This window comes from Nocardia uniformis NBRC 13702, from assembly GCF_001613345.1.
GTDB lineage: Bacteria > Actinomycetota > Actinomycetes > Mycobacteriales > Mycobacteriaceae > Nocardia > Nocardia uniformis.
This window is the reverse complement of the sequence record NZ_BDCE01000077.1, coordinates 57672-114633: the sequence shown is the minus strand read 5'-3', so window position 1 is coordinate 114633 and position 56962 is coordinate 57672. Positions and strand designations below refer to the sequence as shown.

Annotated in this window: 55 protein-coding genes, 1 tRNA gene and 1 pseudogene (2 of these 57 only partly in view); 33 read left to right on the top strand and 24 right to left on the bottom strand. The window is 65.6% G+C overall.

What is annotated here, in order from left to right:
- Positions 1–123, bottom strand: partial view of an alpha/beta hydrolase gene (locus tag NU1_RS29920; protein ID WP_067526782.1) — the 5' portion only. The gene continues 1422 nt to the left of window position 1, outside the view; only the first 123 of its 1545 coding nucleotides appear in the window; it begins with the start codon at positions 121–123; its stop codon lies beyond the left edge, outside the window.
- Positions 124–344: 221 nt separating this feature from the next.
- Here NU1_RS29920 and NU1_RS43870 point away from each other — a divergent pair, with 221 nt between their 5' ends.
- Positions 345–2822, top strand: coding sequence for a bifunctional serine/threonine-protein kinase/ABC transporter substrate-binding protein (locus NU1_RS43870; RefSeq protein WP_281221277.1), 2478 nt, complete (start codon positions 345–347; stop codon positions 2820–2822).
- A gap of 376 nt (positions 2823–3198) precedes the next feature.
- The gene (locus tag NU1_RS29905) at positions 3199–3414 is read left to right on the top strand and encodes a hypothetical protein (protein ID WP_067526780.1); all 216 of its coding nucleotides are present in this window, start codon (positions 3199–3201) and stop codon (positions 3412–3414) included.
- Positions 3415–3532: 118 nt separating this feature from the next.
- Here the strand turns inward: NU1_RS29905 and NU1_RS29900 are convergent, their stop codons facing one another.
- Positions 3533–5920 carry a beta-glucosidase gene (locus NU1_RS29900; protein WP_067526778.1) on the bottom strand — a complete coding sequence of 796 codons (2388 nt, stop codon included), beginning with the start codon at positions 5918–5920 and terminating at the stop codon, positions 3533–3535.
- A gap of 41 nt (positions 5921–5961) precedes the next feature.
- Positions 5962–6840 (bottom strand): alpha/beta fold hydrolase, encoded by an 879-nt coding sequence (locus NU1_RS29895; protein WP_169815169.1) that lies wholly within the window; start codon positions 6838–6840, stop codon positions 5962–5964.
- A gap of 152 nt (positions 6841–6992) precedes the next feature.
- On the opposite strand from NU1_RS29895, the gene NU1_RS29890 reads away from it, so the two are divergent.
- Positions 6993–7601: a TetR/AcrR family transcriptional regulator gene (locus NU1_RS29890; RefSeq protein WP_067526776.1), complete on the top strand. Its 609-nt coding sequence runs from the start codon at positions 6993–6995 to the stop codon at positions 7599–7601.
- A gap of 9 nt (positions 7602–7610) precedes the next feature.
- Positions 7611–8330 (top strand): phosphatase PAP2 family protein, encoded by a 720-nt coding sequence (locus NU1_RS29885; protein WP_371859855.1) that lies wholly within the window; start codon positions 7611–7613, stop codon positions 8328–8330.
- Here NU1_RS29885 and NU1_RS29880 read toward each other — a convergent pair.
- The 3 genes from NU1_RS29880 to NU1_RS29870 are packed head-to-tail and all read right to left on the bottom strand — an operon-like array spanning position 8272 to position 12382.
- On the bottom strand, positions 8272–10245 hold the full coding sequence (locus NU1_RS29880) for an acetoacetate--CoA ligase (RefSeq protein WP_067526839.1): 1974 nt from the start codon (positions 10243–10245) through the stop codon (positions 8272–8274). The genes NU1_RS29885 and NU1_RS29880 overlap by 59 nt on opposite strands.
- Positions 10242–11000 carry a 3-hydroxybutyrate dehydrogenase gene (locus tag NU1_RS29875; RefSeq protein ID WP_067526772.1) on the bottom strand — a complete coding sequence of 253 codons (759 nt, stop codon included), beginning with the start codon at positions 10998–11000 and terminating at the stop codon, positions 10242–10244. The genes NU1_RS29880 and NU1_RS29875 overlap by 4 nt, the downstream gene beginning before the upstream one ends.
- Positions 10997–12382, bottom strand: coding sequence for an MFS transporter (locus NU1_RS29870; RefSeq protein WP_067526770.1), 1386 nt, complete (start codon positions 12380–12382; stop codon positions 10997–10999). Before NU1_RS29870 ends, NU1_RS29875 begins: the two co-directional genes overlap by 4 nt.
- A 137-nt stretch (positions 12383–12519) precedes the next feature.
- Between NU1_RS29870 and NU1_RS29865 the strand changes: the two genes are divergently transcribed.
- The 4 genes from NU1_RS29865 (at position 12520) to NU1_RS40750 (ending at position 16021) form a co-directional block, all read left to right on the top strand.
- Positions 12520–13449 (top strand): LysR family transcriptional regulator, encoded by a 930-nt coding sequence (locus tag NU1_RS29865; RefSeq protein ID WP_157553224.1) that lies wholly within the window; start codon positions 12520–12522, stop codon positions 13447–13449.
- Positions 13446–14186 carry a helix-turn-helix transcriptional regulator gene (locus NU1_RS29860; RefSeq protein ID WP_067526766.1) on the top strand — a complete coding sequence of 247 codons (741 nt, stop codon included), beginning with the start codon at positions 13446–13448 and terminating at the stop codon, positions 14184–14186. Before NU1_RS29865 ends, NU1_RS29860 begins: the two co-directional genes overlap by 4 nt.
- Positions 14187–14885: 699 nt before the next feature.
- On the top strand, positions 14886–15818 hold the full coding sequence (locus NU1_RS29855; RefSeq protein ID WP_307645180.1) for a helix-turn-helix domain-containing protein: 933 nt from the start codon (positions 14886–14888) through the stop codon (positions 15816–15818).
- Positions 15791–16021 (top strand): DUF397 domain-containing protein, encoded by a 231-nt coding sequence (locus NU1_RS40750; protein WP_307645178.1) that lies wholly within the window; start codon positions 15791–15793, stop codon positions 16019–16021. Before NU1_RS29855 ends, NU1_RS40750 begins: the two co-directional genes overlap by 28 nt.
- Positions 16022–16029: 8 nt before the next feature.
- Here NU1_RS40750 and NU1_RS29850 read toward each other — a convergent pair whose 3' ends face one another.
- The gene (locus NU1_RS29850; protein ID WP_169815168.1) at positions 16030–16332 is read right to left on the bottom strand and encodes a hypothetical protein; all 303 of its coding nucleotides are present in this window, start codon (positions 16330–16332) and stop codon (positions 16030–16032) included.
- Between the two features lie 325 nt (positions 16333–16657).
- On the opposite strand from NU1_RS29850, the gene NU1_RS29845 reads away from it, so the two are divergent.
- The 3 genes from NU1_RS29845 (at position 16658) to NU1_RS29835 (ending at position 17900) form a co-directional block, all read left to right on the top strand.
- Positions 16658–16912: a ribbon-helix-helix protein, CopG family gene (locus NU1_RS29845; protein WP_067526761.1), complete on the top strand. Its 255-nt coding sequence runs from the start codon at positions 16658–16660 to the stop codon at positions 16910–16912.
- Between the two features lie 114 nt (positions 16913–17026).
- Positions 17027–17344: a PIN domain-containing protein gene (locus NU1_RS29840; RefSeq protein ID WP_245720375.1), complete on the top strand. Its 318-nt coding sequence runs from the start codon at positions 17027–17029 to the stop codon at positions 17342–17344.
- Positions 17345–17531: 187 nt separating this feature from the next.
- The gene (locus tag NU1_RS29835; RefSeq protein WP_371859854.1) at positions 17532–17900 is read left to right on the top strand and encodes a DUF3703 domain-containing protein; all 369 of its coding nucleotides are present in this window, start codon (positions 17532–17534) and stop codon (positions 17898–17900) included.
- A gap of 76 nt (positions 17901–17976) precedes the next feature.
- Here NU1_RS29835 and NU1_RS29830 read toward each other — a convergent pair whose 3' ends face one another.
- On the bottom strand, positions 17977–18723 hold the full coding sequence (locus NU1_RS29830) for an ATP-binding protein (RefSeq protein WP_503826554.1): 747 nt from the start codon (positions 18721–18723) through the stop codon (positions 17977–17979).
- Between the two features lie 171 nt (positions 18724–18894).
- Between NU1_RS29830 and NU1_RS29825 the strand changes: the two are divergent.
- A pseudogene (locus NU1_RS29825) lies at positions 18895–19203 on the top strand (DUF3703 domain-containing protein); the annotation flags it as partial.
- Here NU1_RS29825 and NU1_RS29820 read toward each other — a convergent pair.
- A complete protein-coding gene (locus NU1_RS29820) occupies positions 19187–20245 on the bottom strand; it encodes a zinc-dependent dehydrogenase (protein WP_067526749.1) in 1059 nt (352 codons plus the stop codon). The pseudogene NU1_RS29825 and the gene NU1_RS29820 overlap by 17 nt on opposite strands.
- A 202-nt stretch (positions 20246–20447) precedes the next feature.
- Here NU1_RS29820 and NU1_RS29815 point away from each other — a divergent pair, with 202 nt between their 5' ends.
- The 3 genes from NU1_RS29815 (at position 20448) to NU1_RS29805 (ending at position 23675) form a co-directional block, all read left to right on the top strand.
- Positions 20448–22436 (top strand): PTS mannitol transporter subunit IICBA, encoded by a 1989-nt coding sequence (locus tag NU1_RS29815; protein ID WP_067526746.1) that lies wholly within the window; start codon positions 20448–20450, stop codon positions 22434–22436.
- A 23-nt stretch (positions 22437–22459) separates the two neighbouring features.
- Positions 22460–23218, top strand: a complete 759-nt coding sequence (locus NU1_RS29810) for a DeoR/GlpR family DNA-binding transcription regulator (RefSeq protein ID WP_067526744.1) — start codon at positions 22460–22462, stop codon at positions 23216–23218.
- Positions 23219–23601: 383 nt separating this feature from the next.
- Positions 23602–23675: transfer RNA gene (locus NU1_RS29805), tRNA-Pro, on the top strand.
- A 655-nt stretch (positions 23676–24330) separates the two neighbouring features.
- Here NU1_RS29805 and NU1_RS29800 read toward each other — a convergent pair.
- The 5 genes from NU1_RS29800 to NU1_RS29780 all read right to left on the bottom strand — a co-directional run bounded on the left by NU1_RS29800 (position 24331) and on the right by NU1_RS29780 (position 27876).
- Positions 24331–24900 (bottom strand): IS3 family transposase, encoded by a 570-nt coding sequence (locus NU1_RS29800; RefSeq protein WP_084521923.1) that lies wholly within the window; start codon positions 24898–24900, stop codon positions 24331–24333.
- Positions 24901–25015: 115 nt separating this feature from the next.
- Entirely contained in the window at positions 25016–25270 is a 255-nt protein-coding gene (locus NU1_RS29795) for a YciI family protein (RefSeq protein WP_067526742.1), read from the bottom strand.
- A 15-nt stretch (positions 25271–25285) separates the two neighbouring features.
- Positions 25286–26239, bottom strand: coding sequence for an alpha/beta fold hydrolase (locus NU1_RS29790; RefSeq protein ID WP_212761460.1), 954 nt, complete (start codon positions 26237–26239; stop codon positions 25286–25288).
- Positions 26240–26309: 70 nt separating this feature from the next.
- A complete protein-coding gene (locus tag NU1_RS29785) occupies positions 26310–27119 on the bottom strand; it encodes an oxidoreductase (RefSeq protein ID WP_084521922.1) in 810 nt (269 codons plus the stop codon).
- Between the two features lie 46 nt (positions 27120–27165).
- The gene (locus NU1_RS29780) at positions 27166–27876 is read right to left on the bottom strand and encodes an SDR family oxidoreductase (protein WP_067526738.1); all 711 of its coding nucleotides are present in this window, start codon (positions 27874–27876) and stop codon (positions 27166–27168) included.
- An 89-nt stretch (positions 27877–27965) separates the two neighbouring features.
- On the opposite strand from NU1_RS29780, the gene NU1_RS29775 reads away from it, so the two are divergent.
- The gene (locus NU1_RS29775; protein ID WP_067526736.1) at positions 27966–28568 is read left to right on the top strand and encodes a TetR/AcrR family transcriptional regulator; all 603 of its coding nucleotides are present in this window, start codon (positions 27966–27968) and stop codon (positions 28566–28568) included.
- An 867-nt stretch (positions 28569–29435) separates the two neighbouring features.
- Here the strand turns inward: NU1_RS29775 and NU1_RS29770 are convergent.
- The 5 genes from NU1_RS29770 to NU1_RS29750 form a co-directional block, all read right to left on the bottom strand.
- On the bottom strand, positions 29436–29780 hold the full coding sequence (locus NU1_RS29770) for a hypothetical protein (protein WP_067526734.1): 345 nt from the start codon (positions 29778–29780) through the stop codon (positions 29436–29438).
- Positions 29781–29839: 59 nt separating this feature from the next.
- Positions 29840–32119: a hypothetical protein gene (locus tag NU1_RS29765; RefSeq protein ID WP_067526732.1), complete on the bottom strand. Its 2280-nt coding sequence runs from the start codon at positions 32117–32119 to the stop codon at positions 29840–29842.
- Between the two features lie 136 nt (positions 32120–32255).
- Positions 32256–32837, bottom strand: a complete 582-nt coding sequence (locus tag NU1_RS29760; RefSeq protein WP_067526730.1) for a 2OG-Fe(II) oxygenase family protein — start codon at positions 32835–32837, stop codon at positions 32256–32258.
- Between the two features lie 22 nt (positions 32838–32859).
- On the bottom strand, positions 32860–33750 hold the full coding sequence (locus tag NU1_RS29755) for a radical SAM protein (RefSeq protein ID WP_169815167.1): 891 nt from the start codon (positions 33748–33750) through the stop codon (positions 32860–32862).
- Positions 33751–34146: 396 nt separating this feature from the next.
- The gene (locus NU1_RS29750; RefSeq protein WP_067526728.1) at positions 34147–34560 is read right to left on the bottom strand and encodes an Rv0361 family membrane protein; all 414 of its coding nucleotides are present in this window, start codon (positions 34558–34560) and stop codon (positions 34147–34149) included.
- A gap of 273 nt (positions 34561–34833) precedes the next feature.
- Between NU1_RS29750 and NU1_RS29745 the strand changes: the two genes are divergently transcribed.
- The 4 genes from NU1_RS29745 to NU1_RS29730 all read left to right on the top strand — a co-directional run bounded on the left by NU1_RS29745 (position 34834) and on the right by NU1_RS29730 (position 40846).
- On the top strand, positions 34834–35493 hold the full coding sequence (locus NU1_RS29745; protein ID WP_067526726.1) for a sigma-70 family RNA polymerase sigma factor: 660 nt from the start codon (positions 34834–34836) through the stop codon (positions 35491–35493).
- Complete coding sequence (locus tag NU1_RS29740) at positions 35490–36176, top strand: hypothetical protein (RefSeq protein WP_067526724.1); 687 nt, start codon at positions 35490–35492, stop codon at positions 36174–36176. Before NU1_RS29745 ends, NU1_RS29740 begins: the two co-directional genes overlap by 4 nt.
- Positions 36177–36266: 90 nt before the next feature.
- Entirely contained in the window at positions 36267–39671 is a 3405-nt protein-coding gene (locus tag NU1_RS29735) for a WD40 repeat domain-containing protein (RefSeq protein WP_067526722.1), read from the top strand.
- A gap of 77 nt (positions 39672–39748) precedes the next feature.
- Positions 39749–40846, top strand: coding sequence for a Fic family protein (locus tag NU1_RS29730; protein ID WP_067526836.1), 1098 nt, complete (start codon positions 39749–39751; stop codon positions 40844–40846).
- A gap of 160 nt (positions 40847–41006) precedes the next feature.
- On the opposite strand, the gene NU1_RS29725 is transcribed toward NU1_RS29730, so the two are convergent.
- Genes NU1_RS29725 through NU1_RS29710 form a run of 4 tightly spaced genes read right to left on the bottom strand, consistent with a single transcriptional unit; the run spans position 41007 to position 44764 of the window.
- Complete coding sequence (locus NU1_RS29725; protein ID WP_067526720.1) at positions 41007–42155, bottom strand: acyl-CoA dehydrogenase family protein; 1149 nt, start codon at positions 42153–42155, stop codon at positions 41007–41009.
- A 4-nt stretch (positions 42156–42159) separates the two neighbouring features.
- Positions 42160–43311 (bottom strand): acetyl-CoA C-acetyltransferase, encoded by a 1152-nt coding sequence (locus NU1_RS29720; protein ID WP_067526718.1) that lies wholly within the window; start codon positions 43309–43311, stop codon positions 42160–42162.
- A gap of 48 nt (positions 43312–43359) precedes the next feature.
- On the bottom strand, positions 43360–43962 hold the full coding sequence (locus NU1_RS29715; protein WP_067526716.1) for a TetR/AcrR family transcriptional regulator: 603 nt from the start codon (positions 43960–43962) through the stop codon (positions 43360–43362).
- Positions 43963–43966: 4 nt separating this feature from the next.
- A complete protein-coding gene (locus tag NU1_RS29710) occupies positions 43967–44764 on the bottom strand; it encodes an SDR family NAD(P)-dependent oxidoreductase (RefSeq protein WP_067526714.1) in 798 nt (265 codons plus the stop codon).
- Between the two features lie 87 nt (positions 44765–44851).
- On the opposite strand from NU1_RS29710, the gene NU1_RS29705 reads away from it, so the two are divergent.
- Complete coding sequence (locus NU1_RS29705) at positions 44852–45703, top strand: PaaI family thioesterase (RefSeq protein WP_169815166.1); 852 nt, start codon at positions 44852–44854, stop codon at positions 45701–45703.
- A gap of 1 nt (position 45704) precedes the next feature.
- On the top strand, positions 45705–46886 hold the full coding sequence (locus tag NU1_RS29700) for an enoyl-CoA hydratase-related protein (protein WP_067526710.1): 1182 nt from the start codon (positions 45705–45707) through the stop codon (positions 46884–46886).
- 147 nt (positions 46887–47033) lie between these two features.
- Here the strand turns inward: NU1_RS29700 and NU1_RS29695 are convergent, their stop codons facing one another.
- A complete protein-coding gene (locus tag NU1_RS29695; RefSeq protein WP_067526708.1) occupies positions 47034–47678 on the bottom strand; it encodes a TetR-type transcription factor C-terminal domain-containing protein in 645 nt (214 codons plus the stop codon).
- A 126-nt stretch (positions 47679–47804) separates the two neighbouring features.
- Between NU1_RS29695 and NU1_RS29690 the strand changes: the two genes are divergently transcribed.
- The 11 genes in view from NU1_RS29690 to NU1_RS29640 are tightly spaced (at most 14 nt apart) and all read left to right on the top strand, a layout consistent with a single transcriptional unit that may run on beyond the window.
- Positions 47805–48257, top strand: a complete 453-nt coding sequence (locus NU1_RS29690; protein ID WP_067526706.1) for a MaoC family dehydratase — start codon at positions 47805–47807, stop codon at positions 48255–48257.
- Complete coding sequence (gene fabG / locus NU1_RS29685) at positions 48254–48994, top strand: 3-oxoacyl-ACP reductase FabG (protein WP_218027864.1); 741 nt, start codon at positions 48254–48256, stop codon at positions 48992–48994. The genes NU1_RS29690 and fabG overlap by 4 nt, the downstream gene beginning before the upstream one ends.
- Positions 48991–49758, top strand: a complete 768-nt coding sequence (locus NU1_RS29680) for an enoyl-CoA hydratase/isomerase family protein (protein WP_067526702.1) — start codon at positions 48991–48993, stop codon at positions 49756–49758. The genes fabG and NU1_RS29680 overlap by 4 nt, the downstream gene beginning before the upstream one ends.
- Positions 49758–50549, top strand: coding sequence for an enoyl-CoA hydratase/isomerase family protein (locus tag NU1_RS29675; protein ID WP_067526700.1), 792 nt, complete (start codon positions 49758–49760; stop codon positions 50547–50549). Before NU1_RS29680 ends, NU1_RS29675 begins: the two co-directional genes overlap by 1 nt.
- Before the next feature lie 2 nt (positions 50550–50551).
- Positions 50552–51334, top strand: coding sequence for an enoyl-CoA hydratase/isomerase family protein (locus NU1_RS29670; protein WP_067526698.1), 783 nt, complete (start codon positions 50552–50554; stop codon positions 51332–51334).
- A gap of 14 nt (positions 51335–51348) precedes the next feature.
- Positions 51349–52986, top strand: coding sequence for a class I adenylate-forming enzyme family protein (locus NU1_RS29665; protein ID WP_067526696.1), 1638 nt, complete (start codon positions 51349–51351; stop codon positions 52984–52986).
- Positions 52987–52992: 6 nt separating this feature from the next.
- A complete protein-coding gene (locus tag NU1_RS29660) occupies positions 52993–54693 on the top strand; it encodes a class I adenylate-forming enzyme family protein (RefSeq protein WP_307645156.1) in 1701 nt (566 codons plus the stop codon).
- On the top strand, positions 54690–55952 hold the full coding sequence (locus tag NU1_RS29655; RefSeq protein WP_067526693.1) for an aromatic ring-hydroxylating oxygenase subunit alpha: 1263 nt from the start codon (positions 54690–54692) through the stop codon (positions 55950–55952). The genes NU1_RS29660 and NU1_RS29655 overlap by 4 nt, the downstream gene beginning before the upstream one ends.
- The gene (locus tag NU1_RS29650) at positions 55952–56464 is read left to right on the top strand and encodes an aromatic-ring-hydroxylating dioxygenase subunit beta (protein WP_067526691.1); all 513 of its coding nucleotides are present in this window, start codon (positions 55952–55954) and stop codon (positions 56462–56464) included. Before NU1_RS29655 ends, NU1_RS29650 begins: the two co-directional genes overlap by 1 nt.
- A gap of 10 nt (positions 56465–56474) precedes the next feature.
- The gene (locus NU1_RS29645; protein ID WP_067526835.1) at positions 56475–56681 is read left to right on the top strand and encodes a hypothetical protein; all 207 of its coding nucleotides are present in this window, start codon (positions 56475–56477) and stop codon (positions 56679–56681) included.
- A 1-nt stretch (position 56682) separates the two neighbouring features.
- Positions 56683–56962: the 5' end (the start) of an acetyl-CoA hydrolase/transferase family protein gene (locus NU1_RS29640; protein WP_067526689.1), read on the top strand. Its footprint extends 944 nt past the window's final position; the window shows 280 of its 1224 coding nt (coding positions 1–280); its start codon is at positions 56683–56685; the stop codon falls past the right edge of the window.

Below are 56962 nucleotides of genomic sequence, written 5' to 3'. Positions count from 1 at the left end.
TGTCGGCACGGCATCGGCCTGGGTGACCAACTCGGCCGCCGTCGCTTCGGCGGAAGCCGGTGCGGCGGGTGCGAGTAGCAGTCCGGCCAGCAGTGTCGTCGCCAGGATCGCTCCTCCACGCATACTCTCCAGCGTGCCTACCGCGCGGCCTTTTGGCCATCGAACGCCTGACGGAAGGCGAACCGACTACGCGGCTGGACAGCAGTCCCGCTCGCCATCCGGGCCCGCTTCGTTCGTCATCCCGGCATGTTTCTGGTCGGGATCCACACCTGCCCGGTGGATGCGGACCCCATCGCGCCGGACCGGAGTACCCTTCTGGGGGTCCTGACGTGCGAGGGGGCGCAATGCTGCGTGATGGTGAGGTGTTCGCCGGATACGTCATCGAGCGGCACTTGGGCAGCGGCGGGATGGGGGAGCTGTACCTCGCCCGGCATCCACGCCTGCCCCGGCTGATCGCCGTCAAGCTGCTGCGGCGCGAATTCACCACAGATACCGAGATCCGTGCCCGCTTCGAACGGGAAGCCGATCTGATCGCCCGGCTGGACCATCCGAATATCGTGTCGGTGTACGACCGCGGCATCGACGATGGTCGGCTGTGGATCGCCATGCAATTCGTCGACGGTGCGGACGTGTCGACGCTCGACCCAGCCGGACTGCCGCCGGGCCGCGCGGTACATATCGTCGCCGAAACCGCGAAGGCCCTCGACTACGCCCACGCGGTCGGCGTCATACACCGCGATGTGAAACCGGCCAACATCATGTTGGCGCGCCCCAGCCCCGGCCACGGTGAGCGCATTCTGCTGACGGACTTCGGAATCGGGCGGCTGCGCGACGATACGAAGCATCTGACGCGCACTGGAAGCCTCACCGCGACCCTCGCTTACGCCTCACCGGAACAGCTCTCCGGTGCGGGCATGGACCATCGCTCCGACCAGTACTCGCTGGCGTGCACGCTGTTCTGGTTGCTGTGCGGCTCCACTCCTTTCGCATCGGACAATGTCGCCGCCGTGGTCGCCGGTCACCTGCACTACCCGCCCCCGCCGGTGAGTTCCCGCCGCCCGGGACTACCGCCCGCCCTGGATTCGGTGCTGGCGCACGCCCTCGCGAAGCGGCCCGAGGAACGCTTCGATTCGTGCACCGACTTCGCCACCGCGGCAATGCGAGCCCTCACCTCGAACGATTCGACGGTGATCGCACCGCGCGGGTACGACCCGTCCGCGCCGAGTGCGCGGGACGCGGCTCCGGCGACCGTTATCGGCCCGTCACAAGGCGATACGACATTTCGTGCCGAGCCACCGGAGGCTGACACCGCGCCGCCGCGCGCCGTCGACACCCCGCCCGACGCCTCCTCAGCCGGTCCTCCCCAGCCCAGCGTTCCACCGCCAACTTCGCAACCCAGTGCGTCACCGGTGGCGTGGTCACCTAGCGAGTCACCGCCAGCTTCGTCACCCAACGTCTCGCCACCGGCATCGCCACCCAGCACTTCATCACCGGCCACACGACGGCCCGATGATCAACCATCCCGGTCGAGCGAGCACGGAGATTCGCTCCCACCCGCTCGGCGTCACATCGGCCGGTGGGCGACGGCCGGGGCGCTCGGACTGGTCGCCGTACTCGCCGTCGTCGCCGGAATCCTTTGGGCGAACAGGGATTCCACCGCTGGCTCTGGTGGGCAGGACGCCGGGGGCGACCGCGGTGGCGGGGATATGGCCGCCCCCGACTCCATGACGGCATTCGTTCCAGGCGTCCAGCCTCTCGGTCAGATCGATGAGCAGGGAAATCAGGTCGACCGAGCGACACCCGCCGCCGAACCGGCGGGAGCGGGCAACGCCACCTGCGCACCGTCGACCATTGCCATGGCCGGACCGCTCACCGGAACCACCGCGGTATTCGGTAGCAATGTCCTCGGCGGTGTACGCCTGGCCGTGGACCAGTTCACCCGGAAGAATCCCGGATGTCCGGTCACTGTCCATGAATTCGACACCACGGGGCAACCGCGGGACGCGACCCGAATCGCCCCGCAGATCGTGGGCGACTCCTCGATCGTGGCACTGATCGGCCCGGTGCTCTCCGGCGAGACCAAATCCACGGGCCAGACCTACAGCGACGCCGGACTACCCTTCCTCACCCCTTCGGCCACCGATCCCACCCTGTCCGCCTCTGGGTGGCGCACGTTCTTCCGCGGGATACCGCCCGACAATCTCCAGGGTCCGGCGGTCGGCCGCCACCTCGCCGCCGGATACGGCCGGGTCTGCATTGTCGCGGACAACAGTGACTACGGCACCGAACTGGCCCGCGGCGTCACCTCCGGACTCGGCGGCGCGGCGCTCGCGGACTGTGCCGCCACCGTCAAACCCGGCGACGACATTACCGCCACCGTCGATCGCATCGCGTCCATCGCCCCCGAAGTGGTCTACTACGCCGGTTACTACAGCGAATCCATCCCTTTGCTGCAACGCCTGCGACAAGCCGGGGTCACCGCCGCATTCATCTCCGGTGACGGCAGCTTCGACCCGCAGTTCGTCGACCGAGCGGGCACCGATGCGACCGGAACCATCCTGTCCTGCCCCTGCTCCCCGGCGACCGGCCGGTTCCTCAGCGACTACGAAACCGCCAACGGGGGAGCGGCGGGCACCTACTCGGTGGAGGCATACGACCTCACCACCATCGTCTTGCACGGCATCGCGTCCGGACACGTCACTCGCGAGGACCTGCTGACCTACCTACGGCAATACGACGGAAACGGTGTGGCACAGGGCTATCGGTGGACGTCAGCGGGTGAGCTCGCCGAACCACGCATCTGGCTGTACCAGATCGAATGAGGCGACGGTCGCGCTCCGATGTGAAGCCCGTACCGTGTTGCTAGCATTCCATTACTCAGATATGCGCATCTAAACATGTCTCACCGGCCTGTCGGTAGTCGACAAACACAGATACCTCCAGCGCCAAAAACTAGCCTGGAAGCGAAGGGGCACTACAAACCGGGAAGTAGCTTCGCGCAGGACGATTCTTCTGACGCCGCTTCGAGGTGATACTGGGTTCGAGGTGGCAGCGGACGCCGGCTGCCCATGTTTTCCACCCTCGAATGTGGCCGCGCGGCGGCTCGGTGGGAGGGCCGCACCGGCAGCACTCCATCTGGAGTTGGGGGCATGACCGCAGCGAGGGGGTCTTGCTACCCTCGCGGCTCAACGCATCAACGTGGAGGAACTCTTGTACCGTCCCATGCTGAATGTCATTGCCGGCGGCGCGCTTGCTGTCGCGCTCGCCCTACAACCCGCGCTCGCAGCAGCCGCGCCGAACGAACTTCCGGTGCCACCGTCGACCACTACCTCGACTCAGATCACCGCGCCGTTCGATCCCATCTGTCCGCTCTGCTTCATCCGTGAATTCCTCGAAAGTGGTTCCGCGCGCTGATAGTCCGTCCGACAGGGCGAGTAGTTCCTGCTCGCCCCGATAAACCACTCTGCCCAGGGACCCAACTGGGCCGGGTGCGCGGAATCAGCGCACCCGGCCCAGTGGAATCGCTATGAACTCAGCTGATTTCGGCGGTGAGCGGCAAAGCGCTCACCGAGGTGCCGACATGCAGGGTGAAACTGCCGGGTTCGATGGCCCAGCCCGCATCGGTCCAGTGTTCGAACGCACGCTGCGGCAATTCGAGGGTGACGGTGCGGGATTCGCCGGGCTCGACGGTGACGGTCGCGAAGGCGGCGAGCCAGCGGACCGGGCGATCGATGGCGGAGTTCTCCCGCGAGAGGTACGCCTGCACCACCTGCTTGCCGGGGCGGTCGCCGGTATTGGTGACCGTCAGGGTAGCGGTGCGGCCGGATACGGACAGGTCCGTGAGCGACCAGGTTGTGTACCCGAGACCGTGGCCGAACGAATAGGCCGGGGTTACCTCGGCTTTGAGCCAGGCCCGGTAGCCGATGTGAATGCCTTCGTCGTAGGGGAGGGCATTGTCGGGTTCCGGCGCGGTGGCCAGGACGGGGACGTCCTCGATGCGCTTGGGCCAGGTGGTGGGGAGGCGGCCTCCCGGTTCAGCGGTGCCGGTGAGGACATCGGCGAGCGCCGCACCGAACTCCTGGCCGGGGAACCAGGACAGCAGGACGGCGGCGACGTCGTCGCGCCACGGCATTTCCACCGGCGCACCGGAATTGACCACCACGATGGTGCGCGGATTGGCGGCGGCCACGGCCGCGACCAGTTCGTCCTGACGGCCAGGGAGTCGCAGGTCGGCACGGTCGAAGCCCTCGGATTCGATCTGCTCTGTGGTGCCGACCACGACGACCGCCACGTCGGACGTGCGGGCCAATTCGATGGCGGCGGCGAACTCTTCGTCTTCGGGGCGCTGCGGGCGGGTGATTCCGAAGGTGAGGCCGAGGATGATGCCGAGCCCGGGAATGGCGGGCGGGGTGGTGACGGTAATGCGGACGTCGACCTCCTGGCCCTCGGTGAGGGTGCGGGTGACCGAGCGCTGTGGCGGGTAGAGGATCGCGCCGACGGGGTCGGTGCCCTCGAAGGTAATGGTCTCATCGAGAACGGTTTCGCCGTCGAGGTCCAGGCGGGCCTGGCCGAGGGTGCCGACGCCGAGCTGCCAGTCACCGGCGGTATCGGCGCGCAGCCGCGCCCGGATCTCGATGGCCGTCGACCCCGCGGCCTTCTGGTCGCCGAACAGCATGAGATTGCCCGCGGTGCGGTGCTGGGTATCGATGACGGTGTCGCCGTCGAGGAAGCGCAGGCTCAGTCCTGGGGTGCCGGTCTCGGGGTCGGTGACCAGGTCGAGGGGTACCGGGATGAGCTTCTCCACGAGCCGCACACCGGGTGTATGCCGTACGGACAGTACGGCGTCGAGGCCCTCGACCGGGGTGGTGGTGTGGGTGGGAATGACGGTGGCGCTACCGCCGCCCATGAAGCGCGGGAGTCCGGCATTGGGGCCGAGTAGTGCGACGGTGGTATCGGGCCGCAGCGGCAGTACGCCGTCATTGCTGACCAGGACCATGCCGTCGGCGGCGGCACGACGAACCACGTCCTGTGCCTGTGCTTCGCTGAATTCCGGTGTGGCGGCCGGGTTTCCGTTCAATGCGCCGACCCGTGCGGCGAAGCGCAGTATGCGCCGGACCTTGTCGTCGATGGCGGATTCGGGCACCTCACCCTGTTCGACGGCGTCTGCCAGGGGCGCGCCCCACAGCATGGGCGGTCCGGGCATGGCGATATCGGTGCCCTTGGCCGCGCCGGTGGTGGAGCGCACCGCGGTCCAGTCCGACACCACGACGCCGTCGAAACCCCAAGTGCCCTTCAGTGGTTCGTCCAGCAGCGCGTTCTCGGTCATGGTGACGCCGTTCACCGAGTTGTAGGCGTCCATGATCATCCAGGCCCCGGCCTCGACGCTGCGCTCGAACGGGTAGAGGTAGAGCTCACGCAGGGTGCGGTCGTCGGCGCGCACATCGACGGTGAAGCGGTCGGTCTCGGAGTCATTGGCCACGTAGTGCTTCGGGCACGCGCTCACCCCGTAGGCCTGGACGGCCGCCACATACGCGCCCGCCATTTCGGCGGTGAGGAGCGGATCTTCGGAGAAGCATTCGAAATGCCTGCCGCCGAGCGGGGATCGGTGCAGGTTGATGGTGGGTCCGAGGACGGCGTAGACGCCCTTGCGTCGTGCCTCGTGCGCGATGAGCGCACCGATCTCGGTGACCAGTGCCGGGTCCCAGGTGGCTGCCACCGCGGTTCCGGATGGCAGGCTGACCGAGGGGTCGCGTTCGTCCCAGTATTCGCCGCGTACCCCGGACGGTCCGTCCGAGACCGGCATTTCGTCCAGTCCGATGCTCGGGTCGCCCGCGAAGCGGAACATGGCCGCGCCGGAGATGAGGCGCAGCTTCCCGGGCAGATCGAGTTTCGCGAGCAATTCCTCGATGAGGTCGTCCATGCGTTGTCCCGTTCGTCTCTCGATTGTCGGCAAATTTCAGGCTACTGGCGCGGGTCGGGGTGGCCCCAGAAGTCGACGAGATCCGCGCACACCTGCTCGGGTCGGTCCTCATTGGGCAGATGGCCGACGCCCGGGTAGACGGCGCGCCGTGCGCCGAGCTGCTCGGCGAAGCGCTCGTGCACCTGCGGATCCCACAGGTCGCCGGTATCGCCGTAGGCGATGAGGATGGGCACTCCGGCATTGCGCAGGACGGTCGGGTCGGCGAGCGGCGGCACCTCCATGACGCGCAGGATGCCGAGAATATTGGCCTTCTTGGTGGCCAGAATCCGAGTGTGCAGGAATTCGAGTTTGGCCGGTTCCGGTCGCCCGGCGGCGTTCGGGTCGGTCAGACCCATGGCGGTGCTCATCTGCTGCCAGATGAATTCCTGACCGCCCTGCTCGACGGCCTGTGCCACCAGGTGTGGTGGCGGAAAGTTGATGTCCGCCACCGACGATGGGCCCGAGGCCAGCAGGGTCAGGCTGCGGAATCTCGCGGGCCGGTCGAGCAGCGCGACCCGGGCGACGTACCCGCCGAAGGAGTGCCCGACCAGGTGTACGGGCTCGTCGCCGGATACCTGATCGACGACCCGCGCCAGATCGCCGGAGAAGTCGGCCATGGTGTAGCCGTCGATCTCGTCGGGTCCGTCGGACTGCCACTGTCCGCGCTGGTCGTAGGCGACCGCGCGATATCCGGCGTCGGCGAGTAGCGGCAGCATGGCCGCGAAGTCCTCTTTGGACCCGGTGAATCCGGGCACCAGCACGACGGTGCCGAGGGCTGTCACCCCCGGCGCTGGCACGGCCTCCCAGGCCGTAAGCGCTCCATACCCGCCATCGAGGGTGAGCGGAACGATATCGGTGGTGTGATCGGCAGCCTGGCTCATGAGATCGAGTGTGCCCGCGCATTCCGCGCAAACCGAGTGAGTGCTCGGTAATGTTATCAATCCGACATATTCTGACTGGGGTGGCCGATCTCCGGTCGGCCCGGTGCCGAGGACTAGTGTCTGCCGCAGGACCATCGCCGAAGGAGGATGACGTGGCGCAGCGCCGACCTCGCCCACGCGGCGAGGCCCGCAGGGAGCAGATTCTCGACGTGGCCCTGAAATCGTTCGCCGAGAACGGTTTCCACAACTCCTCCCTCGCCGACATCGCCGGGCTGTGCGGCCTGTCCCAGCCCGGCCTGCTGCACCACTTCCCGACCAAGGCCGCTCTCCTGGCGGCCGTTCTCGAATACCGCGACCGGCTCGATGCCCAGCGACTCGAATTCGGCGAGGCCCTGCGCGGCCCGGACGCGCTGCGGCGGCTGGCGCGGCTGGTCGAGCACAACACGCATGTGCCCGGCCTGGTGCAGGTGTTCACGGTCGTCACCGGGGAGTCGGTCACGGTTGATCATCCCGCGCACGGCTGGGCGGTCGACCGCTACCGCACGCTGGAGCGAACCCTGGCACGGGCGCTCGACGAGGGGATCGCCGACGGCACCATTCGCGCCGGTCTCGATACGAAAGCGGTGGCTCGCCAGGTATTCGCCATAATGGACGGCCTACAGCTGCAATGGCTGCTCGATCCCGAGACCGTGGATATGGCGGCGCTATTTCGCGCCTATATCGACGGTTTGATCCAATTGATCGGCGTGCACAGCGATTAGCCTGGACGGATGCGTCGACGATCTTGGCGGAATTCTCGTCCGTTGGGCCACGTCAGCCGCCCCGACCGGTGGCTGATGCGGCGCAGTTCGCGGCTGCGACCGTCGCGCGCTGATGGATTGCTGCGGACGCTGAGCGTCAGTGCCAATCACAGCAGGCTGTGGATCGCGTGCGCGGCGGCACTGTACTTCTCGGGGGACCGGGCCGGGCGGCGGGCCGCGCTGCGCGGACTGGCGGTCACCGGAATCGCCAGCGGATTGGCCAATGGCGTTGCCAAACCCCTGTTCCCGCGCCGACGACCGCCGGGTGAAGCGGTGCCGTTCGTGCGCCGCATCCTCAATCCGCCGGTCTCGTCCTCGTTCCCGTCCGGGCATTCCGCTTCCGCCGCCGCGTTCACGGCCGGTGTGGCACTGGAAGATCCGGTCTCGGCGGCGGTCATCGCCCCCGTCGCGCTGGCGGTGGCGTATTCACGCGTGCATATCGGTGTGCACTGGCCCACCGACGTGGCGGCCGGAGCGGCGCTCGGGGTGGCCGTCGCCGTGGTGACCCGCCGTTGGTGGGCGGCACGACCCGCGGAACCCGCCGCTGTCGGGGAGTCGACTGTCGCGCAACAGGCCGATCCGCGCCAGTCGACCCGGAGCACCAATGGTGGTCCGGGTCGAGGAGTGGTGATCACACCTGTGCGGGACGAATCGCCGCGTACCATTCGAGAAGCTCCGGGGCATCGATAGCGGCGGGGGAGATCACCCCGGAGATATCCGCACCCTGGAGCAGCTTCTTGAGCGGCACCTCGAGCTTCTTACCGGTGCGGGTATGCGGGATGCCGGGGGCGGCAATGATCTCGTCGGGTACGTGACGCGGCGAAACCTCATGGCGAATGGCGGTATTGATGCGTTCGCGCACCGCGTCGGTGAATTCGACACCGTCGGCGAGGACGACGAACAGTGGCATCCAGTACCCGCCGTCGGGCTGCTCCATGCCGAGCACCAGGGCTTCGGCGATCTCGGGCAGCGCCTCCACTGTCTGGTAGATATCGGCCGAGCCCATGCGAATCCCGTGCCGGTTCAGGGTCGAATCGGAGCGGCCGTGCACGACGATACTGCCGTGCTCGGTGCGGGTGATCCAGTCGCCGTGTCGCCATACAGCGGGAAACATGTCGAAATAGGCGTCGCGGTAACGGGATCCGTCCGGATCGTTCCAGAAGCGCACCGGCATGGACGGCATGGGCTCGGTAATGACGAGTTCCCCGACCGCCCCGCGCACGGGACGGCCGTCCGCATCCCAGGCGTCCAGTGCCACACCGAGATACGGGGCCGACAGCTCACCGGGCCATACCGGCACGGTGCGCACCCCGCCGATGAACGCCGAGACGATATCGGTGCCGCCGCTGATCGAGGCGACGGGAATATGGTCACCGACATTGTCGCGCAACCACAGTGACGACGAGGATGGCAGCGCCGATCCGGTAACCCCGACCAGGCGCAGTGCCGACAGGTCGTGGTCGCGCCGGGGGACGGCACCGGCTTTGGCGCAGGACAGGACGTAACCCGGGCTGGTGCCCACCACGGTGGCGCGGGTCTGGTCGGCCAACTCCCACAGGCTGTCCGGGTGCGGTGCGCTCGGACTGCCGTCGTAGCAGACGATGGTGGCCCCGACAAGCAGTCCGGCGACCTGGAAGTTCCACATCATCCACGACGGGCTGGTGTACCAGAAGAACGTATCGTCGCGCCCGATATCGGATTGCAGCGCAATAGCTTTCAGGTGTTCGAGCAGGACCCCACCGTGCCCGTGCACAATGCCCTTGGGTTTACCGGTGGTGCCCGAGGAGTACAGCACCCACAGCGGATGCGCGAAAGCCACCGGCTCCGTGACCATTCCCGGCGCGGCGGGGGCCATGGCGACCGCACTGTCCCACTCCACCGTGTCCGGCACGCCGTATCCGAGCCGCGCCACCGCCACGGTGCCCCGCAGTGTCGGTAAACCGGTTCGCAGCGCTTCGATCTCGGCCCGCCTATCGTGGTCCTTGCCGCCGTAGCGGTAACCATCCGCGGTGACGAGGACCGTGGGTGCCAACTGTCCGAGCCGGTCCAGCGCCGCCTGCGGGGAGTAGTCCTGACCGCACGCGCTCCAGACCGCGCCGATACTCGCCGTCGCCAGGAAGGCGATGACCGCCTCCGGGATATTCGGCAGATACCCGACCACCCGATCTCCGGCGCGCACACCCAGCGATCGCAGCGTGCGGGCGAAAGCGTCGGCGCGGGTGAGCATATCGGCCCACGAGATCTCTTCGACGGGTCCGCCCTCGCGCACCGAGACAATGGCGGGGCGATCGGTGCGGGCCTGGCGGACCACCTGATCGACGTAGTTCAGCGTGACGTCGGGGAACCAATGCGCGCTCGGCATGGTGGCGTCGGCCAGCACCGGACCCGGTGCGTCGCCGAGGTCGAAGTAGTCCCACACCGCGCGCCAGAACCCGGACAGATCCTCGACCGACCACCGCCACAGCGCTTGGTAGTCGGGGAAGTCCGTGCCGGTGCGATCGGCAGCGAACCGTGTGAAGTCGGTGATCCGCGCCCGCTCGATATCGGTGTCGCTCGGAATCCACTGCGCGGTCGCCTCCGTCGAAACAGCTGCGGTATCGATCATCGCGCGCTCCACCCGCCGTCCATGGTGTAGGTCGCCCCGGTCACCATGCCCGCCGATGCGGTGGTGAGCCAGCCGACCAGTGCCGCCACCTCTTCGGGTTCGATGAGCCGCTTGACCGCGCTCTCGGTCAAGAGGATCCGCTCGATCACATCCTGTTCGGGAATGCCGTGCGTACGAGCCTGATCGGCGATCTGCCTATCGACCAGCGGCGTCCGCACATAGGCGGGGTTGACGCAATTGCTCGTCACCCCGTGCGGCCCACCCTCCAGGGCGGTCACCTTGGACAGCCCCTCGAGGGCGTGCTTCGCCGTGACATACGCGGACTTGTAGGCCGAGGCCCGAATCCCGTGCACCGAGGAGATATTCACGATCCGTCCGAAGCCCTGCGCGTACATGTGCGGCAGCGCCGCCCGCACGAGCAGGAACGGTGCCTCCACCATCAGCGCGAGCATGTTCCGGAACCGCTCCGGCGGAAAGTCCACGATCGGACTCACGGTTTGCACGCCCGCGTTGTTGACGAGGATGTCGGTCTCGAGTTGCAAATCCTCCAGTGCACCGACCTCGAGCAGATCGACTTCCCAAGCGGTGCCGCCGATCTCGTCCGCCAGGGCTTTCGCGGCGAGACCATCGATATCGGCGACGGTGACGGCGGCTCCGCGCCCGGCGAGTTCGCGAGCGCAGGCCGCGCCGATACCGCTCGCACCACCGGTGACCAGCGCGGTGCGCCCGACCAGGTCGCCCGTGGGTCCGCTCATGCGCGGGCCGCCTTCGAATCGGTCTGCGCGGCAAGGCTGACCGCATCGGCGAGATCGATATCGCCCAGATCCGCGCCCTTGGTCTCGCGAGCGAACAGCACCGCGACCATGGTGATCGCACAGGCGATGGCGAGGTAGATCGCGATGGGGGTGGAGGAGCCGTAGCTGTCCAGCAGACGAACGGCAATGATCGGGGCCAGTGAACCGGCGACGATCGAGGTCACCTGATAGCCCAGGGACACACCGGAATACCGCATCCGGGTCGGGAACATCTCCGCCATGATGGCGGGCTGCGCCGCGTACATGAAGGCGTGGAAGATCAGGCCGATGATAATGGCGGACAGGATGACCGCATTGTGGTCGCTGTCCATCATGGGGAAGGCGAAGAATCCCCAGGTGGCCGCGGCGATCGCACCGACGAGATAGACCGGCCGCCTACCGAATCGGTCGCTGAACCGACCCACCAGCGGGATCGTCACGAAGTGCACGACATGGGCGATCAACAGCCACCACAGGATTTCGCTGGTATCGGCTCCGACATGCACCTTGAGATAGGTGATGGAGAAGGTGACGACGAGGTAGTAGAAGACATTCTCACCGAACCGCAGCCCCATGGCGGTGAAAACCCCACGCGGATAACGCTTCAGGACCTCGACCGCGCTGAATCCGGTGGCCTTCTCCTGCTCGGCCAGCTTCTGCGCGGCCAGGAAGATGGGCGCATCGGTGATCTTGGTCCGAATGTAGTAGCCGACCAGCACGACGACCGCCGACAGCCAGAACGCCACCCGCCAGCCCCAGGACAGGAATGCCGCATCCGACAGCGTGGAGGTCAGTGTCAGCAGCACGACCGTCGCTAGGAGGTTGCCGAGCGGCACCGCCGCCTGCGGCCACGCCGACCAGAAGGCGCGACTGCGATTCGGGCTGTGCTCGGCCACCAGGAGTACCGCGCCGCCCCATTCGCCGCCGACCGCGAAACCCTGGATGAACCGCAGGATCACCAGCAGTGTGGGTGCCAGCACGCCGATCTGTCCGTAGGTGGGCAGACAACCCATCAGGAAGGTGGCCGCGCCGACCATCAGCAGGCTCAGTTGCAGCAGCTTCTTGCGCCCGTACTTATCGCCGAAGTGCCCGAAGACGATGCCGCCCAAGGGTCGCGCCGCGAAGCCCACCGCGTAGGTGACGAAGGCCGCGAGGATGGCGTCGAGATCGCTGGTGGTGTCGGAGAAGAACACCTTGTTGAACACCAGCGTGGCCGCGGTGCCGTAGAGAAAGAACTCGTACCACTCCACGACGGTGCCCGCCATGGATGCGGCGACCACCCGCCGCAGTCCGGTGGGGGCGGGATCTGCTCCCGGCTGTGGCGAGGCAACGCCGACGCTCATCGCTGTACTCCTTCAGTTCGGCCGCATCACCCCTCATTTGTGATGCGGCCCACATAATCGAACGGATTCGAGTATCGATGCACAATTCCGCACCCGCAATGGTCAGAAGTGCAGGGGATATCTGCAAGAATGCAGAAATGTTCGTGAGCTCCGCCACTGCCCGTCCGAACGCCGATGACCTGCTGGTATTGCTGGCCGTCGGCCGGACCGGGCGCTATGTCTCGGCGGCGGAGGAATTGGGCATCAACCACACCACCATCTCCCGGCGGATCGCCGCACTCGAACGGGCGCTCGGCGGTCGGGTGCTGATGCGCGGCGCGGGCGGATGGGAGTTGACCGATCTCGGACGCGAGGCGCTGACCGTCGCCGAATCCATCGAATCCGCCGTGCGGTCGCTCGGCGTCGACGCGCGTGGTGAGCGGACCCTGGAGGGTGTGGTGCGGCTGTCGGCCACCGATGGGTTCAGTGCCTATCTGGCCGCGCCCGCCATTGCCGAGGTGCGGCGGCAGCATCCGAAGATCACCGTGGAGATCGTGGCGACCACCCGTCGTGCGTCCCGGCAACGGTCCAGCCTCGATATCGAGGTGGTGGTCGGCAAACCGCAGGTGCTGCGCGCGGAGGCCATCGGCCTCGGCGATTATGTGCTCGGCCTCTACGGTTCGCGTGCCTATCTGGCCGAGTACGGTGCGCCCGCCTCCATCGAGGATCTGGCGCGGCACCCGCTGGTGTACTTCATCGAATCCATGCTCCAGGTCGATGATCTCGACCTGGCGTCCAGCTTCGCGCCCGCCATGCGTGAATCCATTTCGTCCACCAATGTTTTCGTGCACGTGGAGGCCACCCGGGCCTCGGCCGGGCTGGGCCTGCTGCCGTGCTTCATGGCCGATCGGCACGCCGACCTCGTGCGCGTGCTGCCCGATCGGGTCGGGGTGCAGCTCACCTACTGGCTGGTGGCCCGCGCCGAAACGCTGCGCCGCCCCGAGGTGGCGGCCGTGGTCGACGCGCTGCGCGCCCGGGTGCACCGTGAGCGGGATATGTTGCTCGGCACCGTATTGCCGTCGCGATGAGCGAATGGGTGTGGGCGTGCGCGGCGACGCTACGTCCCGGGCTGATGGTGCTCAGTGGTGAAATCGGCACGGCGGGAACGCATGCGCACCACACGGTGCAGATCATGCTGGCTCGCCGAGGTGAGTTCGTGCTCGCGGATGGCCGTGGGGCGCGGCGGCGTACGCACGCGGTCATCGTGCCGCCGGACCGCGCCCACGCTGTGGTCGAAGGTGCGCCCGACGGGATGCTGGTTCATGTCGACCCGGAATCCGGTGCGGGGCGGCGTCTTACCGAAATATTCTCGGAATCCGACGACATTGCGCGGTGGTGCGCGGCCGGTGCGGCGATCGCCGACGATTCGGAGTGGTTCCAGGACGGCAGGTTCCGTGCCGTCGTGGCCGCTGCCCCCGCACCCCACCGCCATCCGGCCGTGACGCGTGCTCTGGCCTTGCTTCCGGGCCGCCTCGATGCCGGTCCGTTGCGGCTGGCGGACCTCGCCCGCGATGTGGAGCTATCCGAAAGCCGCCTGGCGCACCTGTTCTCGGCCGATGTCGGTCTCCCGTTCCGCCCCTATGTGCGCTGGCTGCGCCTACAGCGGGCCACCGAACTCGTGGCCGCCGGAAACACTCTCACCGCCGCCGCGCACGGCGCGGGCTTCGCCGACAGCTCGCATCTGAATCGGGTGTGCCACCGCACGTTCGGTTCCGCCCCGTCGGAGCTCAATCGCATCCGCTGGGTCGACGACCTGATCATGTAGAAATGTGTAGAGCGTGCATTTGCTTGGGTCGCAATCCCGATGCAAGGCAGCAGCTCTCGATATCTCGAATGGTCGCACGGAATCCGGCTCCAGCGCGCAATCCATCAACTCAATAGTTCGCGGTGCTTCATAAGTACTCATGATTCACCTTCTGTGTTTCCCATTTGCCCGGTGCCTACCGGAATCAATCGGCATCAGTACCCGGTTCCGTTTCAAGCGTCCGCACCGGACGAGAATGGCGCGAGCGGCAGCCTTTGCGGCACAGACGGTAACCGGGTGCTCGTGGTGGATCTCCCAGACCACGGCGGCGGTATCTTCGGTCCACGTGTCGTGTCCGGGAGCGGAGCAGTCGTCCAACGACGGATTCACAGAACGCTGTATTGCTCTGGGGGGCAACAGCATTAGATCTCGCCTCCATGGCAGAGGGATGGTTGATGGTCCCCCTGGTGGTCGGTACTTCCTTGGGTGTCGGACCCGAACTCGGCTGCGAGGGCAACACAGCGATCCGAGATGTTTTCGCGGGCCGATGATCTGGTTTCCCGACCACCTGGGGTGATCCCAGTAGACACCGGAGTTCGCCGAGCGAACACCATTTTTGGAACGCCCACTGAACTTGGTCCATTTCGCCAGCGCGCGTGCCAAACCAGGCGCACAATGCAATCCAAGAGCTTCGCGTGAGCGTTCCATGAATCACCCCACATGCCACCCAAAATTTCGGGAGCGACGCTAATGAGTAGCAGTAAGCCCACGACGATTCCCCGGCGACAGCTGGGCAGGAAATTGCGAGAAATGCGACAGGGCAGCGGCTTATCCATCGCGGATGCGGCTCGATTGATCGAACGGGGAACCGGAACCCTTCAGCGGCTGGAGAAAGGCGAGAGTCCCCGAATCCGTCAGTGGGACATCGAAGCTCTGTGCAAGATCTACGGTGCTTCACAAGATAAAACGGAGGCGCTGAAAGCGCTTGCCGCACAGGCGGATGAGCGAACGCGTCCGGTTGACGAGAAGGTGTGGTGGCAGCGCTACGAAGATCTCATTCCTGATGACTTCGAGACTTATGTGAGCCTCGAGGCCGCAGCCGCCCAGGTGATCATGTACCAGTCCGACGTTGTGCCCGGAGTTGTCCAAACTTCCGACTATGCGCGAGCACTCGACGGGGTGTTCTTCGGCTCGGATACGCCGATGGAGCTGGATCAGCGCATACAGGTCCGGATGCAACGCCAGACAGCCCTCACTCGTCGACTCTCACCGGTTGAGGTGAACCTACTGATCGATGAGGCGGTGATCCGGAGAGTCGCGGGTAGCCCGAAGGTGATGGTCAAGCAGCTCCGCAAACTGGCGGACACACCGGCTAACGTCCAAGTTCGAATCGTTCCGTTCTCTGCGGGATTCCCGCTCGGGTGCGCGCCAGGGCCGTTCGTGATCTTGCGCTTCCCCGTCGACCCGGGCACCCTGGAGCCGGTTGAGCCAACCACGGTTTATGTCGAGCAATACGGCTCCCGGCTCTACTATGACCGCACAGACGTGGTGGATCGATATCTGCAAGCACACGAGCACATCGCCCGCGTAGCGTTGTCGGTAGCGGAGAGCAAACACCTTCTGAGGTGTGTGGCGAAGGAGTACGAAGCGTGAACGATCTGTCCGGAGTACGTTGGTTCAAGAGCACGGCGAGTCAGGGTGGCGAAGCTTGTGTTGAGGCGGCTCACCTCGTAGGCGGCAAAGTTGGAGTCCGTGACTCGAAGCTCGGAAGCGCAAGTCCAGTACTGGTATTCGACGCTGCGACGTGGGACGGCTTTGTCAGTGCACTGGGTTCTGGCAAGTTCGACTGCCCGTAATCCCCCTCTCACGCCACTTCGCGTAACCCTTCCGGGATCGGCCGAAGCGGGATGCCCGCCGCGGCCATATCGGCCCTGAGTTCCTTCACATAGCGCCACAGCCAAATGCGTTGCTGACGTTCTTCTTTGAGTTCCTGACGCAGCTGATCCAGCAGCGCCAGCACGGTGTTCGTAATCTCGGAGGTCGCGTCGGCGGACGATTGCTCCGACTGTGCGACAAGCAGTTCGGCGTGGGCGGCTCTGATTCTGCGCTCCGACAGGTAGACGATCAGGCCCTGCCCACCGAGCACCGCGCCCATCAGTGTTCCCATCGTCGGCCAATCCATCGCTACCTCACTGCACCGGTCCCAGCGTCGATGTGGCCCTTACTGATCAGAGAACTCAGCACCGGCTCTAGCACGGCGTCTAGTTTCTACCGTACGGTCCGTTCTTCGGCCGGGTCCGGGGTCTGGTCAGTTGATACCCAACCTCAGCTTGATTGCCTCCGCGTCGTTGCGAAGATCTGCCATGGCCTCGACCAGTGCCTTTCCGTCAGATTGCGGCCAGCCCGGGGATAGCTGTCGATATTCGAGTGCATCGTCCCGTCCACCCGTTACTCTCGGAGCCGGATCCTGGGGATGGCGGGGTGCAAACCATATGGCTCGGAAGAAGACGACGGTAATGGTCGACGAGAAAGACCTGGCGTTGATCAAGCAGGCTGCGGCCCGGGAAGGACGACCGGAGTCGGAGTACTTTCGAGAGGCGTTCCACCTCGTGGCGACTCGCAGCCGCCGCTGGCAGGAGGATTGGGGTATTCCAATCGTCGATTTCGGTCGGCCGATTTCGGCCGAGGAAGTTCATCGAACGGTGCGGGATGAGATCTTCGACGACGAATGGGCCGATGATCGATGATCCTGACCGGTGCTGTGTCGGGGTCTGATGGCTGCGTTCAACCCTCCGAACCCGACCATGCCCGGCGCGGACTGTCTTGCAGCAAGCCGGCCCCTCACAGTGGTCTCTCCGCTGGTGCTGCTCGAGATCGAGCACGTCCTCACCCGAAATGTGAACCGGGAGACGGCCTACGGTGTGAACGACTGGTTGCTTGCGCAGGAGCGGACTGGACGCGTCGAGATTCCGGAAGTTTCAGCAGCCGTGGTACGGCTTGCGCGGCGAGTGCAGAATCGGTTTGTCGCGCTGCGTCTGGATTTGACCGACGCCACCAATGTCGCACTCGCTGAGCGGTATGAGACGGCTGACGTGCTGACCCTGGATCGACGCGATTTCCGGGCGGTCACACCCCTAACCTTTCACAAGGCGTTCCGGGTACTGCCGGACGATCTTTGAATCGGGGGCACCACGCGTAGCGGTGTCGGTGGCGGCCAGTGTCGAAGTCACTTCGAGTGCCGGACGGCTCAGCCGGTCACGGGGCGCTGAAGTGACACCTCCCTGGTCGTAGCAGGTTTGTCCAAGCGGTAAAGGGTGTCCTCGGTCCAATCTGGTCAGCGAGACCGTTGACCAGAGGAGTATCACCGTGGCCGCTATGCCGCTGACCGTTCGCGCCGCCTTCGAAGCCGAACTCGCCACCGCGCGTTCAACTTCCGATCTCGACACCATGTGGCGTGCGCTGGAGCGCGCGCACATCCTCTCGCAGGAGTGGCCGTGGCCGCACACTCGCTCGCACTGGCACATGTTCGTCCTGGCCTTGCGGACCCGCGACCGACGCGAGGCGCTGGGGCAGGCGCTTCGCCTCGCGGTGGCCGGTGTGGGATCGTCGGTGGGCCGTGTTCCCATCGGCAATACGGGGCGTGCTGCCGTCGGTATCACGGCACCCATGCCGATTCCGGAGGATCTCGCCAGGATTCTCGCGGAAGGTAGAAGGGAGAGTGCAGTTCAGGGGTGAATGGTTGGCGAATCCCTTTCTGTGCCAGTCGGTTCCGCAGCTGATCCGTCGCCGGGATCAGCTGGGTTCGGTCGATCTACTTGGCAGGTTCCCAATCGGGCGCTGTCTGCCAGAGTGCGCTGACGGGCACTGCTCGCAGCTTGTGGCCGAAGGGGAGGGTATCCGTGCCGGTGTAGAGAACGATGCCGGCGCGGAAGTCGTCGCCGAGTTGCTTGTCGAGGTGATGGAGCCCGCGGAAGTCTACTGATCGCACTGTGGATGCAGCTTTCACCTCGATTCCGACCACTTCCCCGCGTCGATCCTCGAGGATGACATCGACCTCGATCTTGTTCTTATCTCGGTAGTGAAACATATCCGCGAGCGTGTCGGACCAGGTGAGTTGCCGCGCCAGTTCCGAGACCACGAATCCTTCCAGTAACGGTCCGAACGGACCGCTCGGACGTCGCAGGGTATGTGAGTCGGCGGCCAGGAGTCGTGCGGCAACGCCCGAGTCGACGAATGCCAGCTTGGCTGCTGCGGCCGCTCGAGTGCCGAGGTTGCGGTGCCACCCGGGAATCCGTTTGATGAGGAAGATCTCTTCCGGCAGGCGCATATACCGCTGAATCGTGTTGCGGGACAACTCGAGTTCGTTCTCGAGTGCTCCGGCCGCGACCAGGCCGCCCGAGCGGGCGGCGAGGAGCCGGATCAACGTGGCCAGTTGTGGCGCCCGCTCGATCTCGGCCAGTTGGCGTACGTCACGATCGATCAGATTCTGTATCCGACACCGATTCTGACGTTTTGCGACCATTTGGCTGACGATCTGCGGAAGATAGGCTGACGTTATGCGGCGCCTCTGCTGACGGTATGCGGTAGTGTGAGCGCGAATATGGTCCTCACCGGGTTGCTTGGTGATTCGACACGGGCGGTGCCGTCGGATGCTTCTGAGCGGCTATGCCGTTGACCGTTCGTACGGCCTTCGAAGCCGAACTCCGCTGGTCGTTCGGCTTCTGACCTCGACACCATGCAGCGGGTACTGGAGCGCGCGCACATCCTGTTCCAGGAGTGGGTTCCCATCCGCAATACCGGCGACTCTCGCAGGAGTGGCCGTGGCCGCACTCGCTCGCACTGGCACATGTTCGTGCTGGCCCTGCGGACCCGCGACCGGGGCGAGGTGCTGGGTCAGGCGGTGCGCCTCGCCGTGGCCGGTGCGCCCTCGTCGGTGGGCCGTGCCCCCGTGGGCAATGCGGGGCGGTCTGCTGTGAGTATCACGGCCCCCATGCCGATTCCGGAGGATCTCGCCCGAATTCTCACGGCTCCACGGTGACCTTGATGGCTTCGCCGTTCTCGACGATCGAGAAGGCGTCGAGGACGTTGCCCAGGTGGATGCGGTGGGTGATCAGGTCCTCGACCGGAACCTGACCGGTGGAGATGTATTCGAGGGCGCGTTTGTTGTGTTCGGGGGCGGATCCGTTGGCGCCGTGGATGTGTAGCTGGCGGTAGTGCACGACATTGGAGTCGCAGGTGATGGTGGGGTTGGTCTTGGGCAGGCCGCCGAAGAAGGAGATACGGCCGTTGCGGGCGGCGATGGCGATGGCCTGCTCCTGGGTGACATTGGCGGCGGTGGCGGTGATGACCACGTCGGCGCCGCGGCCACCGGTCAGTTCCATGACGCGTGCCACCACGTCGGTCCGGGATGCGTCGATCACCTCGTCGGGTTGTACCGCGTCCGCGGACATCCGCAGACGGTCCGCATTGACATCGACGAGAAATACTGGGCCGCAGCGATGTACGCCGCGCGCGATGCGAATGTGCATACAGCCGATCGGTCCCGCGCCGAAGACGACGACGGTGTCACCCGCCTCGATGCCGAGTAGCTCCTGGGCATTGATCGCACAGGCGAACGGCTCGGCCGCGGAGGCTTCGGCGTAGCCGACATTGTCGGGAATCTTGTTCAGGCCGTCGACCCGCAGCACCTGGCTGGGCACGATCATGTATTCGGCGAAGCCGCCGTCGTACTGGTATCCGACCGATGTCTGGTTCTGGCACACCGCCATCCAGCCCCTACCGCACTCGTGGCATTTCCCGCAGGGCACCGCGGCGATGACCTGGGCGCGGTCGCCGACCTGCCACTGCGTGCCGTACAGCTCGTTCACCGCCGACCCCACCTCGGCGATCTCGCCCGCGATCTCGTGACCGAGAGTGCGTGGGGGAGTGAGGTTCTGGTGCCCGTTGTGCCGGATCTTGACATCCGTGCCGCAGGTCGAGCAATTGCGCACCCGGAGCTTGATCTCGTCCGGACCGCACTCGGGCTCGGGGATGTCCTCCAGGCGGATGTCCTCGGGTGCGTAGTAGCGCAGGGCCTTCATGAATCGGTGTTCCTTCCGCCGTGGCCGACCTGTGGGCTCAGCCGCTCCCATCCACCGTAACGGCCATCCGGGCACAAAGCCACACGAATCGGTGCCCATTTATGCCCGATCTATTGCATTCATGCCCGGTTCTGCGGTCTACTGCTGAAGGAGATGTGGCCACGGTCACATATTCGATCGAGTAGCTCAGAGGAAGTTCACGATGTCTATCTCCCCACCGGAAGCCCGCGGCGGCACGCGAGTGCGAGTCCAGCGAATCGGTACGTTCCTGTCGAGCATGGTCATGCCGAATATCGGTGCGTTCATTGCCTGGGGCCTGCTCACGGCCCTGTTCATCGAGGAGGGCTGGATTACCTCCCTCACCGATCTGTGGGGAGAGGGCAGTTGGGTCGCCGATATCGGTGGCTGGGGCGACTACGACGGCGGCGGCATCGTCGGCCCGATGATCACCTATCTGCTGCCGATCCTCATCGGCGCGACCGGCGGCCGGATCGTCTACGACACGCGCGGCGCCGTGGTGGGCGCGATCGCCACCATGGGTGTGATCGCCGGCGCGGACGTACCGATGTTCCTGGGCGCGATGATCGTGGGCCCGCTCGGCGGCTGGTGCATCAAGAAGCTGGATGCGCTGTGGGAGGGCAGGATTCGCCCCGGTTTCGAGATGCTCGTGAACAACTTCTCGGCCGGAATCGCGGGCGCGGCATTGGCGATAGCCGGGTTCTTCGGCATCGGACCGGTGGTGTCCGCGTTCAGCAGGCTGGCCGGCAATGTCGTGGATTTCCTGGTGGACCAGAGTTTGCTGCCATTGACGTCGATCTTCATCGAACCGGCGAAGGTGCTGTTCCTCAATAACGCGATCAACCACGGCATCCTGACGCCCCTGGGCACCAACCAGGCCAGTGAGACCGGCAAGTCGATACTGTTCCTGCTGGAAGCCAATCCCGGTCCGGGCCTGGGACTTCTGATAGCCGTCGCGATCTTCGGCCGGGGCGTGGCGAAGACGACCGCGCCCGGTGCGGCGATCATCCACTTCCTCGGCGGCATCCACGAGATCTACTTCCCGTACGTGCTGATGAAGCCGAAGCTGATCGTCGCCGTGATCGCCGGCGGGATGACCGGCGTCTTCATCAATGTGGTCTTCGGCTCCGGTCTGCGCGCCCCGGCCGCGCCCGGATCCATTATCGCGGTGTACGCCCAGACGGCCAGCGGCAGCTATCTCGGCGTCACGCTGTCGGTGATCGGCGCCGCGACCGTGACATTCCTGGTCGCCGCCCTGCTGCTGCGCACCGACCGCGGAACCGGAGACGGCGATCTGGCCGGAGCCACAGCCGCCATGGAGAAGATGAAGGGTAAGCGCTCTGTCGCCGCTGCCGCGCTCACCTCGTCGATGACCGACTCGCAGGGATCGACCACATCGACTGTCCCGGCCACGATTTCGGCCATTGTCTTCGCCTGTGACGCCGGCATGGGATCGTCGGCCATGGGCGCCTCGGTGCTGCGCAAGAAGATTCGGGACGCGGGGTTCACGGACGTCAGTGTGGTCAACAAGGCGATCGCGAACCTCACCGACAGCTACGACCTCGTCGTCACCCACGCCGACCTGACCGAACGCGCCCGCGAACGGACGCCGTCCGCCATCCACGTGCCGGTCGACAACTTCATGAACAGCCCCGAGTACGACGAGATCGTCGCGCTGATCGCTCGTGCCGACAGCGCCGAAGATGCGGTAGAGGCCGAACCGGTCGAGCTCGAACCCGACGCCGAACAGCTCGCCCTCGCATCGATCGTGCTCTCCGGTAGCGCGACGAGCAGCGCCGCCGCCATCGACGAGGCAGGCCAGTTGCTGGTCGAGGCCGGGGCGGTCGACGCGCCGTATGTCGCCGCCATGCACGAGCGCGAGCGATCGGTCTCCACCTTCATGGGCAACGGTCTCGCCATCCCGCACGGCACCAACGCGGCCAAAGGCAGTATCCGCCGGACAGGTATCTCGGTGGTGCGCTATCCGGCGCACATCGACTGGAACGGCAACCCGGTCGAGTTCGTCATCGGTATCGCCGGAGCCGGGGACGATCATCTGCGGCTCATGTCCCGCATCGCCCAGGTGTTCACGGCCGAGGATCAGGTCGCACGCCTACGCGCCGCGAAAACGCCCGAGGACGTCAGGGAGATCCTCGGTGCCGTGCACGCCTGAGCCGATACCGCACAATGTCCTGTGTGGATTCGGATTCGCGGCAATTGCAGATCTTGGGGTTCGCCCGCACGCGCGGCCGCGTGGAGGTGCTCGGGCTCGCGGACGAACTGGGGGTAGCCGCGGAGACGATCCGCCGCGATCTTCGCCTGCTCGCCGACCGCCGGTTGGTCAAGCGGGTACATGGCGGGGCGATCCCGTTGGAGAGCGCGGCGTTCGAGTCGAGCCTGGACTACCGCAGCCGAGTGGATCTGGCCCAGAAGCACCGGATCGCCGCAGCTGCCGCGGATCTGCTGCACGGCGCCGAAACCATCTATCTCGATGAGGGATTCACGCCGCGTCTCATTGCCGAGAAGCTCGCCGACCGGGAATTGACCGTCGTCACCTCCTCACTGCTCGCCGCCGAAGTGCTCGCCGACAGCGCCGGGATCACCGTCTTGCTGCTCGGCGGGCGCATGCGCGGCCGAACCCTCGCCACCGTGGACCACTGGGCCCTGCGCATGCTGGGCGAACTGGTCATCGATCTGGCCTACCTCGGCACCAACGGGGTCTCGGTCGAACACGGCCTGACGACACCGGATCCGGCGGTCGCCGCGGTGAAGGGTCTGGCGGTCGAACGTTCCAACCGACGGATCCTGGTGGCGGCGGACAGCAAATTCGGTATGTCGAGTTTCTGCCGCTTCGCCGAGATCTCCGACTTCGAGGCATTGGTGACCGGCGAGGAACTGCCACCAGTCACGGCCCAGAATTTCGAAGCCCTCGGGCCTGCCGTCATCCGCGCCTGAGCCCTCAACCATGCAGCTGAAACACCCGGATCCTCCGTGGAGAGAACGTATCTCGGCGTCACTGAACCTTCACCGGTCCGGAACCCGCGGATCGCGTCAGCGAGACCGCGATGGAGCGGTGAATGATGCTGGCCGTCGATCGGGTGGCGTCGGAAGGCCCTGGAGCGTAGCTGATTCCGCCTCGGGGTCGAAGATGCCGAAGGGGTGCGCCGCGCCCACGAGCACCATGCAGTCGTAACCGCGTGCCACTGCGCCGATTTCGGCGATTAGACCGATACCTGCGAGCCTGCGGCACCGGTCACACACGCCCGACCCGGGCCCGATTAGGCCAATCGGGGGGTCTCTGGGGTAATCTCTTCCAGCACCCGCGCGAGCGAGTGCAGCGGGCTGTGGCGCAGCTTGGTAGCGCACTTGACTGGGGGTCAAGTGGTCGCAGGTTCAAATCCTGTCAGCCCGACAGAAGATGCAGGTCAGCCCCGGTGGAAACACCGGGGTTTTCTGCTGAAATCGACTCCTCGATACGGATACGACACGGATTCAGCTGACAAGACGGTCCAGGATCGGTGAGCTGTCCGGTGCCAGAGTAGGCCGGTCGACATAGTGGAGCTCGGTGACCTTCGACCCGGGCACGTGCCCAAGCTGACGGCCCGCCTGGCTGATTCCGTCGCCTCGGTGATGATCGTCGCGACGACCTTCCGGAAGGTCGCGGGTGTCACCCACGCGAACTCGGTGCCACGGGCCTGACGCCAGACCCGGCCGAAATTCTGCAACTCACGCGGATTGCCCTTGCGGTTGGTGAAGATCAGCCTCTCGTCGTCGGCGTCCCACTTCGTGGCGGCAAGCTCCTGGAGTGTGCTGATGGTGAAATCGGGAAGGTGGACGGTGCGATATCCCGCCTCAGTCTTCGTCCACGGCTGACGGAACAGCTTCCCATCTACGCGGACGATGGTTCCGCAGATCGTTGCTCGCCATGACGTTGCAGTCCGGTCGATGGCGCACCGTCGAAGCGCCAATGCCTCTCCGGGGCGGGTACCGGTTCCGAGCATGACATCGGCGATCCTCGGGATGTCCTGGTCGCGCTTTGAGATTCCTCCGCTAATCCGGAGAGCGGATTATCTGGTTCCAGCCGGAACCTGTTGATAGTAACTGGATTCGAACTCATCCGGTGATCGCCAACCCGGCTTCTTCTGGATCCGCTGGGAGTTGTACCAGCCGTCGATGTAGGCGAACAACGCGTTCTCGGCCTCGTCACGGGTCCGCCAGGACCGTCGGTAGACGAGCTCGGTTTTCAGGGTGGAGAAGAAGTTCTCCATCAACGCGTTGTCGTAGGAATCTCCGACCGATCCCATTGATTGTGCGATCCCGTTGTCGGCCAACCTATTAGCGAACCGAACAGCTGTGTAGGTCGAGCCCCTGTCGGAATGACGGACCAATTCACCGTCTCGGACATCGCGCGACCAGACACCGTACTCGAGGGCGCCGAGCACCAGATCGGTGTCGCAGCGGTCGGAGGTCTTCCACCCCACGATCCGGTTGGAGAAGGCATCGCGAACCGCGGCCAGCCAGAACACGCCCTCCCCGACCGGAATGCGGGTCGCGTCGGCGACCCACAGCTTGTTCGGGGCGTTGGCGGTGAAGTTCCGCTCGACCAGATCCGGTCTACGCTTTGAGAACGGCAACATCCACGCTGTCAGTTAGCCACCACGACTGGAACCTAAATTATGGGGCAGGTCAAGATGTCACCTATCCGTGCAGCAGTCCCTAAGACGGTCTCAAATCTCATTCTGAACTGATCTCTTACAGCGGGACTACCTCGGCGTACTCGAAGGCCATGAGGCCGTTTGCGACGAAGGGCAGCCGCGCTAGGTGTGTCTGGACGTCGGCGAGGTCGGAGCCCTGCACGATGCCCACCAAGCCTTGGCCGTCAGTGCGTAGGTAGGCCGAGATCACCACGCCTTCGGCGCGCAGTTCGTTCTGCACTCGAGTTTCCTCATCCCGGTACTGCGCTGCCTTCTCGGGATCAGTCATCGTGGCGGTGACGAAGAAATACATGCTCGATCCTGTCTGCTAGTTGTTGAGGAAGTTGGTGACTTCGGTGGCGAAGTCTTTGGCGTGCTGGAACAAGAATCCGTGTCCGGCATCGCTGTAGAGGACCAGTTTGGCGTTACGGAGGTGCCCGAGTGCGGTGTAGGAGGCGACCGCGGGGATCATGATGTCCTCGATGCCGTTGGCGATCAGCACGGGTTGGGTGATGGTCTGCAGTCGCGCTTGAATCTGGTCGAAGGGCGCGGATGAGTACGTTCCGATGGCCGCGATCTGTCCCAGTGCTGCTTGTTGGGTGACCCCGGGACCGCCGGCGGCGAGCCGAGTGGAGACGTTGGCGAGGTGTTGGCGTCCGGCGGCGCGGCCGGTGTCGGTTTCGGGGTAGAACAGGTAGAGCAGGTCGTCTTCGTCGGCGTCTGCTTTGTCGGCGATGCGAAGGACTTCTGTTCGAGGAGCGGGCATGTCGGGCACCGATCCGGGGCCGGTGGCCGCCAGGATCAGGGTCCGCACGAGTTCGGGTCGCAGTTCCACGATGTCCTGGGCGACGTAGGCGCCCAACGACCAGCCGAGCAGGTCGACGTGGGCCAGGCCGAGCGCGTCGAGGAATTCGATGATGCCTTCGGCGAATCCCTGTATGGAGTCGCGAGGCTCACCAGCGGTATATCCGGTGCCGACGTTGTCGACCACGATCACGTCGAGTTCGGCGGCGAGGTGGTCCAGGAATTGCGGATCCCACCAATCCAATGTTCCGCGCAGCCGATGCAGCAATACCAGCAGGGTCCCGCCCCGCGGGTGCGCCCGGTGCGGTGCAATCCCGGATCCGGCGGGTATGACGACATCGCCGCCCCTACAACCCCGCGCCGGGCGCGACGACGCGGTCAGCGAGGCGCTGCGGCGACCGCACCGGATGTTGGAGCCGATCCTGCCGACTGCAACGTCATGACCCGCACCCATGCCGCCGTGCGATTTCTCGCTCATCCTTTTACGTCTCTCGTTGGATTCCACTGAGGCCGAGCATGATCGGAGCCTCCGAGTGGCTCCGATCTGGTCAGGCTGGCAGGTGGTTGAGCTTGCGGATCTGCTTGTCGAAAATCCCGGCGGGGACCAGCCGGCGCATGGTGCTCACGCGCGCGGTTCGACCCACGGGGTAGCGCGGTTTCGGCTTGGGGTCGGTAGCCGCCGCCACGATCGCCGCGGCGACGACGGCGGGGTCGTCACCGGCCTTGACCGACTCGGCTATGTATTCCTCGAACACCCGCCGCTGCTGCGCGTAGACCCGCAGGGGTTGGTCGGGCTGCGCGATGTTGGCCTCGAATGCGGTGTTGGTGAAGGCGGGTTCGACGAGCAGCACCCGCACGCCGTACTCGCGGACCTCGTGGTCCAGTGACTCGGAATAGCCCTCGACGGCGTGTTTGGAGGCGGCGTACACGGCCATGTAGGGCTGCGGAATGAATCCGAGGATGGAGGACAGGTTGATGATGCGACCGCTGCCCTGTGCTCGCATATGCGGCAAAGCCGCATTCGTCATCCGGATGACGCCGAGGACGTTGATATCGAGGACACTTCGCGCTTGCTCGACCGAGTTTTCCTCGGCCGCACCCGCCGACCCGATGCCGGCATTGTTGACCAGCACATCGAGCCGCCCCGACTGCGCGATCACCGCGGCGACAGCGGCAGTCGCCGAGGCGTCATCGGTGACGTCGAGGTCGAGGAACGTCAGCCCTTCGAGCGGGGCGAGATGCGCGGTGACGCGGCCGGTTCCGAACACTCGGAAACCTTTCTGCGCCAGCGCGAGAGCGGCGGACTTGCCAATTCCGGAGGAAGCGCCCGTTACCAGGGCTACAGGTTGAGTCGTCATAGTGGGCTCCTGAATGTAGAGGGATGTGCGAATGGTCGGGCGATGCCTACTGTCGAGCGAGTTGGGAATACAGCGCGGCGGGGTCCGCGGCGAGACCTGCCTTGACCTGCCGTGTCAGCTCGTCGGCGAGGACTTCGAAGGCATCGGTCTCGATACCGTCCAAGGCTTGTACCGCGACGCTGTGCGGGGCGGTTTTCGGTGCGCCGACCCCGGCCGTCATATCGGTGTCGACGAAGCCGACATGCAGTCCGGTAACACCGATGCCGCGAGGCGCGAGCGCCAACCGCAGTGCGTTGGTCTGCGACCACAATGCGGCTTTGGACGCGCCGTAGGCATCCGTGCCGGGGATCGCGATCCAGGACAGGGCGGAGTGAATGGTGAGGATATGGCCGCCGCCGTTCCTTTCCAGGACCGGCGCGAACGCGCGGTTGACGTGCAGCGCTCCGAAGAAGTTGATGTCGAACTCCCGGCGGATGTCCTCGATCGGCGAATCGAGGAACGAGGCCCCGGTGGTGGCCCCGGCGTTGTTGATCACGATCGTCACGTCCGGTGCGTGCAGAGCCGCGGCTGCCACAGAATCCGGATCGGTCACTTCCAGAGTCAGCGGGATCGCATCCGGGTGTGTGATGGTTCGCCGGTCGCGGGCGGTGGCATAGACCTTGGTGGCGCCCCGGGTGTAGAGCTCCTCCACGAGTGCCTTGCCGATGCCGCGGCTACCGCCGGTGACGAGTACGACCGAATCTTTGATGCTGGTCACGGATAACTTCCCTTCGGAAACTGATCTGTTTCCCTAGACTGTAAACAGATCGGTTTCCAAAGGGAAGGGGTATCGGTAATCTTGTGGCTATGACCGAGCCGACACCGCCCGCAGCCGCGACCGCCTCGACGCGCGACCGGCTGCTCGACGCCGCCACGCGACTGTTCTACGAAGAGGGCGTCCACGTGGGCGTCGATACGCTGTGCCGCGCGGCCGGGGTGTCCAAGCGCTCGATGTACAAACTGTTCGAGAGCAAGGACGAGCTGGTGGCCGCCAGCTTGGAACGCTCCGCGCCGGATCACGCGCTGGCCTTGCTACCGGCGGCCGACGACTGCCGATCACCGCGGGCTCGAATCCTCCATGTCTTCGAACGACTGGAATACCTCGAGCGAGACCATGAATTCCGGGGTTGCCCGTTCGTCGCCGTGGCAATCCAGGTGAAGGCACCCGAACACCCGGCGAGTCGGGTTGCCCGTCGCCAGAAGGACGGGCTGACGTCGTTCTTCCAGTACGAGGCCGAACGCGGAGGCGCATCTGACCCCGCCCTGCTCGCCCGCCAGCTCACCCTGGTATTCGACGGGGCCAGCGCCCACTCGGTGGTCCAAGCCAAGGATCTCGATGGCCTCGCCATCGCGACTGCTCGCACGCTCCTCGATGCGGCCGGCGTCAGCGCGTCGTTGCCGGACAAGTGATCTGGCCTCGACTTGATTGCTGGTGCGAGTGAATCGGCTCGATGCCCCGATGAAATACTTCGGACCCGAGCGATGCGGAATTGCCGAAATAACGTTGGCTTGACGCGCCGAACAATTCATCCGAATCGCGCTGCCCGCAGGCTAATCGAATTCCGACTCATTGTGATCAGAGAGCATCACGCCGTGCGGAGGCAATTGCCGCCGTGGCGAACGACCAGTAGCACATCTCAGTGCACGCGGCGTGGTGTCCTGTGGCGGTGCTGCGACTTGATTGGTGAGGTAGATGCTGACCGCCGAGGCTGCCAACAGTAGGTCCAGAAGAACACGCTGAGGCGTGCTGGACTTGAGGCTTCGGAATCGGTGCGAGGGTGGGACAGTGTCGGCCCGGACAAGTCGCCCGGTGTGGCATCGGCATCATCGATCGACTGAATGTTGGCTTCTTCCTGAAGGTGATTCGGGAGATGGGAAATCCGCGCCACTCATGCCGCGGTGCCGACCCCGGCCGCAGCGGAGACTGCGGCCGGGACACGTTGTGGGACTTGACCCCACGACACGCTTACGACACGGATTGGATGGGAATCAGCGGATTTCGATGAGCAGTGTCGAGTCGATCGATCTCAGAATCTCCGCTGTTCACAAGCGATTTCGAGGATCGTTGGGAACCAGTGGGAACCAGTGGGAGTCGGGTATTTCATTTGAACCACCGACAAGTGGTCGCGGGTTCAAATCCTGTCAGCCCGGACAGGTCGGAGGCGGTTTCCGCCTCCGACCGGTCACTTTTTGTGGACCAATTGGGGACCACAGCATCGAGCCCGGGTATGCCGGGGCTGACGGGCCCACAAGTTGTCAACAGGACCACGAGAGGTTTCAGGCCCCGGCTGGCTGGGTGTAGTCGAAATACCAGCCGTAACCCTTGTTGTCGAAGTTCCCTTCGCGGCACTCACTCACGACTCTCATCGGCCATGCATGGTCGTGGCCGACCTGGCACCGTCCGAGATCCGGGTACGGCCCTTCGTGCACCAGCTCGCCTGGGTACGCCGCGGCAATGGTGGGCAGCGCCAGACTGACTGTGAGAGTGAGGATTGCCGCTCCGCAGACACGACCGGCAGCAGTCGTGATTGCTGCGGCGGTCAGGAGGGCGATCTTCGCCCAGCACTTACCCCACGACACCACCGGCGGCCAGGACTGAGGCTGAGCACGCAGGGCCGCCATGAATCGGCGTGCGCGAGAAGAAATCCGCGATGACCGTCGATGGGATCTGGGCCAGGCGTTCATCGTGTGCTCGCGTCGGCGACGACCCGGGCGCTGTGGCGGATGATGACGAGGGGGTCGCCGATCAGGGGGTTCATCGTGACCAGCAGGTCGTCGCCGTAGACGGAGACCGTGGCGGTGGAACCGTCCCGGACACTGAGTACCCTGCGTGGCGTCCAAGTGATTCCATCCGCGGACAGCCACAGTGCCGGGCTGATGTGAGTGGCGTCGGACCACGATCCGGTGGCGGCGAATCCGCCGGGAACCGCAACCGGTACGCCGATCGTTTGCCCTGTTTCCGCGCGCGCGACCTCGGTCCAATCGGTCCCGTTCTCCGAACGCAACACGACAGTTCGTCCCTCGGTCCGTGCGCCGACGATGATGCTGATGCCCGAGACGGCGCAGCCGCCGATGCTCCCGTCGCCGTCGCCGAGCCCGCCCAGGCGGATACGCTGCCACCCCTCAGGCCGTGCTCGCCACGCCGCAGGCTGGTAGCGGCCCTGGGAGATCTCCGTCCAGCCGACACCCAGTGACGACCCGTCGGGCAGCGTGCAGACGTCGTCGATGCTCGACCGTAATGGTCCGTTACCGAACTCGCCGACTTCCCGGACCCAGTCTCGGCCGTTCGTCGATGTCCATGCCGCGGCGTGGTCCGAGGTTTCCAGATCGACGTTCGCGCGAACGACGCCGACGGCGGTCCAGATCGCGCCGGTCTTGCGTACGGTGGTGATCACGGTCGATCCGGTGGTGCCGAATCCCTGAATCGTCTGCCAGCCCGCGCGGGAGTTCGGCCGATACCAGCCTTGCACGATGTTCTGATCCCCGGTGAACCTGGTCCCGAGGGTGATGGTGGCGCCGTCGTCGTCGGACACCATCCTGGTGTTCAGCAGGCCCGCGGCGTCCGGAGGGTCCCAGCTGCGTTCCTCGAGCCGGTCTCCCACCAGCTGGACCAGTCGTCCCTCGCCCGCACTGGTGTAGCCCCAGTCTGGGCGTGCCGTGAAGGTAGACCGCTGGGTGCGCAGCAGAGCCTGTTGCGATGCCAGCGGGGCAGTCTTGTCGAATGCGTCATCGCGGGTACTCAGGGTCTGCCCGTCGGTCCAGGTGGTTCCCGTCAAACGTCCGAAGCGGGTTGCTCCGCTGCCGAGAATGGCCGTGACCGTGTTGTCGCCGACCGTGATCGCGGTTCCGCCGACCCCGGTATCGGAGTTGACGGTTGTTTCACCGAGGTAGTTCCACTCATGGTCGAGACCGCGGCGGAACAGTGCGCTGCCCGGTGCGGTCTGGCCCGCGGCGACCACAGTCACCACACCGTCGCGCGTGGTCGGCACGCCGAGCCAGGTGGGCAGCGACCCGTCGATACGGAAATGACTCTCCGTCGGAGGCGCCGGCACCGCCTCGTGTCGCCATGCTGCGCCGTCGCGCGACACCCATGCGGCCGGTACCCGTGGCGCGGTCGGGGACGTGTCGCGCCGGGTCGCGCCGGTGGCGACATACTCGGTGCCGGTCCACACCACGCCAGCGAAGTGGCCGCTTTGATCGGCAATCGTCGCCGGGGCGTCCCGGGTCTTCCCGCCGTCGATCGATCGATAGCTCACCGTCGCGGCAGGCACTCCCTCCGGACCGGGCGACGCCACCAGAACCAGCGAGTTCCCTTCCCCCAGAATATCTTTCACACCGAGAACCGCATCGTTGCCGGGATCGGGCAACTCGATCAGGGATGTGTTGGCGCCGTCGTGGTCGAGCCGGAGCGCGCGGGCCGCGCCACGCTGGTCGCTACCGGTCACGACGATCGACTCTCCCGCCACATAGGCGTCGGTGATCCGATAGCGCCTGGCGAAGTCATCGGGGAGAGGCGTTTGCGTCCAGTGTCTGCGGTCCACCGATGTCCAGAGCCGACTGACCACCGACCCGTCCGACCACACGCCACCGGCGAGAGCCACCAGCTCGCGCCCTCCCCGCAACACACCGCGGAAAGACCCCGAGAATTCCGGCGTCACGGGAGTCCGCGTCCAGGTGACGGCGTCATCGGACAGCCACACCGTCGGCGTGGCGCCCGAATCCGGATGCGCCACACTGCCACCGGTGATCCAGGGCAGCCCTGCCTCGCCCGCGATGATCCGCCCCACGCTCACAACCGGTTGACTGCGGCGCATCCATTGCGGAACCCGCACCCGCTCGACGTCCAATTGCGCAACAGGATTCGCGTCGCGGCCCGGATGGGACTCGGCACACGAGACCGGCAATACAGCGGCAGTCAGCAGGAGAATCGCACCAGCGGCACTCCTGATTCGTGATTTCATCTGGTGTATCCCTCATTCATCGCAGATATGACTTCCGGCCGGTGCTTCTCACAGCCCGCCGCTTATGGGTTGCGCTGCCAGGGTGTCCTGTGACCGGGGCTTTCCCGAGGATGTCAATGGGCGATCCTCATCAGCATCAGGCGAAGTAGCGGCCGACAAGGACGACGCGCAGCGGCGTCGGTTGTTCAGCCGAAGCGACTAGCGGCGTCGTGTGGTGCTCCAGACAGGTCGCATCGAACACCACTGCGTCGCCAGCCGAAAGAAACAGTTCTGTCCCCGCAACCACAAGGGCTCCTCCTTGATGTCTGGAGTGGACGGACTTTAAACAGACCAGCAATTGGACGGTTCCGTACCGGTCGCGATGTGGGTTGATGTACTCCCCGGCACCGTAGCGGGATGCCCAGCACATCAGGCTCTCGATCGTGACCGGACCGGCCAGTGCTTCGATCAGCCTGGTGAGCTCCGGGTGCCGACAGAACTCGTAGCTGAGATCTCCAGCGACGAGTTCCTGTTCCTCCCACGACACATTCTCGAGTCCGCATCGCACACGCCTGCGGGCATTTCCCTCCGTCGATTCCAGCAGATACGCGGCATCGTCCGGGCGAATCAACCCCGGCAGGTTGACGAATCGTCGTGTCACGAATATGGAGGCCAGGTCCTGTAGATCGGCATGTCTCACGAAATGATGGTCGTCGGATTCGACATTGCGTTCGCTCATTCCGCAGCTCCAAAGGCAATTACTACCCCAAAGGGTTACAGATGCTCCGAGGCGCACAGACCGGCCTGCAGCCTGGATGACAGACCGGATGGCAATTCGGACCACAACTCCCATCCCGGTGGCGCTGATTCTCGGCGGTCGCGTTCCCGATGGCGGTCCTGGCGGTCGCCAGTTGGGGACTATCGATGACCTGTCGCAGGCTGGATTCCAGCACGTCGCCCACTTGGAGGGACCGGGTGAAGACACACGGGTGCACGACGCCGTCCGGATAGACAGCCAGGACATCGCCAGCGCATTGGCCGCACAGTTCCTCGAGGGGCGTGTCCACCTCTTTATTTGCCCGTCCGGCACGGCGAACGTGATCGACCTCGACGTCCTCGACTCCCAGGTCAGTCAGGAGTTGACGAGCTTCGTCGATCCGCTGATCCGCGAGCACCGACACAATGCCGACCCGGACCGGAATACCCAGTGTGATCGCCTTGCTGATGTTCTCGGTGGTCCGCTTGTGTGCCAAGGCGTTTCCGGTGATCAGCGTATGCTGCTCCGGCTGATCGGAGTAGTAGCTGGTCGCCAGGCGGACATTGTGCTCGACCAGCGTGCCCCAGATATCGGCGCGGATGCGGATCAGATTCGAGTAGACCTCCGTGGCGATCCCATGAGAGGACGCGTGTTGGATTAGTTGCGGTAGTGCGGGGTGCAGCGTCGGTTCGCCGCCGATGAACTGGATTTCGCGGACACCGATGTCGGCAGCGTCATCGATAACCGACATCCAGTCGTTGTTCGTCATGGCGCCATGCGATTTCGTGGGTCCGCTGTCGGCGTAGCAGTGCGTGCAGCTGAGCTGGCACCGTTCGGTCAGTTCCAGCCAGAGAAAGCTGGCGCCCCGCCTCGGCGGGGGTTCTGTTGCGGGCATTGGATTTACGTCGGTTCCGGTATGAAATGTCATTGTATTTCCTTGAATGCGCTGGTCTGCATCGGGTTTCGCTGCTCCTGCAGCACGACTTCGGTGGCTCTCAGTTCTCGCTGCAGTACCGCCTGCTCGAACCGTTCGGAACTTGGCGGTCGAGGTCTGCGTGTGCTCTCGCGTGTGCTTCGTCCCTGCTGTCGCCGCGACCGCTTCCTGAGATGCGGCCCTGCGCATTACCGTTGGGGTCGGCGAGCTGGCAGGTCACCGTCACACCGGTTGTGACGGCGAAGTCGAACTGCGGGGCAGCGGTGCCAGTTGTCGGAGTGATCCGCTTCAGGGAAATAGTCCGCGCTTCGCAGGTGTCGTGTGGCCAGGGATGGGTATCGGCCGGTGCTGATTCGGCTAGCCTGTGAGTCCTTGACACATTCTCCATTGCCCATCTTCTTTGGCGAGTGTCACTTGTCCGGAATTTGTCTTGTTCTTGGCGGCGGAGTAGACAGCGACAGTGGCCGATGCGCTATCACCGTAGATCTGAATATCGGAGATCGAATCGACTGTCATCGATAACGCGGGCACCGCGGATTGTCCATGCGTTCTTGCGTTGTCGAGAACAGTCTGGGCGCTGGCTTCGCAGAGATTGGCGGCAATGGCATCGACACTGCCGGTATTCGCCGCATCGATGTAGTCGTAGACGGCGATACGGATCTGGTCGGATTCCATGTCCTGGGCGGCGGCGTTGCCGTATCCGACCATAGTTGCGGCCGCAGCGGCGAACGCCGCAACGGCGAGGCGGGGGCGGGGGGTGAACGAGCCCATCGGTTGCTCCTTCGAGTCGAGTGAGGAGATCGGACACTCACAGAGAAGCCGTGTGTGGTGTCGACGGTTCGTCGATGGCGCAGACGACCGATCTTCGCCAGCGGTGTGTCTCGGGCCGAACCGTCCATGTGGCCTTTTGCTTCTCTGTTCATGAGGGTCTGTTCGGATCGCCTGTGTGGCGTCGTCGGACCGTCATCCGTAGGTTTCACAGCAAGACCCTCGCCGACGTCACCGCATGGCACGGCGACAAGTTCGCATCAGGAGGGAACCCAGGTGAGTTCCGCTGGGCAGGACCCGCTCGACCAGTGGTTGGGCAGGCCGATCACCGACGCGCCGGTCGCGTTGCACCATGCTGTATTCGAGTACGCAGTCGGGGTCGGACTCGAGGAGGCCACCACCTATGCGGTGCAGAAAGCTCGGTACGTGCTCAGCGATTTCGACCCCGACATGCGCGACGGCTTCGAAGATGTGGCGCAGGACGTGATCGTGGCACTGGCCGAGAAGCTGCCCAGCGAGCCCATCCGGCATTGGCGGGCGTGGCTGTCGCAGCGGGTGCGGTGGCGAGTGCGGGACCTGCGGGAGGAACGGCTGGCAGCCAAACGGCATCCAGGTCGCCGCGTCGGTTTCGACACTGCGGTCGCCTGTCTCGAGGACACCGTGGCCGAGTACGACCAGGATCGGCTCTTTCTCCGTGCGGACCTTGTCTGTGCCCTCGACAGCGTGCCCGACCCGCCAACCCGGGCGGTATTGAAGGCCACGTTCGTGATCCCCACGCACGATGCCGGGTACGACGTCCGCACTACCGCCGAGGTCGCCGCACTGTTGGGGATGAGCCGACCCAAGGTCAAACGCCTGCGCGCCCAAGGGGTCCCAATCCTGCGAAAGCTCCTCGACCCGGGTTCGGGACAGAATGCGAAGGGAATCGAATCATGAGCCCACACGATCGCGAGCAACGCGAAACCCGGTCTCCGCTCGACATCGACGACCTGTTGGCGTCGCTCGATACCGGCGAGTCGGAACCCTACGACGCCGAGAGCGTGGCGGCCGGGCATCGGATCGCCAACCGGCTCACCCGCCGGTGGGCACACGCCGGCTCGAACGCGGGACCGGCGACCGTCACGCCGATCGCCGCACGTCGTACCAGCGTGTTGGCGGTGCCGGGATGGACCGAACAGGTGCGGGCCGCTGCCTCCGGCACGGCCGGGCCCCTGCAGCGGGTCGTTGACCGGGAACTTGGGATCGAGTTCGTCCGGTCCGCGACCGATGGGCGGGAAACCTCGATCGTGGTCACCTCGTTCGGTGAGCTTGTCTCCGCGGGTGACGTGGTGCGTGTGCAGATCGGTAGTGGTAGCGGCCGCACCGACCTGCTGGTCGTCCTGCACACCGCCGACAACGGTGACCTCGTCGGGCAGATCATCACCCCGGCCGTCACGATGTCCGACGATCTAGAGATCGCCCTCACCCCGCTGTCCTCGCTATCGGGCGAGCACACACGTGCGGTCACCGAGGCGGTGCGGACCTCACCGACCCCGGGCCGTAACGCCTGGCGCCGCATCGCCAAACACCTTCCGGCCGACCACCCGGTACGATCCGCGATCATCGATGGACTTCGCTGATCGTGCGGCGCCGTCCGGTCGACGGGACTGCGGGCCGTGATGTCTGATGTCTGTGATCGGGGTCGCGGTGTCGCCCGCGGGTGAAACGGGATGGGAAGTACCGTGACCGACGGTTCGCACCTTCAGCGTGACGAGGCGCTGCTGACCGCACTCACCAGCGCGCCGCAATTGTGGCTTGCCACCTGCCGCGATGCGGTGGCGGCCGGACCGGACGCGACTCGGGAACTGTTCGGCGATCGTCGCGAGACACGGGTGCTGGCCCGGCTGTCGCGCACCACGTGGAAACGTCCACCACGTCGTCCCGACGGCGGCGTGGACATCGACGCGCTGCTCGAGGAGGAGAGCGAACAACCCGACACACCAGATCTCCCGGTCGGTGCGGATCTGTCCGCGGCACACGCCACCGCCGCCATGGCAGGCGCACTCAGCGCAGCGATCGACGTCGAGGACGGGTGTGCGACGTTGCTGGCCCACGCCGAGCGCGCCGGACTGCATTCGGTCGGCACCCAGTTGCTGCCCGCCGGCACCTCGGTGACCAGCGACAGCGAACCTCTGCGTTCGGTCGTCCTGCACCTGCTCGGACAGGGATCCCAGCCCGCGCGCGGATACGGCATCCTCCTTGCTCTCGAACTCGCCGGTCGCCGCCCGCCCCAGCTGCGTGCCACGCACATCCCGGTCCTGTTCGCGACCTACGACAGCAACGGCCGCGGCGGTGAGGCCGGGACACTACACCTGCGGCAGGTCAAGGGCGGCCCCAGTGGTCTGCATCCCGACCCGGCCCGCATGGGGTTCCTACAGGCCGACGAGGACTTCATCGAAGGGCTGCGGCAAGCCTGGGCGACCAGCCGCCTCGCCGACTCCGACGCGGGCGTGTTGTGGTCGGTCACCGTCGACCGCGGCGCCCCCGCGAACCAGATCAACGGCGGCTCGATGGCCGCCGCGGTCGCGGTCGCACTGGACGACCTCGCGCCACGTCACCCGAGACTGCGTCACCTGCGTCCCCGGCGACTCGACCCGGCCTGCGCTGTTACCGCGGGCCTGTCGGGTACCACGCTCACACCGGTAACTGGATACGCGGACAAAATCACAGCGGCACAACACCATTCGCTGCGTGTCATCGTCGCGGACGACGCCCGTGACGTGGTGGTGAGCCTGACCCCACCCGAGTACACCAGCCAGATCAGCTCGGCCGGGACGCTGACCGACGCCATCCACCACAGCCGCACCCGGACCAACCACAAACTGTGGGCGGCGGTACTCGCCGCCGCCTTGGTCGTGGCCAGTGCGACCGGCACGGCCACGCAGTTCTTCCGGATGCGCGCCGAGCACGCCCGCACGACCGCCGAAGCACACTCACAGCTCTACGCCGGACTGTCGCAAGTCCTGCGGGACCGCGATCCCGCCGTCGCCCAGCAACTCGCGCTGGCCGCCTACCGCACCCACGACACCGCCGACGCACGGTCGGCCCTCCTCGACACCACCGCAACGAACACACCGGTCCGCATCACCTCCAGCACCGCCGAGACACAGGGCCTCACCTCCTACATCGACCGCTTCACCCAAATGGCGACAGCTCCCGACGGCGACCTACTGGCCACCGGCGAGAAGGACGCAACGGTGCAACTGTCCCGCCTCACCGACACCGGCGTGCGTTCTTCGCCCCGCTTTCCCACCGGTGGCGGCCCCGTCCTCGGACTGGCCATCAGCGGAGACCAGCAGTGGCTGCTCGTCGCCGGCCAAGACAGCAGCGCACTGTGGGATATCACCGATCCCGACTCACCCCAGCGCACCGCCGACCTCTCCACCAGCGGTCATATGCCCTGGACCGCCGGATTCAGTCCCGACAGCAGCCAATTCGCCATCGGCACAAGGGACGGTGCGATCCTCGCCTGGCACCTCGGCACCGACCGGCACCCGACACCCCTGCCCCCGATCACGATGGCGGGTGCCCGCGACGTCCGTATCGCGGTCGGGAATCGGGCACTCGCCGCGTGTGAGACCCACAACCGGCCCGGCCAACCGCCACTCACCGCGACCATCCGCCTCTGGGACACAACGACATTGGCCCTCGACCAGCGTCCGGTATACGACCGGGAGGTCGAGCGGGCAGGTGGGGCGGTGTGCGAAGCGATCACTCTCAGCCCGGACGGCGCAACCCTGGCCGCCTCGGTGCAACCGCCCGAAATTCTGCGGTGGCGTATCGGTGCCGATCTCACCCGCCCCGAGCCGCTCGGATCGATACCCGGCCATGGCATCCGGATCCTCGACCTCACGATCAGCGCGGACAATCGGTATCTGGCTTTCGTCGACGACGACGAAAAGACCTGGCTCTGGGACCTCGAACGCGGCGAGGAGTCGACCGCGCTGGCGGATCCGTACCCATTTCGCGCCCGATTCCTGCGAGGAGGGCGGTCGCTGGCAGCGGTTGGCGCCGACCGCTCGACCTATATCTTCGATATCCCCGGGCCCACCTCCAGGACGGCACAACAGACGATATTCCGGCTACCTCCCGACCAGCGCGGCATACCTCCCGGTGGTCAGGCCGCCGCACTGCTGCCATTGCTGCGGCCTCTGAGCCCGGAGACACCCCCGGGCTGGCGCGACGGAGACCGGCGACTGCTCATCACCATCGCGATCTCACCCGACCGGACCCGCGCCGCGACCGTTGACGAAGTGGCCGGCGGTGAGGTTCAAGTGTGGAACATCGCCCACCCCGCCGCGCCGACGAAACTCGGAGCACCCATCAACGGGCACACCGGCACCTACCTGGCCGACGTCGCGTTCACGCCCGACGGGCATTTGGTCATCGGCACCATACTCAGACAAGCCATCGAACTCTGGGACGTCACCGACGACGTGCCAGCCCGAACACTTACCATCCCCTACACCGGGGGATTCCCTATATCGATCGCCGTCGGGGGCGGCCTGCTGGCTGTCGCAAGCGCCGCCGCCCACTCGGTCACCATCTACGACCTCACCGGCTCGAACCCCCGGCGCCTCTTGGAACTCGACGACCTCGACAAACGCGGGCACATCCTGACGCTCGCGATGAGTTCGCGACGCACCCTGGCCGTGGCCACCCTCAACCAGGTGAGCATCTACGATCTGGCAAATCCCGACTCCGATCGGCGGCCCGTGGTCCTCACTGGCCCGGGCACCGCGTCGGTCACCTTCGATCAGGACGGCACCCGCCTCGCCGCGGCGGCCGACGACGGAATCCACATCTGGAACGTCACCGACCCGCACCGCCCCACCACCTACGCCACGCTCACCAGCAACGCACCGCGCGCAACCGTGTCCGCTATAGCGTTCGAGGAAGGCGGACGACGGCTCATCCAGACATCACTCGACGGGACACTCCGCACCTGGCGTACCGACGCAGCCGCAGAAGCCCAACGAATCTGCGCCACCGGCACAACACCCATCACCACCGACGAATGGAATGACTACTTGCCCGGAACGCGGTACACCGCCCCATGCCCCGCCCGAAGATAACAAAGCCGGGTGATTTATCAAGCAAATAAACGCGCTTTAAAGACGCAATGTTCACCATTTATCAGTACCCTGGTGCAATGTTCCAGCCGAACTTCACGATCAGCCCTGCCGCTGCGACATCGCTGATGGCCATCGAAGCCGACCGCCAGGCAATCATGGAACTTCCGATCAACGTCGACGTACTCGCAGGTCTCCGAGAGACCGCACGACTGGCGGCAACCCACTACTCCACCCAGATCGAGGGAAACCGACTGACCCAGGCACAGGTCGCGGAAGCCCTTGCCGGAGCCCATTTCCCGGGCCGAGAACGCGACGAAGCCGAAGTCCGGAACTACTACCGCGCCCTCGAACACATCGAATCCCTGGCCATCGAGGGCGGCCCGATCAATGAACTCGAACTCCGGCGGGTCCACGGATTCGTCATGACCGGCAAACGGACACCGACACCGACACCATACCGGCCCGGCCAGAACGTGATTCGCGAAGCGGCCAACGGCCGCGTGGTCTACATGCCACCAGAGGCACCTGATGTTCCCGAACTGATGTCGGACCTGTTCGAGTGGATCAACACTCGCATGGCCGAACACGATCTGCCCGCACCACTGGTCGCGGCACTGACCCACTACCAATACGCCACGATCCATCCGTATGACGACGGCAACGGCCGCACCGCCCGCCTGCTCACCACACTCGTCCTGCACCGAGCCGGCTACGGACTCAAAGGCATCTACTCCCTCGACGAGCACTACGCCCGCAACCTCGCCGACTATTACACGGCACTGACCGTCGGCCCCTCACACAACTACTACCTTGGCCGGGCCGAAGCCGACCTCACCGGCTTCCTGAACTTCTTCTGCGACAGCATGGCCCAAGCCCTCGGCTCGGTACGCACCCGAGTCACCGACGTCGCCCAGACGCCAGGAAACCGCCACACCGACGACACCGCGGCGATGAGACAGCTCGACCCGCGTCAACGTCGAACCCTGGAACTATTCCGGGACAGTGCGGTAGTCACCAGCTCCGACATCGCCACCCAGCTGGGCATCAGCCCGCGCACAGCAAACACCTTGATACGTAACTGGAATGCCGACGACTTCTTAGCAGTCGACGACCCCTCCAAAAAGAAGCGCACCTACCGCCTACGCCCACGATACGAGCGACTGGTCAGCCCTTGACTCACCGAGCCAAGAGATGTTGGTGAACCGGCTGCGCCTAGCCGGGTGAACGGACCTGATGCGGGCAGAAAGCCGCTGAGCCGCAACCTAGGAACAGAGTGGCAACGCAAGAGCTCCAGCGTCAATGCCCGCGTGCGGAACAGTCGAGTCGACAGCACGATCAGTAGGCCAGGTCGCGACCGATGATCTCCTTCATGATTTCCGTTGTCCCGGCGTAGATGGTTTGGATTCGGGTGTCGGTGTAGGCGCGGGCGACCGGGTATTCGGACATGTAGCCGTAGCCGCCGTGTAGTTGCAGGCAGCGGTCGACGATGCGTTTTTGGAGTTCGCTGGTGTACCACTTGCCCTTGGCGGCGTCGACGGGGGTGAGTGTGCTCGCGTTGTAGGCCAGTACCGATTTGTCGACGTAGGCCTCGGCGATGTCGAGTTCGGTGGCCATTTCGGCGAGTTCGAAACGTATGTGTTGGTTATCGCCGATCGGTTTGCCGAATGCGGTTCGGGTGAAGCAGTATTCGCGGGTCACGTCGAAGATGGCGCGGGACAGGGCGATCGCACCGGCGCTGATGCCGAGGCGTTCGCGGGGGAGGTGGCTCATCAGGTTCGGCAGGCCGCGACCGATGCCGCCGAGCACGTTCGCCCTCGGTACGCGGACATTGTCGAAGAACAGTTCGGCGGTGTCCTGGCCGGGGAGTCCGATCTTGCGGAGCTTGCGGCCCCGTGTGAAGCCGGGCATATCGTGCTCGACCACGAACAGGGTGAAACCCTTCGAACCGCCGTGCGGATCGGTGCGGGCCGCGACGATGACCAGGTCGGCCATGATGCCGCTGGAGATGAATGTCTTCTGGCCGTTGAGGATCCAGTCGTCGCCGTCGGGTTTCGCTTCGGTCCGGATGCCCTGTAGGTCGCTGCCCGCGCCGGGTTCGGTCATGGCCAGGGCTCCGATGATCTCGCCGGCGGCGAACCCGGGTAGCCAGCGTTGCTTCTGCTCGTCGGTGGTCAGGTCGAGCAGGTAGTGCAGCACCAGATCGTCCTGTAGGGCCAGGCTCACCGCGAAGGAGCCCGCGTGCACGCGGGCCACCTCCTCACAGACGATCATGCGGTAGCGGTAGTCGGGTTCGCCCGCACCCCCGTACTGTTCGGGGATCTGTAGCGCGTAGATTCCGTTCTCGGCGGCCGCGGCGAAGACCTCGCGGTCGATCCAGCGGGCCTCGTCCCAGCGTTCGTGGTGGGGGACCACCTCGCGCTGGAGGAATTCCCGCACGGTTGCGCGATAGAGCTCGTGGTCCTCGGTGTAGAGGTTGCGATCCATGGCCTCAGAGCCGTTCGATAATGGTGACGTTGGCCTGGCCGCCGCCCTCGCACATGGTCTGCAGGCCGTAGCGGCCGCCGGTGCGTTCGAGTTCGTGCAGCAGGGTGATCATCAGCCGAGTCCCGCTGGCCCCCAGCGGATGTCCGAGGGCGATCGCGCCGCCGTTCACATTGACCTTGGCCGGATCGGCCTTCAGGTCGTGCAGCCAGGCCAGGACTACGGAGGCGAAGGCCTCGTTGATTTCGATCAGGTCGATATCGGCGATGTTCAAGCCGGACTTCGCGAGGGCGCGCTTGGTGGCGGGGATCGGTGCGGTCAGCAGGTTGACCGGATCGGCGCCCAGGACGGTCAGGTGGTGGATGCGGGCGCGGGGAGTGAACCCGTGCGCCTCGACGGCGGCCTCGGAGGCGATCAGCATCGCCGACGACGCGTCGGAGATCTGGCTGGATACCGCGGCCGTCACCCGGCCGCCGGGTACCAGGGTGGGTAGCGACGCCATCTTTTCCAATGTGGTGTCGGGGCGCGGACCTTCGTCCTGGGTAACGCCGTCGAACGGCGAGATCTCGCGGTCGAATCGACCCTCCGTTCGCGCGCGGACGGCACGGGTGTGGCTCTCGAGGGCGAAGCGTTCCATATCCTCGCGCGAGATGCCCCATTGCTCCGCGATTATTTCGGCGCTGTTGAACTGCGAGACTTCCGCATTGCCGTAGCGCGCTTCCCAGCCCTTGGAGCCGGTCCACGGATCCGTCGCACCGAACGGCTCGCCCGCGATGAAGGCGCTCAGGATCGGGAACTGCGTCATCTTCTGCACGCCACCCGCGACGATCAAGTCCGATGTGCCGCTCATGACGGCCTGGGCCGCGAAATGCACTGCCTGCTGCGAGGATCCGCACTGGCGGTCGATGGTGACGCCGGGGACGGTCTCCGGCAGGCCGGCGGCAAGTGCGGCGGTGCGCGCGATATCGCCTGCCTGCGAGCCGATCTGGTCGAGGCAGCCGTAGATCACGTCATCGATGGCTGCCGGATCGAAATCGCCGCGCTCGACCAGGGTGCGGATGACGTGTGCGCCCAGGTCGGCGGGATGGGTGTCGGTGAAACCGCCCTTGCGACGTCCGACCGGGGTGCGGACGGCGTCGACGATATAGGCCTCGGGCATGGAGTTCCTCCAGGTAGTGGTGCGGAAGTCAGTGGTGGTGTGGAGAATTCAGTGTTCGGTCAAACCCGCGCGGATGAACGACTGGGCGGTGCCGATCAGGACGTCGATGGATTGTCGGGTCGCACGCCACCATTCGGGCGCCCAGTTCAGTGCGCCGATGATCAGCATGCGAGCCGAGCGCGGATCGATATCGGTGCGGATGGAGCCGTCGGACTGCCCGTCGGCGATCAGCCCGCGCCAGATCGCGTGGTACTCGGCGCTTTCGCGCCCGACCTGCGCACGCAGCTCGGCGGGCAGCTGACCGGCATTGCGGGTGACCGCGGTGGCGAAATCCGAGAGCTCGAGTTCCACGCGCAGATGCGCGTCGACGGCAACGCAGAGCCGGTCGAGCGCCGGAATGCCGGGCGGCAGGGCATCGAGAGCCTCGGTGACATGCCTGCGCACCCACTGCTGCCCGACGATCATCACCTCCGCGACGAGGGCCTCCCGGGAGTCGAAGTAGTAATAGACCGCGGGGGCGCGCAGCTGCGCGACCTCAGCGATATCGGTGAGTCGTGTTGCCGAATAACCTTTTTCGGACAACACCGCCGCCGCGGCCGCGAGAATGCGGTCGCGACTGCCATTGCCGGGGTTCTTCGCTGGGCGGGCCATGGCGCTACGGCATCGTGTAGCCGCCGCTGACCGAGAACACCTGACCGGTGACCTGGCGCGCGGCGCTGTCGGAGGACACCCAGACCACCGCGTTGGCGATGTCCTCGGCATGGGTGAGTCTGCGCAGCGGAATGTCCTTGCGCAGGAAGTCGATCTGCTTCTCGTCGAAGACCGCGTCTTGGCCGACCGCCCACAGGCTGCTGGGCCCGACCGCGTCCGGACCGTCGGGGATGACCAGGCCGGGGCAGACGACATTGGACCGGACGCCGTGGCGTCCGTGTTCGCGCGCGGTGGTGCGCGCCAAGGCGATCAGCCCGGCTTTGGTCGCGCCGTAGATGCCCTGGCGAATCTGCCCGAAGGCGGCGTCGCTGGCGATGAAAACGATTGCCCCGCGCCCTGCGTCGCGCATGGCCGGGATCGCGGCCTGGGTGGCGGCGATGGCCGTGTAGAGGTTGATTTCGATGGTGCGCTGCCATTTCGCGCGGTCGGTGTCCTCGGCGATGAAGCCGGGCACACTCCAGCCCGCATTGTTGACCAGCACATCCAGCCCGCCCCAGTGGTGGACGGCCCGATCGACAGCCTCCTGGGCGACGCCGTCCAGGGTGAGGTCGCCCGATGCGACCTCGACGGCCGCCGCGCCGAGTTCGAGGGCCTCGCCGCGCACCTTCTCCGCCTGTGGGCCGTCGATATCGCTGATAACGATGCGCGCCCCCTCGCGGGCGAAGCCGTGCACGATGCCGCGCCCGATATTGGAGCCGCCACCGGTGACGAGCACACGAGCATTGCCCAGCTGGAGATCCATGTGGTCGTGCCCCTTCGTTGTCGCTGTTCTTTAATTTAATCTATATTCAATTCGAAGAGCAAGGTTGATGTTCGACGAGGAGGCATGATGTCGCTAGAGGTCCCCGCGATTGCCGCGGCAGACCCGGTGGCTCGCGCGGCGGAGGTGGCCGCGTTTCCGAACCTCGGCCCGGAGGATCGATTCGGGATCGCTCAGATCGGCCATGGGCCCGACCGGATCTCCGTCGAACAGCGGTTGCCCGCCGGGTACGCGGGGGAGCTGTGCGTGGGATGGCTGGGGCCGCTCGCCGACTTCGTCACCGGCCGCGCGGTCCAGTCAGCGCTGGTTTCCGATATCGGAATCCGTACCTTGTCACTGCATCTTCAGATCGGTTCGCGTGGACTGCGCGGCGGCCACCGGGTGCTCGCCAGCGGGGAAGTGGTCGAGATCGGAGATCGTTCGGTGCTCGCCGCCGGACGGATCTCCGACGAGAACGGATCTCTGGTCGCCGAGGTGAGCGGCCGATTCATCATCGTTCCCGGTTCCGTACACCCCGTGGTGACCGAGGGGTCCGAACTGGTTGTGCCCGAATCGGATTCACTCGCGGTGCTATTGGGTGCCGAGCCGATCGCACGCGAGCGGCACACGGTGACATTCGCGATGCGCACCGCCGAGTGGATGGCCAACCCGTACGGCATTCTGCACGGCGGTATCCCGGTCGCCCTGGCAGGCCACGCACTCACCGAAGCCGCGAACATCGCGGCGGGACCGGTGCGGACGCTGGGATTGGATGTCACCTTCCATCGACCCGCGTTCATCGGAGCTGCCCCGCTCGCGGCCGACGCCGTGGTCGTGCGAGTCGGTGGTCGAGTGGTGGCAGCGAACACAACTGTCTACCAAGAAGATTTGCGCCAACCCGTAGCGACGGTGACCTCCACCATGCTGCGAATAGGAGATTGATATGTCGCGTGAAATTGCCGAGCAGTGGTACCGGGCGCTCGCCGTTGGTGACCGAGACGCACTCGCGCGAGTGCTGCACCCGACGTTCGAGGCGCACGTGACCGCCGGAATGCCGCTCGGATTGGGTGGGGTGTACATCGGCTCCGACGAGGCGCGGCGACGATTCTGGGGTGTCATCGCCCGCCACTACCGGGCCCGCGCCGTCCCGGAGGCATTCGAGATGCTGCCCGACGGGCGAATGCTGGTGTCGGGGACGTATATCGGAACCGCCATAGCCTCCGGCAAACCCCTAGATGCGGCCTTCACCCACCTGTTGTCCTTCCAGGACCACCAGATCATCCGGCTCGACCAGCTCACCGACAGCGGCCGTTGGCACGAGGCGCTCGGCGAGAACGGTCCACTCGAGACCATCGACTACTCGATGGCCGACGGTATCGCGACGATCTGCCTGAACCGGCCGGGCGAGCGCAATGCCATCGATCTCCAGGTGGCCGAGGACCTACTGATCGCCGCACGCCGGTGTGCCGCCGATCGCGGCATTCGCGCGGTGCTCATCAAGGGCAACGGATCAGCGCTGACGGTCGGCGGCGATATCGGCTACTTCGCCGAATCCGCGCCACCGCACGGAGAACTGTTGCGGCGCATGACCGGACCGTTCCATGAAGCCTTCCGCATCCTGAGCCGCCTGGACGCACCCATAGTCACCGCCGCCCACGGCTCGGTCGCCGGAGGCGGACTCGGCTTCGTCTATATCGCCGACTTCGTGCTCGCGGCCGAAGGCACCAAGTTCGCGACCGGGTTTGCGGCACTGGGGCTTTCCGGCGACGGTGGTGGCACCTGGTTCCTGCCGCGCCTTGTCGGTGTACGCCGTGCGACCGAGATGTATTTGCGGAACCGGGTGCTCGACGCCCGCGAGGCCGCGGAGTGGGGGCTCATTACCGAGGCGGTCGCACCCGAGGAACTCGCGGGCCGCGCCGATGAACTGGTGCGGGAACTCGCGGCGGGGCCGACGAGGGCGTTCGGTCGGATGCGCGGTCTGCTGCGGACAGCATGGGACAACACCCTCTCCGAACAATTCGTCGAGGAGTCCGAAGCGCTTGCGGCCACCGGTGATTCGATGGACGCCGGACGCGCGATCGAGGCCTTCGCCGCCAAGTCTCGACCGACATTCGAAGGTCGGTGATCGCCATCGGTTCGAGCGACCCGAGGCCAGTCGTTAGACGGCGTCCATCAACGTTCCCGGCGTACTCAGTAGTGGAAACCCGGTCTGTGGATCCCGGCCGAATGCACGCCGGGATGACGGCGTGCAGCTGACGCCACGGGCACCGCACTAGCGGTCGTCGCTGAGCCCGTTGCGGACGATTGACTGCGCGGTCGCCACCACGGTGTCCAGTGACCCACGGGTGGGCGTCCACCACTCTGCTGCCCAGTTCAGCGCTCCGAGTACCAGCATGCGTGCCACCGTCGAATCGAGTTCGGGGCGCAGTTCGCCCGCTGCGGCGGCTTCGTCGAACAGGGCTCGCCACAGCGCGCCATACTTGGCCTCCTCGGCGAGCTGGCGGACTCGGATCTTCTCCGGCACCTGGCCCGCATTGCGGATGGACGCGGTCGTGTAGTCGGAGATCTCCAGCTCGTGGCGCATATGGGCTTCCACCGCGACGAGGATCTTGTCGAGTGGGCGCATATCGGACGGCAGCGCCTCCAGGATGCCACCCACGTGGATGTTCATATCGGCGATGCCCGCCCACATGACCTCTTCGACGAGATCGTCCCGGGACGGGAAGTAGTAGTAGATAGCCGGCGCCTGCAACTCCGCGATCTCCGCGACCTCTGACAGCCGGGTCCCCGCATATCCCTTGCGGCTCAACACATGCGCGGCGGCATCCAGGATCCGCTGCCGAGTGCGCGCCGACTTCGACTCGGTGTCGGTGTCGGTGCTGTCGTCGGTCGGTGCGGGTGCTGATTTCCTGGCCACGGGTTGACTATAAGGGCAGGTCGGACCATGGGCGGAAACCAGAGCCGCCGTGCGCCTTCGGGTGTGGCGTTGACCACTCCATTCTTCTAATCTATATTAAATTCAAATCTATTCAGGAGTGATGACGTGCAGGTTTTCGCCAACGTTCACGAATTCGCCGCCGCCGCAGGGACATCTCTGGGTACCACCGAGTGGCTCGATATCGATCAGAAGCGGATCGACACCTTCGCCGAAGCGACCGGGGATCACCAGTGGATCCACACCGATCCGGCCAAGGCCGCCGACGGCCCGTTCCAGTCGACCATCGCGCACGGACTGCTGACCCTGTCGCTGCTGCCGGTGCTCAATCACGAGCTCTACCGGATCGAGCAGCTGACGATGGCGGTCAACTACGGCTTCGACAAGGTGCGCTTCATTTCCCCCGTGTCGGTCGGTGCACGGGTCCGTGCGACCACGACGATCGACTCGGTAGCCGACGTCGCGGGTGGCGTGCAGGCCAAGTTCGTGACGACCATCGAGATCGAGGGTGCGGGCAAACCCGCGTGCGTCGCCGAATCCATCGCCAGGTTCATCGCGTGATGGCGGGGCTGTTGAGCGGCCGGACCGCCGTGGTCACCGGGGCCGCCGGTGGTATCGGGCTGGCGATTGCCCAGCTGTTTCACGAGAACGGCGGCACCGTCGTGCTGGCGGATATCGATGAGGGCGGTGCGCGTAAGGCCGCCGAAGTGGTCGGATCGTGCGCCATCGGCATGGGTTGCGATGTGACCGAGGAGGATTCGGTGCAGAACCTCGTCGATGAGGCCGTGCGTTGGTCGGGGCGTCTCGATGTCTTCGTCAACAATGCGGGCGTCACCCGCGACGCGTCCCTGCGCAGGATGACCATGGACGACTTCGACACGGTGATGGCCGTACATCTGCGCGGCACCTGGCTCGGGGTGCGCGCCGCCTCGGCGGTCATGCGCGAGTCCGGCGGCGGCTCGATCATCAATATGTCCTCACTATCGGGAAAGTCCGGCAATCCGGGACAGACCAACTACAGCGCGGCCAAGGCCGGGATTGTCGGTATGACCAAGGCCAGCGCGAAAGAACTGGCGCACCAGGGTGTTCGGGTCAATGCCATCCAGCCGGGACTGATCCGCACCGCCATGACCGAGGCCATGCCACCGGAGGTCTTCGCTGAGCGCGAGGCCGCCATCCCGATGAAGCGGGCCGGTGAACCGCGCGAAGTCGCCGGTGCCGCACTATTTCTCGCTTCCGAGCTGTCCAGCTATATGACCGGCGCGGTGCTCGAAGTCGGCGGCGGGCGGTTGATGTGAGCGAGGTGGTGTTGACCGCGGTGTCGGACGGCGTAGCGACCGTCACGCTCAACCGGCCGGAGCAGATGAACGCGATCTCGGTGGAGCTGGGCGAACGCCTGCACTGGGAGTTGCGGGCGGCCGCCGGTGACGCCGACGTCATCGTGGTTCGCGGCAATGGCGGAAACTTCTGTGTGGGAGGCGATTTCCATGAACTGGAACAGCTTCGTGCGCGTGGCCGAGCCGCCATGACACCGCTGTTCGCCAACTTTCGCGCCGCCTGCGATGTGATCGCCACACTGCCGGTACCGGTGATCTGCGCGGTCGAGGGCTATGCCATGGCGGGCGGATTCGAACTCATGCAGGCCGCCGATATCGTGCTGATCCACGAGAACGCGGTGGTCGCCGATACGCATTCGCGATTCGGTCTGATTCCCGGCGGCGGCGGTAGTCAACGGCTGCCGCGACTGGTCGGCAGGCAGCGCGCGCTGGCACACATCCTCAGCGGCGACCGGCTGTCCGCCGACGAAGTGGTGGCCTGGGGGCTCGCCTACCGCACATTCCCGGCCGCCGAATTCGATTCCGGCGTCACAGAGTTCGCGCGCCGTATGGCAGCGAAGGACAGAACCGCCCTGTCCACGATCAAGTACCTCGTTCACGCCGGTCAGCACCTGCCGCTGGCCGCGGGACTCGACCTCGAATCCGATGCCGTGCTCGACCATCTGTCCGGCGAGACGGCGGGCGCGGGAATCGCCTCCTTCACCAACGACAAGGGGAGTGAGTGATGTCAGATCCGGTCCGGCTCGAGGTGGATGGCGACGGTGTCGCGCGACTGCTGCTGAACAGTCCCGAGACGTCGAACGGGATGGATGTGCCCTTCCTACAGGCACTGCACGCGGCGATTCTGCGGGTGCACGGCGATCCGCGAGTTCGGGCGGTGGTGCTGTCGGGGGCGGGTAAGAACTTCTGTGCCGGTGGCAATGTCAAGGTGTTCGCGTCCAAAGGGGATCAGCTGCCGGACTACCTGCGCGAGGCCACGGCCTGGTTGCAGATCGCGGTGGCATCACTCACCCAGCTGAACGTTCCGGTAGTTTCCGCCGTCCACGGATTCGCCGCGGGCGGAGGTGGTTTCGGCTTGGTCTGCGCCTCGGATTTCGTGATCGCCGCGGACACCGCGAAGTTCATGTCCGGCGCGGTCCGGGTCGGCATGGCACCGGACGCGGGCGTCTCGGTGACCCTCACCCAGCTGGTCGGACTCCGCCGTGCCATGCACATCCTGCTCACCAACCCGGTGCTCGACGCCGCCGAGGCCCTGGACATCGGGCTGTTGACGAAAGTCGTTCCGGCAGTAGACCTCGAGACCGAGGCACTGACCTGTGCCCGGCAGTTCACCGATACCGCGCCCAAGGCGATCGGCGCGACCAAGCGGCTGCTGTGGGGCGGAATCGGCGCGACACTGGCCGATCGGCTGCCCGAGGAGGCCCGCACGGTCTCGGAGCTGTCCGGCACCGCCGATTCGCGCGAAGGCCTGGCCGCCGTAATCGAGCGTCGCGCGCCGAAGTTCCGAGGTGAATAGCCATGTCCGACAACGAGAGCCCGGTGCGCACCGAGGACAGGGGCGCAATCCGCATCCTCACGCTGAACCGGCCGCACCGCCGCAATGCCATCGATCTGCCGCTGCGCTCGGCTCTCGCCGAGCGGCTGGAGGAGGCCATGGCCGATCCCGGTGTGCGGGTCATCATCCTGACCGGCGCGGGCGCGGGATTCTGTGCGGGAGGCGATATCTCGACCATGCGGCGCATGGGCGAAGCCGAAGCGCGCCCGCGCGCGCAGGCCGCTCAGCGAGTGATTCGCGCGATCTGGCAGGGCGGCAAGCCGGTGATCGCCGCGGTCGAAGGCGCGGCGTTCGGTGCCGGCACATCCCTCGCGCTGGCCTGCGACCGGGTTGTCGCCGCGGCGGACGCGGTGTTCAGCACCGCCTTCACCGGTGTCGGATTGGCCGGGGATATGGGGATATTCGCTTCGCTGCCCGCGCGAGTGGGTCCCGCCAAGGCCCGGCAGCTCATGCTGCTGCCGGCGCGGCTGTCCGGAACCGAGGCAGCCGCGCTCGGTATGGCCGATACGGTCGTGCCGTCCGGTACGGCACTGGAATCCGCGCTGGCGGACGCCGAACGCATTGTCACCGCGCCACCATTGGCGATAGCCGCCATGAAATCTCACTTCGCCCGCTGGCCCAGCGATCCCCTCGAAGTACTCGACCACGAGGTCGACGCGCAGGTGCGGCTGTTCGACACCGAAGATTTCGCCGAGGGAGTCTCGGCGTTCCACGAGAAGAGAAGTCCCGCCTTTCGCGGTAATTAGATGGAAGCGCGCCCATGACATTTGTGGCAGAACGTACCCTCACCGAGTCCTACTGGGCGTGCGACGACAGCGTGCCGCTGTCGGAACACACCGTCGGCTCCCTACTGGCTGATCGCGGCGAACACCACGGCGACACCGTCGCTCTGGTCGGAACACCGCACGGCACTACGGAACTACGCCGCCTCACCTACCGGCAGCTCTACGACGAGGCGCTGCGCGTCGCGACGGCGCTGACGGCCATCACCGAGCCGGGTGACTTCGTGGCCCTGTGGGCGCCCAATGTCGTGGAGTGGCCGATCATCGAATTCGGCGCGGCCCTCGCCGGACGGGTGCTGGTGGCCATCAACCCGGCGTTCCGGCAGCACGAACTCGCCTATGTGCTGGATCATTCCGGTGCGAAGGTGCTGATCCACGCCGACGACAACAAGGGCTATGACATGGCGGGCGTCGCTGCGGCGGCCGTCGATCAGGTGCCCGCCGTCGAGCATCGGATCAGTCTCTCCGATCGCGGCCGCTGGCAGGCGGTGAGCTGCTCGGCCGACGACGAATTCGGTCCGTACGCCAGCGATCCCGATGCTCCGGTCATGCTCCAGTACACCTCGGGTACGACCGGAAACCCGAAAGGTGTACTGCTCCGCCACCGTTCGCTGGTCAATGTCGCCAAGATGACCATGGTGGCAGCCGAGATCGCGGAAGGCTCGGTCTTCGTCAACCCACTGCCCATGTTCCACACCGCCGCCTGCGTAATCGGCACCCTCGGGCCGGTGTGGCAGGCGGGCACCGCGCTGCTCGTCGAAACCTTCGCTCCGGCGGATGTGCTGGCCTGGGCGAAGACGGAACAGGCCCAGGTGCTGTTCTTCGTGCCGCCCGTCCTGGGCGCGCTCCTGGAGGCGGTACGCGGAAAGGAAGCTACGGCACCGCGTTTCACCAGCATTGTCGGCGGCGCCGCGAACGTCCCCCAGGTACTGATCGAGGGCTCCGCGCGCGTATTCGGCGCTGCGGTACACAACCTGTTCGGACAGACGGAACTCGCACCCGTGCTCACCCTGACCCGCAAGTCCGATTCGATCGAGGACCAGCTGACCACCGTCGGCCGACCGGTCGCCCAGGTCGAAGCCAAAATCGCGGGTGCTGACGGATCCGGGGTGGCGGCACTGCGCACCGAGGGTGAGATCTGCGCCCGCGGCTACCAGCAGATGATCGAGTACTACCGCGACCCGGAGACCACCGCCGCGACCGTCGATGCCGACGGCTGGCTGCACACCGGTGACCTGGGATCGATGGACAGTCGCGGCTTCATCACACTGACCGGTCGACTCAAGGACATGATTATCAGCGGCGGTGAGAACATCGCGCCGGCCGAGGTGGAATCCCGTCTGGTCGAGCATGATTCGGTACGACAGGCCGCCGTCGTCGGTGTGCCACACGACAAATGGGGTGAGACCGTCGCCGCGGTGCTCGTGCTACGCGGAGAACAGCCGGAGGACCTGGTCGAGTCGGTGAAACACCATCTGAGCGATCGACTGGCACCGTTCAAAACGCCTCGTCGCTGGTTCGTCGCTACCGGCCTACCGACCACGCCCTCGGGAAAGGTCCAGAAGTTCAAACTCCGCGAGGCGATCCTCGACGACGCCGTCGACGAGATCGGGTGATCGGCCATGACAACGATGTCCGAACTCGACGCTCGCCGGAGCGCCTTGACCGGTCGGTTCCCGAACTGGCAGCCATCCGCGCTGGCTGACTGGCTCGTGGGCCGCGCCGCCGAGTACGGCGACCGACCACTCGTCATCACCGACGACCGGACGCTGACCTACCGCGAGACCGCCGACTGGGCGGCACGACTCGCGGATGGTCTGGTCGCGCTGGGGATCAGGCCCGGCGACCACGTCGGTGTGCTGATGGCCAACTACCCGGAGTTCGTTCCGGTGAAGTTCGCCATCGCCGCGGCGGGCGCGGTGGCCATCCCGATGAATTTCCTCTACCGGACCGAGGAATTGGCGTATGTGCTGGCCCAATCACAGGCCCGCCTGCTGATCACGATGACCGGACATGCCGGGCTCGATTACCTCGGCATGCTCGACACCATCGCGCCCGGCTGGGCGGACGGGGTGACCGAGCGACTGCCGCTGCTGCACACCGTGATCCAGATGCCGACCGATGGCAAGGTGCGCGCGGGAGTGCGCACACTCGCCGATCTCGAAACCCTGGGCACAGCGAACAATGGTGCCGCTGAGCAGATCTCGGTCGATCCGGCGAGCGTCGGCGACATCCTGTACACCTCCGGAACCACTGGTTCGCCGAAGGGCGTCCTGATCACCCACGACGCCGTCCTGCGCACCGGCTATGCCTCGGCGCTCACCCGGGCCTTCGAGGACGGTCGGCGAATCCTGTTCTCGCTGCCGTGTTATCACATGTTCGGCTATGTCGAAGGCTTGATCGCCGCGACCATGGTGGGCGGGGCGGTGATCATGCAGACCACATTCGAGCCCGAGGACTACCTGGCCGGAATCCAGCGGCACCGGGCGAACGACATCCTGTGCGTGCCGACCATGACCGTGGCGGTCCTCGAACACCCGGACCGACACGACTACGACCTGTCCTCGCTGTCGGCGGTGCTCTCCGGTGCCGCACCCGCCCCGGTGTGGTTGTGGGAGCGAGTGCGCGACGAACTGGGTGCCACCGAGATCGTCACCGGCTACGGCATGACCGAATGCGGCGGCGCGATGACACTGACCCGGCCCGAGGATTCCTTCGAACTCACCGCGGCCACCGTCGGCAGACCGAAATCCGCGGGGGTGGCCGGACTCGACGACGGTGCGCTCGTCCGGTACCGCACCGTCGATCCGATGACGGGCGAGGCACTGCCCGATGGTGCGGAGGGCGAACTGATTTCGCACGGCCCCACCAGCATGCTCGGCTTCTGGGACCAACCCGAGGAGACCGCGCGGGGTCTGCGCGACGGCTGGGTGTTCTCCGGGGATCTGGGCCGGGTCCGCCCCGACGGATACCTCGAAATCACCGGCCGCAGCAAGGAACTCTACAAGAGCGGTGGAGAACTGGTGATGCCCAAAGAGATCGAGGAACTGCTCACCGCACAGCCCGAGATCAGTCAGGCCTACGCGGTCGGCATCCCGGACGAACGCTGGGGCGAGGCAGGCTGCGCCTGCGTTGTGCGCGCGCCCGGGAGCGACATCGACGCCGATACCGTCATCGCCCTGTGCAAGGACCATCTCGCCCGATTCAAGGTCCCGAAACATGTTGTGTTCCTGACGGCTGCCGAGCTTCCGACCACGCCGACCGGCAAGGTCCAGAAGTACCGGCTCGTGGCACAACTGAAACAGCGATTGGAGCAGAAATGACGATCGCGACCGCGTCGGCCCCACGGGTCGGCTATTCGGCGCTGATCCAGCCCGAGCGAGTACACGGCTCGCTGTACACCGACCCCGCGGTATTCGCCGATGAGCTGGAGCGGATCTGGTACGGCGGCTGGGTCTTCGTGGGGCACACCAGCGAAGTGCCACAACCGAACGACTACGTGCGCAAGAATATCGGCCCGCAGGACATCATCATGACCCGCGACCGCGCGGGTGAGGTGCACCTGCTGGTGAACCGGTGCGCGCATCGCGGCAATCTGGTGTGCGACGCCCCGAGCGGCAATTCGAGCTCGTTCCGGTGCCCCTATCATGGCTGGACCTACCGCAATTCCGGTGAGCTGCTGGGGGCCCCGTTCAACAAGGGATACGGCGGCAAGGGCGCACTCGACCTGAAACTCGGTGCGGTGCCGAAGGTCGAGTCCTATCACGGCTTCGTCTTCGGCAGTTTCAACGCCGACGTTCCGCCGCTCGCCGAACACCTCGGTGCGGCGGCGGGAGAACTCGACCGCCTGGCCCGGCTCTCGCCCGTCGGTAAGGTCTCCCTGGACGCGGGCTGGCTCAAACACCATACGCACGCCAACTGGAAACTACTCGCCGAGAACGAAACCGACGGCTACCACCCGCAATTCGTGCACGGCTCGATCTTCTCGGTGACCGGCTCCACCATCGGGTCGCTCTACAGTGACAATTCCACCGCCGTCACCCGCGCGCTCGGCAATGGGCACAGCGAGAACGATCTGCGCCCGGAGTTCCGCAAGTTCGCCGAGCCGATGCGCTGGTTCGGCACCACCGAATCCCGGGTCCCGGACTACGTCGCCGCCATGCGTGAAAAGCATGGCGCCGCAGCCGAAGAGATCCTCATCGAGGGTGCGCCACACGTGATGATCTTCCCGAACCTGTTCGTCGCCGAGATCCAGGTGTTCAATATCCAGCCGATCTCCGAGCGTGAGTGCGTGCAGTTCTCCACCGCGGTGCAGCTCGACGGCGCACCGGAATTGAACAGGCGAATGCTGTCGCAATCGATCGGCTCGGTGGGTCCGGCGGGCATGCTGCTCGCCGACGACACCGAAATGTATGAACGCAATCAGCGCGGCGTCGAGCAACTGCTGCCGGAATGGCTCGATATTCGACGCGGCGTGAATCGTGAATACGACGACGAGAACGGCTTCCGTGTCGGCGGCGCAACCGACGAAACCGCCATGCGGGCCTTCTGGCAGCACTACAAGACCCTGATGGAGAACTGATGACGACCATGGGATCGGAGACGGTCATGGAATCGGTTGCGCTACTCGATATTCGCGAGGTCGAACAGTTCCTGTTCCGTGAGGCCCGCTTCGCCGACGAACACGACTACGACGCGTGGGAAGCGTTGTGGACCGACGACGCGCTGTACTGGGTTCCGACCGGCGACTCGCTGACAGACCCCGAGCACAAGGTATCGGTGCTATACGACAACCGCCGTCGCATCGCCACCCGTGTGGCACAGCTGCGCACCGGCAAACGCTACGCGCAGTCGCCGCCCTCGAATCTTCGCCGCACCGTTTCGAATATCGAACTGCTCGGCGCCGAAGACGGTGACACTCTCGTCGGAGCCAATTTCATACTCCTGGAGTCGAAACCGCGCGGGTTGGTGACCTGGGCGGGCCGCTACCACTACCGGCTGCGCCGGGTGGACGGCCAGATCAGGCTCGCGGCCAAAACCGTACTGCTGGTGAACAACGCCGAGGCCATCCCGACCCTCGGATTCCTGATCTGAGGTGGTCACCGTGGAAGAGGTCATCAGCAGTGAATTCGCCTTCGTCCGAGTCGATGTCGATAACGAGGGCAATGGACCCCGGCTGCGCCTGACGGATCTGAAGACGGGCCGCGTCCGCTTTCTGGATGCCCTGGAGTTGGAGACGCTGGTGTGGCTGCCGGACCGACACCTGCAACAGCTGCTCGATCCGTCGGCGCACCGCTGGCGTGAGGACTGATATGGCGGTGGACATCGACCTTCGCGAGTTCATCCACCCCGGGGACTTCGTGGTGTGGGGTCAGGCGTGCGCGGAACCGGCGCCACTCGTCGAGAGGCTACTGGCGCAGCGAGCCGAGCTGGGCCACGTCACCTGCTTCCTCGGAATTCCGGTGGCCGACACCGTGAAACCAGAGCACGCCGACCACATCCGGTTCATCGGCTACTGCGGGTCCGGTAGCAATCGCGCGCTGGTCGCTGCCGGTGTTCTCGAGGTGTACCCGGGCCACTACTCGACGCTGC

Bases quoted from the DNA above. Each gene is read 5' to 3' on its own strand.
- NU1_RS29895 (WP_169815169.1), bottom strand. From the start codon at position 6,840: ATGAGCCAGGCTGCCGATCACACCACCGATATCGTTCCGCTCACCCTC.
- NU1_RS29860 (WP_067526766.1), top strand. From the start codon at position 13,446: ATGAGCGAATGGGTGTGGGCGTGCGCGGCGACGCTACGTCCCGGGCTG.
- NU1_RS29785 (WP_084521922.1), bottom strand. From the start codon at position 27,119: ATGACGACTCAACCTGTAGCCCTGGTAACGGGCGCTTCCTCCGGAATT.
- NU1_RS29850 (WP_169815168.1), bottom strand. From the start codon at position 16,332: ATGGGAACACTGATGGGCGCGGTGCTCGGTGGGCAGGGCCTGATCGTC.
- NU1_RS29815 (WP_067526746.1), top strand. From the start codon at position 20,448: ATGTCTATCTCCCCACCGGAAGCCCGCGGCGGCACGCGAGTGCGAGTC.
- NU1_RS29665 (WP_067526696.1), top strand. From the start codon at position 51,349: ATGACATTTGTGGCAGAACGTACCCTCACCGAGTCCTACTGGGCGTGC.
- NU1_RS29765 (WP_067526732.1), bottom strand. From the start codon at position 32,119: ATGAAATCACGAATCAGGAGTGCCGCTGGTGCGATTCTCCTGCTGACT.
- NU1_RS29660 (WP_307645156.1), top strand. From the start codon at position 52,993: ATGACAACGATGTCCGAACTCGACGCTCGCCGGAGCGCCTTGACCGGT.
- NU1_RS29675 (WP_067526700.1), top strand. From the start codon at position 49,758: ATGTCAGATCCGGTCCGGCTCGAGGTGGATGGCGACGGTGTCGCGCGA.
- NU1_RS29820 (WP_067526749.1), bottom strand. From the start codon at position 20,245: ATGAAGGCCCTGCGCTACTACGCACCCGAGGACATCCGCCTGGAGGAC.
- NU1_RS29790 (WP_212761460.1), bottom strand. From the start codon at position 26,239: ATGAGCGAGAAATCGCACGGCGGCATGGGTGCGGGTCATGACGTTGCA.
- NU1_RS29670 (WP_067526698.1), top strand. From the start codon at position 50,552: ATGTCCGACAACGAGAGCCCGGTGCGCACCGAGGACAGGGGCGCAATC.
- NU1_RS29845 (WP_067526761.1), top strand. From the start codon at position 16,658: ATGGCTCGGAAGAAGACGACGGTAATGGTCGACGAGAAAGACCTGGCG.
- NU1_RS29720 (WP_067526718.1), bottom strand. From the start codon at position 43,311: ATGCCCGAGGCCTATATCGTCGACGCCGTCCGCACCCCGGTCGGACGT.
- NU1_RS29655 (WP_067526693.1), top strand. From the start codon at position 54,690: ATGACGATCGCGACCGCGTCGGCCCCACGGGTCGGCTATTCGGCGCTG.
- NU1_RS29865 (WP_157553224.1), top strand. From the start codon at position 12,520: ATGTTCGTGAGCTCCGCCACTGCCCGTCCGAACGCCGATGACCTGCTG.
- NU1_RS29770 (WP_067526734.1), bottom strand. From the start codon at position 29,780: ATGGCGGCCCTGCGTGCTCAGCCTCAGTCCTGGCCGCCGGTGGTGTCG.
- NU1_RS29705 (WP_169815166.1), top strand. From the start codon at position 44,852: ATGTCGCTAGAGGTCCCCGCGATTGCCGCGGCAGACCCGGTGGCTCGC.
- NU1_RS29795 (WP_067526742.1), bottom strand. From the start codon at position 25,270: ATGTATTTCTTCGTCACCGCCACGATGACTGATCCCGAGAAGGCAGCG.
- NU1_RS29800 (WP_084521923.1), bottom strand. From the start codon at position 24,900: ATGTTGCCGTTCTCAAAGCGTAGACCGGATCTGGTCGAGCGGAACTTC.
- NU1_RS29875 (WP_067526772.1), bottom strand. From the start codon at position 11,000: ATGAGCGGACCCACGGGCGACCTGGTCGGGCGCACCGCGCTGGTCACC.
- NU1_RS29725 (WP_067526720.1), bottom strand. From the start codon at position 42,155: ATGGATCGCAACCTCTACACCGAGGACCACGAGCTCTATCGCGCAACC.
- NU1_RS29760 (WP_067526730.1), bottom strand. From the start codon at position 32,837: ATGAGCGAACGCAATGTCGAATCCGACGACCATCATTTCGTGAGACAT.
- NU1_RS29775 (WP_067526736.1), top strand. From the start codon at position 27,966: ATGACCGAGCCGACACCGCCCGCAGCCGCGACCGCCTCGACGCGCGAC.
- NU1_RS29710 (WP_067526714.1), bottom strand. From the start codon at position 44,764: ATGGATCTCCAGCTGGGCAATGCTCGTGTGCTCGTCACCGGTGGCGGC.
- NU1_RS29750 (WP_067526728.1), bottom strand. From the start codon at position 34,560: ATGGGCTCGTTCACCCCCCGCCCCCGCCTCGCCGTTGCGGCGTTCGCC.
- NU1_RS29880 (WP_067526839.1), bottom strand. From the start codon at position 10,245: ATGATCGATACCGCAGCTGTTTCGACGGAGGCGACCGCGCAGTGGATT.
- NU1_RS29735 (WP_067526722.1), top strand. From the start codon at position 36,267: ATGGGAAGTACCGTGACCGACGGTTCGCACCTTCAGCGTGACGAGGCG.
- NU1_RS29740 (WP_067526724.1), top strand. From the start codon at position 35,490: ATGAGCCCACACGATCGCGAGCAACGCGAAACCCGGTCTCCGCTCGAC.
- NU1_RS29700 (WP_067526710.1), top strand. From the start codon at position 45,705: ATGTCGCGTGAAATTGCCGAGCAGTGGTACCGGGCGCTCGCCGTTGGT.
- NU1_RS29715 (WP_067526716.1), bottom strand. From the start codon at position 43,962: ATGGCCCGCCCAGCGAAGAACCCCGGCAATGGCAGTCGCGACCGCATT.
- NU1_RS29730 (WP_067526836.1), top strand. From the start codon at position 39,749: ATGTTCCAGCCGAACTTCACGATCAGCCCTGCCGCTGCGACATCGCTG.
- NU1_RS29755 (WP_169815167.1), bottom strand. From the start codon at position 33,750: ATGCCCGCAACAGAACCCCCGCCGAGGCGGGGCGCCAGCTTTCTCTGG.
- NU1_RS43870 (WP_281221277.1), top strand. From the start codon at position 345: ATGCTGCGTGATGGTGAGGTGTTCGCCGGATACGTCATCGAGCGGCAC.
- NU1_RS29855 (WP_307645180.1), top strand. From the start codon at position 14,886: ATGCCACCCAAAATTTCGGGAGCGACGCTAATGAGTAGCAGTAAGCCC.
- NU1_RS29885 (WP_371859855.1), top strand. From the start codon at position 7,611: ATGCGTCGACGATCTTGGCGGAATTCTCGTCCGTTGGGCCACGTCAGC.
- NU1_RS29870 (WP_067526770.1), bottom strand. From the start codon at position 12,382: ATGAGCGTCGGCGTTGCCTCGCCACAGCCGGGAGCAGATCCCGCCCCC.
- NU1_RS29900 (WP_067526778.1), bottom strand. From the start codon at position 5,920: ATGGACGACCTCATCGAGGAATTGCTCGCGAAACTCGATCTGCCCGGG.
- NU1_RS29650 (WP_067526691.1), top strand. From the start codon at position 55,952: ATGACGACCATGGGATCGGAGACGGTCATGGAATCGGTTGCGCTACTC.